The organism is Bacteroides ovatus (genome assembly GCF_001314995.1).
Lineage (GTDB): Bacteria > Bacteroidota > Bacteroidia > Bacteroidales > Bacteroidaceae > Bacteroides > Bacteroides ovatus.
This window is the reverse complement of the sequence record NZ_CP012938.1, coordinates 5,129,186-5,186,856: the sequence shown is the minus strand read 5'-3', so window position 1 is coordinate 5,186,856 and position 57,671 is coordinate 5,129,186. Positions and strand designations below refer to the sequence as shown.

Sequence of the window (57,671 nt, the reverse complement as noted above, 5' to 3'; positions counted from 1 at the left end):
TGATGATAATAACGTTATCACCGCAGTCTACGTGAGGAGTAAAGTTTGGTTTGTACTTTCCTCTCAGCAATTTTGCAACTTTTGCTCCCAGACGACCTAAAGTCTGGTCTGTAGCGTCAACGATAACCCATTCTTTGGTTACAGTCGCTTTGTTTGCAGAAATGGTCTTGTAACTTAAAGTATCCACTCTAATTTTGTTTTTTAAATGTTACTACTAAAAATTTTCTTCACCACTCATTAGTCTTCCCCGGACAAAGGAATACTAACTTGCTATGAATTAATCTCTTATCATTTTGTGATAATAATCGGCTTGCAAAAGTACGGCTTTTCTTTGAATTGGCAAACTATTTCTTCTTTTTTTTGGATTTATCCGGTTGAGAAACAAGAAAAAACAGGAAGCAAAGAATGTTATATAATCAAGGCGGCTATGCTAATTCAATTCATTTCAAAACTCACGGTTTTGAATTAAATACTACATAGTGAAAAAACATCTATCATAAGTATCATTCATTTTAATAAATTTCTCATTATCAGAAGAATAAGCATGATAGATAGCTTTTAAAAAAGGTATCTATCATACTTTTATTGCAAAAAACAGCTATCTATCATGCCTATACTTTGTCTATTTTAGTGTAGTATTAGGTGAGATTACCCATTTAAAGGCATAAGAATGCACGTTTTATAGGACGACAACCTGTATTTGACAGCTTAATAATCTATTGGGAGCGGTGATGTTTCTATAGCCCACGTATGCAGAGGTAAAATGGCATGATTTTCTCTCTACTATAAAGTTGAAAAAGCGTGTAAGTATCTGCAACTGCAACAAAATGGCTTTAACCTGTTAATAGATAGTCGGTTACAGCGTTGCAGATACCTGTGGCAGATGGTGGCAGATAAGAGGTATCTGCCACACATCCGGTTAGGGGTGTGAAAGCTATCCTTTTAGAGAAAGAAGCCACTGCGTGTTTGGCAATTTCCATACGTGGAAACTACAGTTTCCATACGCGGAAACTCTGGTTTCTACATGCGGAAACTACAGTTTCCTGCCTGGAAACCGGAGTCCTAACGTAAGGAACTGTACTGTACTGGATTTAGTTGACAACTTCGCTTGTTATACCTAAGTTAGTTTACTCAATATTTTTTAAAACCTAAATAAGTTTACTTGTCCCTTTGTAATTCCTGTATAAGTTGTCATTTTAGATATGTTGCAAAATTATGTATCTTCTCTTATAAGTGCAAGACTTCGGGCTGTAAACTTTCATTAAACAACAAAAACTCTTCGCTCGGGGATCGCCCTAGCGGCAACCTTAGATTTGCAGCATCAAAATATTTATCTTTGAATTGATATTGAAAGGAAAGCAAAAGGAAAACCATCAGCGGCAATAGAAGTCAAGTCTAAGTCCCTATTCGGTCCTTTTGCTCCTTCCTTGAACTCAAACCCATATAAGAATTTCAGTAAACCTGTTTAAGGTTATTAGGTCAAGTTCAGGTCCTTTCTTTTTTGTTTAATGTTCAAAAACAAAAGTATGAAAGTTTTTTATTTAGGAGTTGATGTGAGTAAGAAAAAATTGGATTTATGTTTAAGGAGTAACGGTAAGGACATCCTTTATGATGTTATTCCTAATGATCTATCCTCTATTAAATCTTGGTTAACAAGAACGTTTGAGAAATTTTTCCTCTCTGAGGACAGTTTGGTTGTCTGTGCGGAACATACAGGGCAATATACCTATCCTTTGGTCTGTGCAACAAAAAGTATAGGAGTCTACTTATGTTTGGAAGATGCAGCTAAAATAAAATATTGTCATGGAATACCTCGTGGCAAAAATGATAAAATAGATGCCTGCCGAATAGCAATGTATGCAGAAAGATATAATGATTGCCTACAACCGTATACCGCATCAGAGCTTATAATACAAAAACTCAAAAACTTATCAACAGAACGCAGTATGCTTGTTGCAGATAGGGCTAAATATCAATCCCAGCTAAAAGATCAGGTAGACTATATGGAACACTCAATATATATTGCTAAATGCAATAGAGTTGAAGGGATTATCAATACATTTACGGATTACATAGCACAAATAGACCTTGAAATAAAAGAACTTATAAATCAGGCACCTGTCATTGCTCATCAAATGGATTTACTCATGTCTGTGGATGGAGTTGGGGAACGTGTTGCACTGAAGATGATCATGGAAACAGATGCTTTCACTTCTTTTACTGATCCCAGGAAGTTTTGCTGTCATGCAGGAGTTGTTCCGTTCGTCTATGTGTCAGGAAGTAGCCAACGTTCTAAAAATAGAGTATCTAATAGGGCTGACAAGAGCATCAAGCATTTGCTACATATGGCGGCACTATCTGTTTCACAAGTGAAAAATAGTCCATTGAAGAAATATTATGACAGAAAGGTCGAAGAGGGAAAAAATAAGATGTCGGTTCTGAATGCAGTTAGAGCGAAATTAGTTACGATTATGTTCGCTGTAATTAGGACGGATGCTTTTTTTTCGAGAAATTATCAAAATTCGCTTGCGTAATCCATAAGAATAGGGGCGGGAGCACCCGTCCCGACGAGCGGGACTTCAGCTACCTTTCCACTGCATTTACGAATATATTCCATCGGAGTTCTCATTTGTATGCCTTGATGCGGTCTAACATAATTGTATGCATATATGGCATCGGCTATACGTTTATCCAATTGTTCAAAGCTGTCATCTGTACAGTCAAAAAGCCACCCATTCTTGATCGTGTTATTCATCCGTTCAGCCAGAGCATTATGTAGCGGATCCCCACACTGAGTCATACTGATATTAATATGATGTTTCTTGAGCATACCTACATACAGGTTTGAGCAGTATTGCACTCCCCGGTCAGAATGGTGTATCAGATTATTCAAATCAACATTGTATCTGTTATAAAAGTCCATAGCCATCCTAAGTGCCTTTAAAGGACCTTCCGCTTCGAGTGTTTTGCACAGGGCATATCCGACTATGGCCCGACTGCCCGCATCGGTAAGAAGGGACAGGTAAGCCCATCCCTGGCACGTGGCAACATAGGTTATATCCGCTACAACCATTGAACCGAATGTGTCAGTTACAAATTTAGGCGTGACATTCAGCAGGTCTGGATAAATGTAATAATTATGATTAGAATTTGTAGTCTTTGGCCTCACACGTCTGACACGTTGACAAAGGCCATTGGCACGAAAAATATTATAGCATTGATCACGTCCAATGACCATCCTGACACCAAACTTGCGAAGGCAGCATGCATAGAGTTCACGCATACCAGCCTTGGGCATAAGTTTACGTAACTCATTACAATACAACACAATGCTTGATGTGAGGATGTCTATTTCCATTTTTCTGTTGACATGCTTATAATAACCTTGTCTGGTTATGCCGAAGTAATCACAGAGGAACTGCAGACTGCCGCGCATATGACGGGCACAGTTCCCCTGTGACAAGGTGTACTGTACTGGATTTAGTTGACAACTTCGCTTGTTATACCTAAGTTAGTTTACTCAATATTTTTTAAAACCTAAATAAGTTTACTTGTCCCTTTGTAATTCCTGTATAAGTTGTCATTTTAGATATGTTGCAAAATTATGTATCTTCTCTTATAAGTGCAAGACTTCGGGCTGTAAACTTTCATTAAACAACAAAAACTCTTCGCTCGGGGATCGCCCTAGCGGCAACCTTAGATTTGCAGCATCAAAATATTTATCTTTGAATTGATATTGAAAGGAAAGCAAAAGGAAAACCATCAGCGGCAATAGAAGTCAAGTCTAAGTCCCTATTCGGTCCTTTTGCTCCTTCCTTGAACTCAAACCCATATAAGAATTTCAGTAAACCTGTTTAAGGTTATTAGGTCAAGTTCAGGTCCTTTCTTTTTTGTTTAATGTTCAAAAACAAAAGTATGAAAGTTTTTTATTTAGGAGTTGATGTGAGTAAGAAAAAATTGGATTTATGTTTAAGGAGTAACGGTAAGGACATCCTTTATGATGTTATTCCTAATGATCTATCCTCTATTAAATCTTGGTTAACAAGAACGTTTGAGAAATTTTTCCTCTCTGAGGACAGTTTGGTTGTCTGTGCGGAACATACAGGGCAATATACCTATCCTTTGGTCTGTGCAACAAAAAGTATAGGAGTCTACTTATGTTTGGAAGATGCAGCTAAAATAAAATATTGTCATGGAATACCTCGTGGCAAAAATGATAAAATAGATGCCTGCCGAATAGCAATGTATGCAGAAAGATATAATGATTGCCTACAACCGTATACCGCATCAGAGCTTATAATACAAAAACTCAAAAACTTATCAACAGAACGCAGTATGCTTGTTGCAGATAGGGCTAAATATCAATCCCAGCTAAAAGATCAGGTAGACTATATGGAACACTCAATATATATTGCTAAATGCAATAGAGTTGAAGGGATTATCAATACATTTACGGATTACATAGCACAAATAGACCTTGAAATAAAAGAACTTATAAATCAGGCACCTGTCATTGCTCATCAAATGGATTTACTCATGTCTGTGGATGGAGTTGGGGAACGTGTTGCACTGAAGATGATCATGGAAACAGATGCTTTCACTTCTTTTACTGATCCCAGGAAGTTTTGCTGTCATGCAGGAGTTGTTCCGTTCGTCTATGTGTCAGGAAGTAGCCAACGTTCTAAAAATAGAGTATCTAATAGGGCTGACAAGAGCATCAAGCATTTGCTACATATGGCGGCACTATCTGTTTCACAAGTGAAAAATAGTCCATTGAAGAAATATTATGACAGAAAGGTCGAAGAGGGAAAAAATAAGATGTCGGTTCTGAATGCAGTTAGAGCGAAATTAGTTACGATTATGTTCGCTGTAATTAGGACGGATGCTTTTTTTTCGAGAAATTATCAAAATTCGCTTGCGTAATCCATAAGAATAGGGGCGGGAGCACCCGTCCCGACGAGCGGGACTTCAGCTACCTTTCCACTGCATTTACGAATATATTCCATCGGAGTTCTCATTTGTATGCCTTGATGCGGTCTAACATAATTGTATGCATATATGGCATCGGCTATACGTTTATCCAATTGTTCAAAGCTGTCATCTGTACAGTCAAAAAGCCACCCATTCTTGATCGTGTTATTCATCCGTTCAGCCAGAGCATTATGTAGCGGATCCCCACACTGAGTCATACTGATATTAATATGATGTTTCTTGAGCATACCTACATACAGGTTTGAGCAGTATTGCACTCCCCGGTCAGAATGGTGTATCAGATTATTCAAATCAACATTGTATCTGTTATAAAAGTCCATAGCCATCCTAAGTGCCTTTAAAGGACCTTCCGCTTCGAGTGTTTTGCACAGGGCATATCCGACTATGGCCCGACTGCCCGCATCGGTAAGAAGGGACAGGTAAGCCCATCCCTGGCACGTGGCAACATAGGTTATATCCGCTACAACCATTGAACCGAATGTGTCAGTTACAAATTTAGGCGTGACATTCAGCAGGTCTGGATAAATGTAATAATTATGATTAGAATTTGTAGTCTTTGGCCTCACACGTCTGACACGTTGACAAAGGCCATTGGCACGAAAAATATTATAGCATTGATCACGTCCAATGACCATCCTGACACCAAACTTGCGAAGGCAGCATGCATAGAGTTCACGCATACCAGCCTTGGGCATAAGTTTACGTAACTCATTACAATACAACACAATGCTTGATGTGAGGATGTCTATTTCCATTTTTCTGTTGACATGCTTATAATAACCTTGTCTGGTTATGCCGAAGTAATCACAGAGGAACTGCAGACTGCCGCGCATATGACGGGCACAGTTCCCCTGTGACAAGGTGTCGATTACTTGGCATCGGAGTTTTTTCGAACCTTGATGTGATAGGTTGACTCCGCAAGATTAATCAATTCCTCACAAGCTTCATGACGAAGACTTTCCTCCTGAAGGGCACGCTGAAGTTTGCGGTTTTCGGCACGCAATGCAGCGAGTTCTTTCTCCAGTTCATTGAGAGACTCATCAGAGTCTTTTCTTAAAGAGGGTTGTTCTGTACTCATAACTTTATCATTTATATGATACTTATCAAGCCAAAGAATCAGCAAACGACGGCAAATACCCGTACGCTTGGCAAACTGAGACTTCGTTTCGGAAGTCGATAAATACTCACGAATATAAGACATTCGTTCAGATTCTGTGTAAGGAGTGTACTTCTTTTTTAATTCTTCCATGTGAATTTCGAATTTGAGAAGTGTCAACTTATTCAGTACACTACAAACTGCCCTTTCATATATCGGACTAAATTAAATGTCCTGCCCCCCAATATTTGTTGTTTACACAGTGTGGCAGATAAAGGGTATCTGCCACCATCTGCCACAGGATCTGCAACGATGTAACCGGCTATTTATTAACAGGTTAAAGCCATTTTGTTGCAGTTGCAGATACCGACACGCTTTTTCAACTTTATAGTAGAGAGAAAATCGCATTATTTTGCTCATTTCCGTACCGTTATGAACCAACTCCAGCTAATGATCTTATTAGCTACTTTTAAGTAATCACTTCCCTATTAATATGTATTTCATTACCTAATGAGTTTTCGTTTGACAACTGTCGAACGATAGTTTAACTATAGTCAAGCGTTCGTTTAACTTAAGTCAAACGAAAACTCGTTAGGCAATTGAAGAAATAATATAAGTAAGTGGAAGAAATAAAAACTGCATATTGACGGGTTATTGTTAGTGATAGCATCTTTGGCTTATTTCTGGTACGCAGTTGAGTAAGTAACTCTCCTAATCAGCTGTCAAGCCAATTAAATTACCCCATTAAAATACAGAGATGAATTTAGCTGACAAATTAAAGATATGAGAATATTTCAAAAAGAATATTCGGTCAATATAGATGTGCGTTAGTCTATGGATTATCAAGTAAAAATTTGCCAAAAAGCAGAAAAAACATACTACATGGAAGAAATTCCCCCCAAATACCCAAAGAAAGTATTATAATATAAAAAAATAAATTACCTTTGTATGGTAGCGGTTTATAATAAAAAAAATAAATCAAACTATTTACAACAAACAAACTATAAGCACATGAAAAATAGACTATTACATCTCCTTGGAAAAGTATTATTACTATCCCTGTTGACAACTGCTTGCCACAAAGAGACAGCCCAACCCGACCCAGCACCAGACAAACTAAATTATGAACTTTACGAGAATGTTTGTACTGATTTGAGTACCTATGTTAAGACCTACGAAGAGAAAGAGTATGATGCCCTGATCCGCTATGCAGAAGCGATTCCAGGCGTGGACTCGACACAAGTCATCGACAGCATCCTTTATGTCTACACTCAAGGCGGTTACGAGTGGTTCTATGACATGTATGGCTTGTCTGTAGCCGCACCAGCTGATTATTCTATTGACCCAGCGCAATTACAAGCCGAACTAGACTCTCTACGTATCGCCTGGGGGGATTCGATAGTTACAGAAGAAAACTCTTCCGCTCCTGTTTCACCCGATAAGGCTTCCGATAATCTCTCACGATCAATAACCAGCAATAGCGTCGGAAGTTCCGATGTAATCCTAAAACGCAAAAACATCCTCTATTGGGATCCTTGGCCAGATTACGATGGCAAAAAGATTCATCTTTTTTCTGAATTATTACACTCGTGTGAAAAGAAATTCGGAATAACATGTACTATAAAAACTGAAGCCACTCCAGAAGTTATTCGAAGTTTTGGTAATTACGATTTAGTGTTAATCCGGACTCATGGAACCAAGGCAACTAATGGCCCCAATGGCTTATCCGCAGAGAACGGCCTTTTATCAGTTCCTATTTCTAGTAATGCATTTCAGGATTTCCTATCGAAGAGACAAGCATCGTTTGGAGTGATACAGTATACATACGATGGGGAGTATATTGGTGCAAAAAAAGAAGGCATTGGTTTAAGCAAAGCGGTTTTTGACAATTTATTGCCTGATCTAGGTAACACCATTATTTGGACATGCATGTGCCACTCAACACACTCAGGTTTTTTCGAAGCAACTATGGATAAAAATGTACCGGTATTTTTTGGCGCAAATCAATTATGCGACATAACAGGTCCCTATGAGTGTCTGAAAAGGTTTCTACCCAAGTTTTATCTAGGAGCTAGTGCACGGGATGCGTTTAATGGAGAGGCAGATTACAGAGCATCAAGATACAAATCTTACGTATATGATTATCCGAAAGGCAGTCTACTAGGCTATAGTTTTTCGGGTTATGGAACTAGAAACGACCGCATTTATTGTTGGGGAGTAAAACCAAAATCATGGTCTGACCATTTGAATGATTTTATCGACTGTGTTAAAGCTTATTTCAGAGCACCTGTTGAAAAAATAACCAACAAGGATTACGAAACCGGAATCTATCTGATGAATACCGAAACAAATGAAGCCGATTACATCGCATTTACTGAAAACAACACAACAATATCTGATTATAAGGAATATGACAAGATGGTCGCTTCGGGGACACTGAACATAGCCGTACCGACATTAAAACCGAAGAGCAGTTATAAATATTGGACTTATCTCAAAGACGACGACGGAATTACTTTGTCGGACAACTTCTGCACGTTCACCACACCCAGCAACAATTTTATCCAAATGCAATACCAAGTTGTAGCTAAAGAATTAACAAGAATTTGCACATCAGCCGACGCATTTTTAGGCGATTCAAAATTCAAGATCATAGGTGTGGATTACGGAGAAGGAACAGGTCTGGAGAAATTCGAGATATCACACTGGTTCAAGACTAGCGGTTTGCATACAGTCAGAATCTATTATGATGGACAAATGACTGGTTTTAGAGATTTTGGGAGTGACGACTACCCGCTAAGCCCATTTTATGAGTGTTCAGCTTTGGCCTCCATCACAATTCCGAAAGGAGTGACAACGATAGGTGAAGGAGCTTTTTATTACTGTCATAACTTGAACTCTATCACGATTCCAAATAGTGTAACCCGGATCGGGAAACGCGCATTTCAGAAGTGCCATGCCTTGTCCTCTATTACTATTCCAGAAAATGTAACAAAGATAGAAGGACAGACATTCGAAAATTGTACTGCTTTGATTTCCATCACGATTCCGAGAAACGTAACAGAAATAGGGGGTTTTGCATTCTACAGTTGTAAAGCTTTGACTTCCGTTACCATACAGGAAGGAGTGACGCGAATAGGAGCAATGGCATTTGGTGATTGTCGTGCATTGACCTCCGTTACAATTCCCCAAAGCGTGATGGAAATTGGACAATGGGCATTCAGTAACGACCAACTGACTGTGAAATGTTTACCAACATCACCTCCTTCTCCTTCTTCACCAGCTCCATTCACACTAAAGAAACTCTATGTACCGGCCAGTTCCGTTGACTCATATAAAAAAGCTTGGGAAGGCGCTTATAAAGATATAATCTTCCCCTTATAACAAAACGATTAACCCAGTCCACTTTAAAAGGATTTCTAAACATCAGTGAAGCAGTGACTTAGACAAGGAAAGCATAAGATTAAAATAATTCCAATAATATTGGCACAGATTTTAATTGCTATGTCATACAAAGCAGACTATAAGTCTGTTTCTGCTACATCTTTAAATCATTTTGGTATATCCTCTTTAAGACTACCTATTTTTCTATCTATTTTCGTATAACGAGCCAAAAAAAGTTACGCACATCTTCTTTTTGAAGAAGATGTGCGTAACTTTAATACAATGGCAAATTCACTTATCTCACAATATCTTCCGGAAATTTAGCCGGCATCTCCACCCTCTTCCAGGTTTCATAATACCAGGTGTTCAACTCATTTCCATTCAAATCACTCTTGATAAAATATTTCAGATGGAGATAATCATTATCTTTAATCTCAAATTCCAAAATATTATCCTGATTATCCAGCATCGGGAGATGAATGTTCTTCTCGATACTTTCCTTATAAGAATCGTCCGTGAGTTGTTTGTACGTACCATACCCCGTAATAATCGCATCCGCACCAGGGATAATGGTAAAGTTCACAATCCGCCCGTCATCACTCAATACTTTAAATGTATTACTGGGTTTCAACGCTCCCGGAACATCGGGAGATTCCGACACATAATGGCAGAGCTGCCAAATACCTTTCAAATCGGCCGCTTTGAATTTGGTTTTCTTCTGGGCCATCGCACCTGTTACCGCTAACAACATTATTGAAAGCATGGTAAAGAAATAGAGCTTTTTCATTGTTGTATTATTTTAGTTAATACTCTCGAATGCGTATTTCCAAATATAAAGATTTATTTTGGAAATACAGCAATTCAGAGCATAAAAAAACTCGCATAACCTGAAGATCATGCGAGTTTTACATAAATATACCGAAATATTAGAAATCAGCATTTCTTGGTGTACGCGGGAACGGTATCACGTCACGGATATTCGCCATACCTGTTACAAACAATAACAGACGTTCGAATCCTAATCCGAAACCGGAGTGAGGACAAGTACCGAACTTACGGGTATCCAAATACCACCACATATCTTTCATCGGGATGTGCATTTCTTCAATACGGGTCATCAGCTTGTTATAGTCGGCTTCACGTTCGGAACCACCGATAATTTCACCGATTTTCGGGAAAAGAACGTCCATGGCACGCACTGTCTTACCGTCTTCGTTCTGCTTCATATAGAAGGCCTTGATTTCCTTCGGATAATCAGTCAGAATCACCGGACGTTTGAAGTGTTCTTCCACTAAGAAACGTTCGTGTTCGGAAGCCAGGTCCACGCCCCAGTAAACCGGGAATTCGAACTTATGTCCTTTCGCAACAGCTTCTTCAAGAATCTTGATACCGTCTGTATAAGGCAAACGTACGAAATCGTCTTTCAATACACCTTGCAGACGCTCAATCAAGCCTTTGTCGAACATATCGTTCAGGAACTTCACATCATCCGCACAGTTATCCAACGCCCATTTCACACAATATTTGATGAACTCTTCTGCCAAGTCCATGTTGTCTGTAATGTCGTTGAAAGCAACTTCCGGCTCAATCATCCAGAACTCTGCCAAGTGGCGGGGAGTGTTGGAGTTTTCGGCACGGAACGTAGGACCGAATGTGTAGATAGCTCCCAAAGCAGTAGCTGCCAGTTCACCTTCCAGCTGACCGGAAACAGTCAGACTTGCCTGCTTACCGAAGAAATCATCTTCATAAGAGATAGAACCTCTCTCGTCTTTCTTCAAGTCATACAGGTTCATGGTAGTCACCTGGAACATCTGTCCGGCACCTTCACAATCGGAAGCCGTAATGATCGGCGTATGGAAATAGAAGAAGCCTTTTTCATGGAAGAACTTGTGAATAGCAATCGCCATGTTGTGACGGATGCGGAACACTGCACCGAATGTATTGGTACGCGGACGCAAGTGAGCAATCTCGCGCAAGAATTCCATAGAATGGCCTTTCTTCTGTAATGGATATGTATTATCACAAGTACCCAGCACTTCGATTTCACGAGCCTGTACTTCCACTTTCTGTCCGGAACCCACTGATTCTACCATTTCTCCGTTCACGCTGATACAAGCGCCGGTAGTAATCAGTTTCAGCATCTCTTCATCGAAATTAGCCAAATCTACTACGATCTGCAAATTATTTATTGTAGAACCGTCATTCAGTGCGATAAAGTTTACTTGTTTGCTACCTCTACGGGTGCGAACCCATCCTTTCACATTGACCATAGCGCCAATATCCGTGCGCTTCAACAGATCAACAATTTTTGTTCTACCAATCTTTTCCATTTAACTTTTTCTTTTTAGATACAAGAAGACGAGGTTTCAAATGCAGGATGAATTCTTTCCTGCTTTCTTTCCCCGTCCTCTGTCAAGTTGTTATTTATTGACTTATTATTCAAACGAACCCATGCGGAGATAGTTTACTTCTGCTTCCGACAGGTAACGCCAGTCTCCGCGACGCAGACCTTTTTTGGTCAGTCCGGCGAAGAACACACGGTCGAGTTTTACTACTTTATAACCCAGTGATTCGAAAATACGGCGAACGATACGGTTCTTACCGGAGTGAATTTCGATACCTACCTGGTCTTTCTTGAAATCATCTGTATAGCTGATCGCATCTGCATGGATTTCGCCATCTTCCAACTGGATACCAGCTGCAATCTGCTCCATATCTGCTTTAGTCAGGTTCTTGTCCAGATGAACATGATAAATTTTCTTCTTCAGGAATTTCGGGTGTGTCAGCTTGGAAGCCAGATCACCGTCATTCGTCAGTAACAGTACACCAGTCGTGTTACGGTCCAGACGTCCTACCGGATAAATACGTTCGTTGCAAGCGCCTTTCACCAAATCCATTACTGTACGGCGTTCCTGCGGATCGTCCGATGTAGTAACGGTATCTTTCGGTTTATTCAGCAATACGTATACCTTGCGTTCGATGCTTACCGGTTCGTCGTGGAACTTAACCACATCCGAACGTTTGATCTTCGTACCCAATTCCGTTACCACTTCACCGTTTACAGAAACCACACCTGCTGTGATAAATTCATCAGCCTCACGACGGGAGCAAACACCTGCGTTAGCCAGGAACTTATTCAGACGAATCGGTTCATTCGGATCAACGAACTGTTCCTTGTACTCGATCTGTTTCTTTACGCTATACTTAGCGTTCGGATCATAATCGCCGGTACGCGGACGAGGACGATATCCTCCTTGACGATCGTTATTATATCTCGGACGATAACCTCCACCGCCGTTGTTGCTGCGATAGCCGCCACCTTCGCCGTTATTGAAACGGGGACGATACGGACGGTCACCACCTTCACGGTTGTAAGAAGGACGTTGAGGACGGTCGCCTCCTTCGCCGTTATTAAAGCGGGGACGGTAAGGACGGTCGCCACCTTCACGGTTGTAGGAAGGACGTTGAGGACGGTCGCCATAAGACGGACGCTCACCACCTTCGCCGCTATTGAAACGGGGACGTTGAGGACGGTCATAAGAACCACCTTCACGATTGTAAGAAGGACGTTGAGGACGATCATAAGAACCACCTTCGCGGTTGTAAGGACGTTGAGGACGTTCACCTCCTTCATTATTGTTATTGAAGCGAGGACGATACGGACGATCTCCACCTTCACGATTGTAAGAAGGACGTTGGGGACGGTCGCCATAAGAGCGGTCACCGTACGAACGCTGCGGGCGTTCGCCTCCTTCATTGTTGGCATTAAATCGCGGGCGATACGGACGATCCCCGCCTTCACGGTTGTAAGAAGGGCGATACGGACGTTCTCCACCTTCTCTGTTGTAAGACCTGTTACCATCACGGCCGGCACCTGTATTCTCTTCATTGAAAGAATTTTCGCGCCATTCTTCGTTTTCTGTGCTCATTTTTTTATTCGAATAAAATTAGACTTTGGCCTCACGGCCTATTTAAAAAACACGTTTATTATATAAGTAAACAATTAAAGCCCCGTATATGTATGGGGAGTGATTGCTCTTAACTCTTTTTTAATATCTTCGCTTACATTCAATTCTTCGATAAACTCTTTAATAGAACTTTCTGTAATAGCTTGGTTGGTGCGGGTTAACGCTTTCAAAGCTTCATACGGATGCGGATAAGCCTCACGGCGCAGGATGGTCTGAATAGCTTCTGCCACTACACTCCAACAATTATCCAAATCACGATAAATAGCCGGTTCGTTCAATAACAGTTTGCGCAATCCTTTCAAAGAACTCTGGATAGCAATCACGATATGACCGAAAGGCACACCTACATTACGCAGCACTGTCGAGTCTGTCAAGTCGCGCTGCAAACGGGAAACAGGAAGTTTCACAGCCAAATGTTCCAGGATAGACGTTGCTATACCCAGGTTACCTTCCGCATTTTCAAAGTCAATCGGATTCACTTTATGCGGCATGGCACTCGAACCCACTTCTCCGGCTTTGATCTTCTGCTTGAAGTACTCCATAGAGATGTACTGCCAGAAGTCACGATTCATATCGACCATAATCGTATTGATACGCTTCATACTATCAAAAACAGCAGAGAGGTTATCATAGTTCGAAATCTGCGTTGTATATTCTTCGCGTTCCAGTCCCAGTTTTTCTGCAACAAACCGATTGCCGAATTGTTTCCAGTCATATTGAGGATAAGCCACGTGATGCGCATTGTAGTTTCCGGTAGCACCGCCAAACTTAGCGGTAAGCGGGCATGCTTTCAACATAGCCAACTGACGTTCGAGACGGTAAACAAATACCATCACTTCTTTACCCAGACGGGTAGGAGAAGCCGGCTGACCGTGAGTTTTGGCAAGCATCGGAATGTTAGCCCATTCTGTCGCATAGGTTTTCAACTGTGCAATCAGCTCTTCAATCAACGGGTAATAAACCTGATCCAATGCTTCTTTGATAGAAAGAGGAACAGACGTATTGTTAATATCCTGAGAAGTCAATCCGAAGTGGATAAACTCTTTGTAGTCATCCATTCCGCCCATCTTGTCAAATTCTTCTTTCAGGAAGTATTCTACAGCTTTCACGTCGTGGTTAGTTACACTTTCGATATCTTTAATGCGCTGTGCGTCTGCTTCAGAGAAGTTACGGTAGATATTCCGTAAAGTTTCGTACACATTGCTATCGATTCCTTTTAATTGCGGCAAAGGGAGTTCGCACAAGGTGATAAAGTATTCCACCTCTACCTGTACACGGTATTTAATCAGTGCAAATTCAGAGAAATAAGCTGCCAAAGCTTTAGTTTTGCCTCTATATCGACCATCAATCGGAGATATGGCCGTTAATACATCAAGTTCCATACGTTTTCTTAGATAATTATCAGACTGCAAAATTAACTCTTTTTCCTGAGTTATAGAGCAAAAGGATAGAGAAAGTTTGTATAAAAGCGGTAAGAAATAAAAAAAGCCTCACGAATTTCTTCGTAAGACTCTGTTTTATAGTGGGCGTTGACGGATTCGAACCGCCGACCCTCTGCTTGTAAGGCAGATGCTCTGAACCAGCTGAGCTAAACGCCCTTGTTAATGAGCCGGAAGTGTTTCGTTTTTTTGTGTGGGCGTTGACGGATTCGAACCGCCGACCCTCTGCTTGTAAGGCAGATGCTCTGAACCAGCTGAGCTAAACGCCCGTACACTTCCGTTTCAAAAGCGATGCAAAGGTACGGCATTTTTTGAATTCTGCAAACATTTCATGTATTATTTTTCAAGAAAGTTTTTGCGCAATAAAGAAAAGCTCTGATTATCAACAAATAATACAAAAAAGTTTTTTTTCTCACAACTTTCACTTCGTCCAGTCTGTCTACCAGATAAAGCAACTTATTTACGAATCACCCGTGCCGGATTCCCGACTGCAACACTGTCGTCGGGAATATCTTTCGTCACAACACTCCCCGCTCCTATCACACAACGATTACCAATCGTCACACCGGGACAGATAATAGCGCCGCCACCAATCCAGCAGTCTTCGCCAATCGTCACCGGATAAGCATATTCCTTAGAGCCTCTTCTTTCCTGATAATCCATCGGATGATGAGGCGTATAAATCTGCACACAAGGACCGACCAGTGTATGAGTACCAATTGTGATATATCCTCCATCCAGGAAAGTGCAATTGGCATTAACAAACACATGTTCACCCAACTTGATTCCGTCTCCGTGATCGCAATGGAAAGGCGGGCATATAATGGAAGTTTCAGGAATCCCCGGTACCAACTTATCCAATAATTCTCTATAACCCTCATCGTACGTACTCATTCCCCGCATACGTGCCAATAGTTTTTTGGCATGTTCAAAACGTACCTGCAACTCCGGTGCAGACATATCAGCCAACTGGCTACTACGCATCTTCTCAACTTCCGTCATACCTTATATTTCTTTGCCGTTAGTAAATACAAACTTCTTTTCGTTCGAAAGAGATTCGTTAAATTCAAACCCTTCCCAAGAGAAGCTTTTCAGATCCTCCGGATTTTCAATTCGATTCTTCAGAATGAACCGTGTCATTTCACCACGGGACATTTTGATATATATCACTATCGAAGCCAATTTTCCATTCTTCCATACTTGAAATTCGGGAGTGATGACATGCACCTCTTTTTCCACCCGCTTCCAATCAAACAAGCTTTTCATCTCGTCACTGGCCAAATTGCAAAGTATGCCGCCGGCTTTCTTGATGTCTTCAATGAACACATCCGTCAAACGGGACTGCCAATAAGAAAACATCGTCTGATTACCCAGTTCAGGCAGCACTACATCTCCTTCCAACCGATAGGAACGAATAACGTCCAAAGGCCTCAACAGTCCATAACAAAAAGAAGTCAGCCGCAAGTGTTCCTGCGCATATTCAAATTCTACTTTCGAGAAATCTTTTGCATTCAACCGTTTGAACACAATTCCGGTATAAGCCAATAAAGCAGGCAGTTCCGGTGTACCCTCCGCATGAAAAGCCTGATAACGCTTGTAATTTTCCACAGCTATTTTAGCATTCACACGCAACAGGCGTTCCAGTTCGTCCACCGAAAACTGTGACATCTGCAAAGCAATCCCGGAAGCTTCTTTTTGAAATCGTGGAACCGTTTTCAAAGGAACTTTCACCTTTGAAGTTTCACTCATAGTCTTGGCACAAGATAGAAGTACTAACATTGTTAAATCTGATTTTATCTTTTCGAAAAACAAAAATAAAAAATAAATCGCTTCTCTTGCTGGCTAATAGACAGATTATCCCTAAATTCAGCCAATAATTAACTTTAATCATTTATTAATAACAAAAACACCCCCATTATGACATACACACTAATCCCCCTGAAAGTGTTATGCTTATTGACAATCTTCTGTTTGTATGGCAGTTTATCCTATGCCAGCGTAAACTCTAAACCTTTTGTTGTCCCCGAACTCAAACAATGGACAGGAAAAGATGGTAATTTCACTCCGGGAACAAATGCAAAGATAGTATGCACCTCTGCAAATCCAGAATTGCTGAGAATAGCCCAAATGTTTGCCGACGATTATCAGCAAATGTTCGGAAAAACATTAAGCGTAACTCAAGGCAAAGCCACACCCGGAGACTTCATCCTATCACTGTCAGCTGACAAAAAGCTGGGAGAAGAGGGTTATGAAATCAAGATTACCGATCGGATCACGACTTCTGCCCCCACCCTGACAGGGCTTTACTGGAGCACACGTACCCTCTTGCAAATAGCAGAACAAAGCCAGGAGCACTCATTTCCTAAAGGAATAATCCGCGACTATCCCGACTACTCCATCCGGGGATTCATGATAGACTGCGGTCGTAAATTCATTCCGATGAGCTATCTTCAGGATCTGGTAAAAATAATGGCTTATTACAAGATGAATACCCTGCAAGTCCATCTGAATGATAATGGATTCAAGCAATATTTTGATAACAACTGGGACAAGACTTATGCTGCTTTCCGTCTGGAGTCCGAAACTTATCCGGGACTCACAGCCCGCGACGGTTCTTATTCTAAAAAAGAATTTATTGATTTTCAGAAACAAGCTGCAACCAACTTTGTAGAGATTATACCGGAAATTGATATTCCGGCACATTCATTAGCATTCACTCATTACAAACCGGAAATTGGGAGCAAGGAGTACGGAATGGATCATCTTGACTTATTCAAACCGGAAACCTATCAATTTGCAGACAATCTGTTCAAAGAATACCTGAAAGGTGACGACCCTGTATTCGTGGGCAAGCGTGTGCATATCGGTACCGACGAATACTCGAATGCCAAGAAAGAGGTAGTAGAAAAATTCCGGGCTTTCACCGACCATTATATCCGGCTGGTAGAAGGCTTTGGCAAACAAGCCGTGATATGGGGCGCTCTCACTCATGCTAAAGGAGACACCCCTGTCAAATCAGAAAATATCATTATGAATGCCTGGTATAACGGATATGCCGACCCAGCAACCATGATAAAAGACGGCTACCAGCTAATCAGCATTCCGGATGCAATGGTTTACATTGTTCCATTAGCCGGTTACTATCAGGATTATCTTAACGAGGTATTTTTATATAAAGAATGGACACCGGCACATATCGGGAAAGCCGTATTCGAAGAAAAGCACCCTGCTATTCTCGGTGGCATGTTTGCCATCTGGAACGACCATGCAGGTAATGGAATTTCCGTGAAAGACATTCATCACCGTGTATTCCCTGCGTTACAAACTCTAGCAGTGAAGACATGGACAGGGAAAGAAACCAGTCTGCCATTCGAAGTGTATAATGAAAAGCGTAGTGCTATCAGTGAAGCCCCCGGAGTCAATCAATTGGGAAGAATCGGCAAGAGTCCGGCATTGGTATATGAGCGTTCTACCGTTGCTCCCGGCAGCACTTCCACTTACCCGGAAATCGGCTATAATTATACAGTCAGCTTCGACATTACCGGAGCACCAGAGAAAAGCGGAACAGAATTGTTCCGTTCACCCAATGCCGTATTCTATCTAGCAGATCCAATTCGAGGGATGATGGGTTTTGCACGCGATGGTTATTTGAATACGTTCCCATATAAAGTGAATCCGGGAGAGAAAGCGACCATTCAGATTGAAGGCGATCATCGTAGTACCACACTCAGAGTAAACGGAAAGGTTGTTGAAGAAATGAACATACAGAAATGTTATTTCAATGCAGGAAAAGATTCTATGAGTTATATACGCACATTGTTTTTCCCGCTCGAGAAAGCCGGAAACTTCAATAGCCGGATAGAGAATCTGAAAGTACACAATTATCGTGTAAGCAAATAACAGAAAACATCTATTCGCAACAAGACAACTTAAACAAAAAACTCCCCCTTTGGCATTCCAAAGAGGGAGTTCTTTTTATTTTGATAAACAGCTAAAGCAGTTTATTTATATTCCTGCCAGCTCTTGATCTGAATATCACCCAATTTCAATTCACAGAATGCTTCGATAAAGGCACTTGCCAGACGAGCATTTGTAATCAATGGAATGTTGTGATCGATTGCACCACGACGGATACGATAGCCATTCGTTAATTCACGTTTGCTATGATTCTTCGGAATGTTTACGATCAGGTCAAACTTATGGTCAGCGATCATCTTCATAACATTATTCTCTGCACCTGGTTTCTCATCCGGCCAGTAAACCGGAGTCGCGTCTACTCCATGAGCATTCAGGAATGCAGCAGTTCCGGCAGTAGCATAAATCTGATATCCCTTAGCAAACAGCATACGGCTGGCATCCAGCAAATCCACTTTCGACTTCATAGCACCGGAAGAGAACATTACTGCTCTTTCAGGAATCTTGAATCCGGTAGCGATCATTGCATTCAGCAATGCTTCAGAGAAATCATCACCGATACATCCAACTTCACCTGTAGAAGACATATCCACACCCAATACCGGGTCAGCCTTGTGCAGACGAGAGAAAGAGAACTGAGATGCTTTTACACCAATCCAGTCGATATCAAATGCAGATTTATCCGGACGTGAGTACGGAGCATCCAACATGATGCGGGTAGCTGTTTCGATGAAGTTACGTTTCAGTACTTTAGAAACAAACGGGAAACTACGAGAAGCACGCAAGTTACATTCGATTACTTTCACTTCGTTGTTACGAGCCAGGAACTGGATATTGAACGGACCGGAGATATTAAGTTCTTTAGCAATCTGACGGCTGATTTTCTTGATACGGCGTGCCGTTGCAAAGTAAATCTTCTGTGCCGGGAATACCAGTGTAGCGTCACCGGAGTGAACACCGGCAAATTCCACATGTTCAGAAATTGCGTATTCCACCACTTCACCATTCTGGGCAACAGCATCAAATTCAATTTCTTTTGTATTTTCAAGGAATTGAGAAACAACTACCGGGTATTCTTTAGAAACTTCGGCAGCCATCTTCAGGAAGTTTTCCAATTCTTCGTCATCGTAGCAAACATTCATAGCAGCTCCTGAAAGAACGTAAGAAGGACGAACCAATACCGGATAGCCTACTTTTTCTACGAATCCTTTCACCTCTTCGAGACTGGTAAGTTCCATCCATGCCGGCTGGTCGATACCCAGTTGGTCAAGCATAGCAGAGAACTTGTTACGGTTTTCAGCACGGTCGATAGAGATCGGAGAAGTACCCAATACAGGAACCGACTGGCGGTAAAGTTTCATAGCCAGGTTGTTCGGAATCTGTCCACCTACAGAGACAATCACACCGCGAGGTTGTTCCAGATCGATTACGTCGAGTACACGTTCGAACGAAAGCTCGTCGAAGTACAGACGGTCGCACATATCATAGTCAGTAGAAACCGTTTCAGGGTTGTAGTTAATCATGATAGATTTGTAACCCAATTTGCGGGCTGTCTGAACGGCATTTACCGAACACCAGTCAAATTCTACAGAGCTACCGATACGGTAAGCACCCGAACCCAGTACGACTACTGATTTTTCATTCTTATAATAGTTTACATCATAACCTTCCACTGCATAAGTCATATACAGATAGTTAGTCAGTTCCGGATGTTCGGAAGCAACTGTATTAATACGTTTTACAGCCGGGAGGATACCCATAGATTTACGATGAGCACGCACTGCCAGGTTTTCTTTCTCCATGTTTCCGGTTGGATTCAGTACGAAACGGGCGATCTGGAAGTCGGAGAAACCTAACACTTTAGCTTCACGCATTACATCGGCAGGTATATCTTCTACCTTATTATAGGTAGACAGTTTCGCTTTGTAGTCTACGATATTTTTCAGTTTGCCAAGGAACCATGGGTCAATCTTTGTCAGGTCATGAATACGTTCGATGGTATAACCTTCTTCCATTGCTTGTGCGATAGCGAAAACACGCAAGTCTGTCGGACGAGAAAGCTCTTTATCAAGATCATCAAAGTGCAGTTCGTCATTACCTACGAAACCATGCATACCCTGACCGATCATACGAAGACCTTTCTGGATGATTTCTTCAAAAGAGCGACCGATAGACATGATTTCACCTACCGATTTCATGCTTGAACCGATTTCACGGGATACACCGGCAAACTTCGTCAAGTCCCAACGAGGGATTTTACAGATATAGTAGTCAAGTTGCGGAGCTACGTATGCAGAATTCGGAGTCCCCATCTCACCAATCTGGTCGAGTGTATAGCCGAGTGCTACTTTAGCAGCAACGAATGCCAACGGATAACCGGTAGCTTTAGACGCCAATGCAGAAGAACGGCTCAAACGGGCATTTACTTCAATCACACGGTAGTCGTCCGTATCAGAGTTGAAAGCATACTGAATGTTACACTCACCCACGATACCGAGGTGACGGATACATTTAGTAGAAAGTTCCTTCAACAGAGTCAATTCTTTATCATCCAGTGAACAGGTAGGAGCCACTACGATGGATTCACCGGTATGGATACCCAGCGGGTCAAAGTTTTCCATGCTGGCTACTGTGAAGCAATGGTCGTTAGCGTCACGGATCACTTCAAATTCGATTTCTTTCCAGCCTTTCAACGATTCTTCTACCAGAATCTGTTTAGAGAAAGCAAAGGAGCTTTCAGCCAATTTCAGGAATTCTTCTTCGTCGGCACAGATACCGCTACCAAGACCACCCAATGCATAAGCAGAACGTACCATGACAGGATAACCGATTCTGCGTGCAGCAGCAATGGCATCTTCCATGTTTTCTACTGCCTGGCTAACCGGAGTCTTCATCTCGATTTCGTTCAGTTTCTTCACGAACAAATCACGGTCTTCTGTATACATGATAGCTTCTACCGATGTACCAAGCACCTTTACTCCGTATTTATCAAGAATACCCTGTGTGTAGAGTTCCGCACCGCAGTTCAACGCAGTCTGTCCGCCGAATGCCAGCAAGATACCATCAGGACGTTCTTTCTTGATAATTTCTTCTACAAAATAAGTATTTACGGGAAGGAAATACACTTTATCGGCAATACCTTCAGAAGTCTGAATGGTTGCGATGTTCGGGTTTACCAATACTGAGCTGATACCTTCTTCTTTCAAAGCTTTCAGTGCTTGTGAACCAGAGTAGTCGAACTCTCCGGCTTGTCCGATTTTGAGTGCTCCAGAACCCAAAACGAGAACTTTCTTGATTTCCTTTTCCATTTCTTTTGTTGTTATAATAAGTTGTTATTTCTAAGTTCGTCCATAAAAAAAATGCGTTACCCTCAAAAAAGGATTAACGCATTACCAAAGAACTAAAATATCGTTTTTGGAGAAAAGAGAAGAAGTCTGCCGTTTCCGGGTGCAAAACATCCGAATGTAGATAATACTTACTTCTGATTTCCTGTTGATTCATTGTTAATATCAAAATTTGTGCAAAGTAACGACATATTTTGCAAATGACAAAAAGAAACGTTCATTTTTTACTGAAATAGTTTACCGCGTCAATGAAACGGTTGTTTTTTCCGTTAGCTTTTTAATGAATACTTTTTTATCATAGTAAGCACAAATCATGAAGTAACTACATTTTGATGTATCTTTCAGTTTTTATCCTTATCTTTGTCGCCATTATATAATAAGGTAATAAAATATGGGAAAAGAAAAAATCATATTGACGGGCGACCGTCCTACCGGAAGACTTCATATCGGTCACTATGTAGGCTCGTTGAAACGCAGAGTTGACCTGCAAAATGCAGGTGATTATAGCAAGATGTTTATCTTCATTGCCGATTCGCAGGCATTGACAGACAATATAGACAATCCGGAGAAGGTGCGTCAGAATGTAATTGAAGTAGCCCTTGACTATCTGGCTTGTGGCATAGATCCGTCTAAAGCTACCATCTTCATACAGTCGCAAATTCCGGAATTATGCGAGCTTAGTTTCTATTATATGGACCTTGTAAGCGTATCTCGCCTGCAACGTAACCCGACTGTGAAATCGGAAATCCAGATGCGCAACTTTGAAGCAAGTATTCCTGTAGGTTTTTTCACTTATCCTATCAGCCAGGCAGCGGACATCACAGCATTCCGTGCAACAACTGTCCCTGTGGGTGAAGACCAGGAACCAATGCTTGAACAGGCTCGTGAAATCGTTCGCCGTTTCAACTATATATATGGTGAGACATTGGTAGAACCGGAAATCCTGTTGCCGGACAATGCAGCCTGCCTGCGTCTTCCGGGAACTGACGGTAAAGCTAAAATGAGTAAATCACTCGGAAACTGTATCTACCTTTCGGAAGAACCGGAAGAAATCCAGAAGAAGATCATGAGTATGTATACCGATCCGGGACATCTCCGTGTACAAGACCCGGGAAAGATTGAAGGTAACACCGTATTCACTTACCTTGACGCCTTCTGCCTCCCCGAACATTTCGAACGCTACTTACCGGATTATCCGAATCTGGCAGAATTGAAAGCACATTATCAACGCGGCGGACTGGGCGACGTAAAAGTGAAACGTTTCCTGAATTCTATTATGCAAGAAATACTCGAACCGATTCGTAATCGTCGTAAAGAGTTCAGCAAAGATATTCCAGCTATCTATGACATGCTTCAGCAAGGATGCGAAGTAGCCAGAGCTGCTGCTGCCGAGACTTTGGCAGATGTGAAAAAAGCAATGAAGATTAATTATTTCGATGACAAGGAGTTAATCGAGGAACAGGTAAAACGTTTCTCACAGGAATAAGGAAGTTTGCATAAAAACGTATCATATAAAGTAAAGGCTGCCTACTCTAAGAAAGAATGGCAGCCTTTATTATAATATATAATTTAAGATTTAGCTAACTTCATCTTCATCATTCTTGAATAATACATCCTTTAATTTCTGATAAAGGAATGAAAGTATCAGTAATATCAGTCCGAGAATGATGAATACAATGATCTTACCGATAGTAGGCATTGCCCACAAATCATCAAATACAAGTTTAAGCAGAACGATTCCAAAAGTCGAAAGGCTTATCATGCGCATGACTTTCTGATGCAAACGCATCCCTAGTCCCATCTGAACAAATCCGGCAATACTTAATGAAAGCGAAAGTCCGGCACTGAAATCATCCACTCCTACCTGCCAGAGGAAAGAGCGTACCATTGTCACCCAAAGAAGAGTGACCAGAATATTGAGATAAATAGTGAAACGACTCTTGATGCCGATTAATAGATAGTATTGGCGTGCCACATAGCATATATTCGCTATTACAAATGCTGCCGTGAACCATCGTAGTACAACAGGCACAAAAGCCATGTTCTCCCATTGATCCCCCCATATATTTATGATGTATACAAGCGTATTTATCCCAATAGCTAACATATAGAAAGTCAGATATTGGGTGATCGGGAATCGTTTTCTAAAAGCATAACAAACACTCGAAATGGCAATGGCAGTAAACAAGAACATTGCTCCGCTCCTCGTAGCTCCCTCAAAATGCAGGTGAAACTCCATCATAAATGTATAATAAAGTATGGCTACAGAGACAAAAAGCATGAAAGGATTCCAGAAACCATATTTCAGTTGACGGGCTGTAGAGAAGAATGGTCTATAATACCCCATCAACAGAGCAAATGCTCCCATAGCCAGCCCTACAAACAAAGAGGTGGCAAATGAACTGTTCAGGAAAATAGTGCTGACAGCATGATGCTCATGCATTACTACATTATATATATCCATCAGGTAAGAAATAAAGGTGAGTCCCACCAGTATCTTTGCCGCATATTCATATACCCGGATTCTCGACTTGATATAAAGCCATAATAATAACACCATTTCTGACGCCCAAACTAATGTTATATAGTTTCCATCCAACTGAATCGGAACGGTAATAGAGACAAATGTCAACACAAGCCCCAGAGTGGTATACACCAGGAATTTATAGTCTTTCCGGCTCTTCCATAACCAAAGCACCAGTCCTAAATTAACAAGAGCAATGAACAGGCTCAACAAACCGCTTGCTTTGAAAGACCATCCCATATTCCGCAAGAACAAAGCTCCCGAAAGCAGATAAATAAAGTTATTCGTTATAATGACGAATACCAGCCCCCGACTCATTGTTCGCATATCTTCCCCACGAAGAATAGAGAACACCGGAAGTAGAAAGATAAAATAAAACAGAGTGGTAAACAAAAACAAGTGCCCCGAAATAACTGTAGAACTGGAGGTATAGCTAAATAAAAGAAAGATTCCCATTATCAGCCAGGTAAAGACAAATGAGATCATCGGAAGCTCACCCCACTTCTTATAAATGGAAAGTCCGAACATACCGAGATTCAGGATACTTACATAAGTGAACAGTACCAGATAACTTCCCTCTCCACTGCTTACGATGAAAGGTGCAAGAAATCCTCCGACAAGTGAAATGATGGCCAGTTCACGCCGATTGTACACCACAGACAGAACAGACATAAATACAGTGACGCCTATCAGAATGATAAACGCCATAGTCTGCGAGAAGATATGATAATAATGGAATGCAATGGCAACCGTAAGATAGAATACAGCAAAAGCGCCACCCGCAAGTAACGAGCTAAATGTACGATATTTCTTTTGCAACCGTTCGGCAACGGCCAGCAATACAGCTCCCGTCAGGAAACCAAGTACGGTACGGAAAGTCTCATTGATCCAATTCTTATCAATAGCATACTTCACAAAGAAACCTACACCGATGACGAATATAAGGATACCGATCTTTCCGAAGAGATTCTCACCGATGAACTTCTCATAGTTCACTTGTTTCTTTTGTCTTGGAACAGCCTCAACACAAACATCTTCCAATTCTGTTTCAACCGTCTTTTCACGTGTTCCTTCCAGTGCCTCACGGATAACTGTTTCAACAACCGGCTTCTGTTTTTCCGGTACAGTTTCTTTTTGCTGTTTAGTCTCTAGTGTCGAAGTTTTTTCTATTATTTGAGGTGATGCAGAGATATCTTCGTTTTCCTTTTTCAATGCTTCTCCTTCAGGCTTTACCTTTTCAGTAACCCCTCTTTGCTGAACTTTGAGATAATCATCCATCCGTTTTTTTATCTCGTTCAGTTCTCTTTCTATCTTCCCAAAACGATTATCCAGCCTACTCAATAAAACAAAAAACATAATTAAAACGAGTAGTGCGTATACGGTATTTATATCGTCCATAATATTTTAGATTTGAGTTCCATATCACAAATATATAAAATATTGCTACACAGAGCGATTATTCCAGTAAGAATGATTCAAATCAAGAGTGAATTAACAGAGATTCAAGCCCTTTCACTTTGCTTTGTATGTAATTTCATTATAGCTAATCAGAATATCATTATAGCTAAAAGGAAGATGCTAATAGCAAAAACAAATATGCTAATAGATTATTTTTTTCATTGGGATGATTAAAAAAAACATTGCAGTGTTTGCCACAATTAATGCAATGATTTTAGAAAGCACTGTAATGACATTTTTCGATATGTAATGTGATGAATACGGTAATGAAAAGTCCTCCCTTCACCCGCAAACAGTTTATTCATCGAGAGTTCAGAAGAAAGGTGAAGAGGATTGAAAAAATAGCTATTTGCAGAGGAAGTGTGGAGTACCTCTTATTCCCCCTCTAAAGCGTAGCTTTAGGTAGGCAAAAGCTATGCTTTACGTTCCCTAAAGCTATGCTTCTTCAAGGTAAAACAACCTACATTTATAATCAGTGTAAGCGCTTCCATATACCTCAAACTCATAATCAAAAGCCCAGGCAAGTATTAATGGTCCTAAAATAAGAAAAGAAAAGGCAGCTGAAAGCGAAAATACCTTATTTCAGGATTCGCTTTCAGCCGCCTTCTCTCTTTCAGCAGGCGATCACAAAGAATCGCCGAATACTGAAATTATATGATTACTGTGCTGATTCGACCAATACTACACGGTTCAGAATCGGCTGACCGAATTTGTCAACACCACCACCGGCTGCAACTTTCAATCTATCGGCAGAGATGCCATACTTCTTAACGAGCAGGTCTTTAACAACTTGTGCACGTTCCAAACTCAACTTCTGGTTGAAAGCCGGAGTACCTGTTGCAGAGTCTGCATATCCGTTGATTGTGTATGTAGTGTTCGGAGATTCTTTTATCTTGCTGGCAAGATATGACAAGTTCATTTCTTCCTGCGGAGACAATTTATCAGAACCGATCTTGAAGAATACAGTACGTGGAGCAATATTAGTATCTGTTATAACAACTTCTTCAGTATCTTCTACTTCAACCGGTTGTTGTGCATTTGCCAACTGCTGTTGTAATTGCATATTAGCTGCTGCCATTGCATTCATCTGGTTACGCATCTGGTTCAATTCAAGTTCAGAGATAATCTGTGGAACCGGACGTTGGAATCCGCGAGTCGGGAAATAATAAGTCACCCCGATGGTAGCACCTAAAATACCATCATAATCGGGTTTACCTCCATGTTCTCCGTCAAACTTGCCTTCCAGACCTGTTGCACTCAACTCCAGATTTAAGTCAACAGCATTCGACAAACGGAAACGGTTGATAATACCTGCATTGAAAGTAGCGGAGTTAGTGTGAGGACGAGAATAAGCATGAGCCCAACCGGCACCAATATAAGGGATAATTTCATATACACGGTTCGGATTGTATCCACCGAAAAGTGCATTCAGGTTAATCATCAAATCACCATGCAAGTTCATGTAGTCCCATCTTTGTTTGTAAGAACCATCTTCTCTCGGACCGCCAACCACATAATTAGCATTTTCGCTGGTGGTAAATCCTTTGGCTTGTAATCCGCTGTACTGCAAACGCAATCCGAATCCCGGAGTTACCCATTTACCAACAGACACGTTAAATGTGGGAGCAACACGATCTCTGAACTTACCGATATGGTCATTGTTTCCATACAATACCTGGGCACCTCCTCCTACAGAGAAGAACCAGTTACTCCAGAAAGGATTAGTTATTACTTGATATTTATCTTGCACCTGAATCACTTCGTATTCAGTTACAGTCATTGTCTGCTGCGCAGAAGCGACAGACGCAACGCCGGCAAATGCCAGCAACATCAGAATCTTTTTCATATACCTAATAGTTAAGTGGTTATTTAAATCTTTTTCTTTGTTGAACTATTTAAATAACACGAACTGAACTAAAAGGTTTTAGGAAAAGATGAATTTATTTGTTTTATTTGAATAATCTTTCGATGTCCTCCTCCTTAATGGTTGTCAAAACGGTTTTCCCATCGGGTGTGTAATTCGGTGAGGGACAGGCAAAAAGGTTGTCTACAAGGCTTACCATTTCTTCATTACTCAACACCTGTCCGTAGACAATAGCCGCTGCCCGCGCCAATGTTAATGCCAGAATATTTTGGATTTCTTCCTTAACGTCATTCCCTTTTTCCATCGCTGTATGTAGCATATTACGCACCAGTTCGACCGGATTCAGTCCTTCAATACCCGAAGGGATGCCATTGATGGCATAGCTACCGCCTCCCAGATTGCTCAAATCGAAGCCGACTGCCGACAAATCATCCATAATGCTTTGAAGAACAGCAGCTTCTGAAGCCGGTAATTGTAATATTTCCGGGAAGAGAACGCCCTGAGATACTCCCTGTTTCTGTTGAATCTGTACCATATAGCGATCAAAAAGCACCCGTATGTGTGCCCGGTGTTGATCGATTAGCATCAGACCCGATTTAACTGAAGTCAAAATAAACCGCCCTTTAAACTGCAAATGCTGATTTCCTTTTTCCATCACCGGTTCGTTGGCATACAAAGTAGAAGAAGCGGCGGATGTCACCGTCTCTATCTTTTCTTCCACGAAGGCCGGTTCGCCTCCAATAGAAGAATCCTCCCAATCCATTTCGGGTTCCGGCTGCGGATTATTCATCTTACTGGCTTTTGTCAGCCCTCCGTACAAATCCTCCCATTCTACTTTCGAACGACTATACGATCCGCCACCACCGCCACCGGCAGAGACTTTAAACGGATTATAATCTGTATTATAATGTACCTTCGGAGGTTCGGAAGATATCTTTTCCTCAAATGCCGGAATATCAGGCATATCCTCCGTATCAAAATCAATGGAAGGGATAGCACTGAACTTACCCAACGATTCCTTAACGGATGCTGAAAGTATCTGCCAGATGGCCTGCTCATTCTCAAACTTGATCTCGGTCTTTGTCGGGTGAATATTCACATCAATATTAGCCGGATCTACATCAAAATAGATAAAATAGGAAATCTGTTCACCGGCGGGAATCAACTGCTCATAAGCCTCCATGACTGCCTTATGAAAATAAGGATGGCGCATATAACGTCCGTTGACAAAGAAATACTGATGGGCTCCTTTCTTACGGGCAGTCTCCGGTTTGGCTACGTATCCGGAGATTTTCACCATGGTAGTGTTCACGTCTATATTCAGTAATTGCTGGTTGAGCTTCTTACCGAAAATAGCAAGAATACGCTGGCGTAACTGTGATACCGGAAGATTGAACAGTTCCGAATCATTACTATAAAGCGAAAAGGCAACTTCCGGATGCACCAAAGCGATACGCTCAAATTCGGCAAGGATGTTGCTCAATTCAGTGGAATTAGCCTTTAAAAATTTACGACGGGCAGGCACATTAAAGAACAGGTTCTTTACAGAGAAGTTACTTCCTTTAGAACAGGATATAGCCTCCTGGCTCTCCACTTGAGAACCCGCAATCACCAGTTTCGTTCCCAGTTCTTCCGATTCCGGACGCGTCTTCAGTTCTACCTGCGCCACTGCTGCGATGGATGCCAATGCTTCCCCACGAAATCCCATGGTACGCAAAGCAAACAAGTCCGCAGCTTCCCGTATCTTGGAAGTAGCATGCCGCTCAAAAGAGAGACGGGCATCCGTTTCGGACATTCCTTTTCCATCATCAATCACCTGAATACAGGTTTTACCCGCATCAGTCACTAACACATGTATATTTTGCGCATCTGCATCAATCGCATTCTCCACTAGCTCCTTGATAACAGATGCCGGACGTTGTATCACTTCACCGGCAGCAATCTGGTTAGCTACCGAATCAGGTAACAAATGAATGATATCGCTCATACTTCGTAAATTAACAATTAAAAACTCCAGCTTCCTGTTGCTAAATAATGCCACAGATAGAGAAGGAAGGCAATGATTATCAGTATGATTCCGAAAGAAACCGGTTTGCGGCCACTTGCTTTTCTTCTTTTCAAATGTGTAGTACCTTCGACGAATTTACCGCGAATATCTTCCGGATTAAATTCTTTCTCCGGCAGCATCCCCAAGTCACGTTTGGCGTTCTCCTCCATCTTAGCGAGCTTTTCTTTCCGCTCGTCTACATAAATGTATTGATGATTAAAGCCCCGGGGCTTTCTCATTGAGTTAAACATTCCCATACTACTTCATATTTATTAAGTTTCGCTTTTCTGTCTTTGGTCGCCGGTCGGTAGTCGGCTTCAATGTTTCTCCCGCACGCTTGCTGCGCCAGTTGAAAATATCGTCCTTATTTAGCGGACGGACATAATCGAACCAGGCAAAAGTAGGAAGACGCAGTTTATCAGGCGGTATCTGGTCCATCGGATACATCGTTCCGTTGGATTTACCGATAAAAAGTCCTTTTTCCATTCTCTTATCCTTCATATAAAGATGCAGCATACTACCTTCCAGACAATTAAATCCGGTCATCGTACTGTCTTTCTCTTCAGGATAAAAAGCTGTCAGCACATTACCGATCACTTCAATATGGCGCATATCTCCATTAACGAAATAGGCTTTCATCTCCTTGCCGGACACTTGATTATAGTGAATAGAGTCTTTCATCTCCACTGTCAACGCCTGGTTGATAATGTGCGCCCAGTCAATCGTGCTGTCATTCATATAAATCTTGATCTGCTCACCAAGCAGTTGCTGTCCGTCATTCCAAAGAATAGGGTCAGTATACATGGTCATACAAGAATCTTTCGAATTATAGACCAGTGAGTCACATACTCCCTGAACATCTGTACGATACATACGTACTTTATGGTAAGCCTTCATCAACCGGTACAAAGAATCGGTATTCAGATTATAGGACACCATCTGCAAAGTATCCCCATGCATATAAAGACTGTCTCCCTGTGAATAATCGATAGCAACAGCACGTTTTGTTGCAAACGCGGAGTCCGTCAATTCATTATAGAAACAATAATCGCCCGTCAGCATATTCTTATTGATGGAGTCTGTCATCTTCACATTATCGAATGCTTCTCCGTAACCGATTATCCGGTCATAGAACAGACTGTCGCCTACAAGTTTCTTCCCCTGATTGGTCAGGACCGAACGGTCCAACAATTCCGCTTGTTCGGTCAATGTGTTATAGAATCCCCGTTCCGAATAGATATGATTATTATCACTGACAATATTGGAAGGTCCGAGAATTACTGCTATTTTGTTTTCGGTATTATACCTCAATGTATCGGAGGTCAACACAAACTTAGGGTTCACCAACTTCACATCATGGTTGAATACCGACTGTTTTGTTGCAGGGCTATATTCGCCCCAATCGGAGGTCAGTACATTCTCTTCATCCATCAAAGTTCCCCCTTCGAAATAATATCCGAGATCGTAGAGACGGTCGTAGTTCAAGCTGTCCGTCAGCAGGGTCGTGTTCCGGTTAATCATCTTCACATTTTCACGAAGTTGCGCAATTTGCGTCATTCCGTCATAATAAAGATAATCACCATAAATGAACAAGGTGTCTCCCTGTTCCATACGCACATTGCTGAAGGCTTCTACGGAGTTGGTTTTCTCAAAAATCAGTGCACTGTCACAGTACATATACATACTGTCATGGCGCAACTTCACGTTACCAATCAACACCTGCACATCCGGACGTGCCAGCTTATCCGCCTGTCCTTCGTCAGCATGGAGCAAGTAAACTTTGGTCTTTTTATTCTCCGGTTGCTTCTTGTTGTCCGATTGTTTCTTATTACCCGCCGGCGTTTTGGTTTTGGGAGCCGTCTTAGACGTATCCGCAGTCGATTTTGTCGAAGCCCCTGCCGTGGGTTTCTGTCCCGTCGGCCTCACTTGTGCCACAAGACATACACCAAACAGGCATAGAAAGCCTATAAGGAGCCATCTATGCCTGTCTTGTTGTTTATTTTTCTTATTCTTTTTCAGCATATAAAGTCAAAGCAAGGTTATATCAGTCATTCTTGACCCAACCCGGATACTTGAAGTCACACTTCTGCCAGTTTTCGTTGATGCGTACATAAGTGTGTTTTTGCTTGTTCAGAATCCATTTCTGCAACACCTCTTCGCGACGCTTATCCATTACGATTTCTTTCAGATCCTGATAGTCTTCCGCGATGGTTGCTTTATGACCATTGATTTTAGTTTTCAATTTCACGATAGCGCATACTTCTTTTCCATCTTTCTCATTAATCATTGTAAAAGCTTTGGAAATCTCGCCAACATTCATCTTATCCACTACCTTAGCAACGTCTTGAGGAAGATCCTGCATCTGGAACTTAGAAGTAGTGATACCTGAATGTTCATTGATGTTCACCATGATACCGTGATTGTTGCGGGTATCCTTATCTTGTGAGATAACGGCAGCGGCATCATCAAATGTGAATTTGTTAGCACGAATATCATCTGCAATAGAATCCAGACGGGCACAAGCCTCGGTCAGTTCTTTTTCCGAGACTTTCGGACGCAACAGGATATGGCGGGTATTAACACGGTCACCACGCTTCTCAATCAACTGGATAATATGGAAACCAAATTCCGATTCTACAATTTTGGAAACTTTCTTCGGGTCCTGCAAGCTGAATGCCACATTCGCATAAGCGGGGTCCATCATACCACGTCCCATAAATCCACATTCACCACCTTTAATGGCAGAAGCCTTATCTTCAGAATACAAACGGGCCAATGTAGAGAAGTCGATTTCTCCTTTTGTCACACGATCCGTATAATCACGCAGTGTCCTCTTTACATCCTCGATTTCCGAAACGGGTATTTTGGGTTGCAAAGTAATAATCTGCACTTCCACCTGTGTAGGAATGTAAGGGATACTATCCTGTGGAAGATCTTTGAAGTAACGGCGTACTTCTGCCGGAGTCACTTTGATATCTCCTGCCAGTTTCTGCTGCATCTTCTGAACCGTCAATCCGTCACGTGCATTATCACGCAAAGTTTCACGAATCTGGGTGGATGTTTTATTGAAATACTCCTCCATTTTCTCTCTGGAACCGATCTGCTGGATGTACATATTGGTCATCATATCCACACGCTGGATGATTTCCGCTTCGGAAACCTCGATACTGTCCAACTTTGCCTGATGCAGGAATAACTTCTGCACAGCAATCTCTTCAGGAATTACACAATAAGGATCGCCTTCGAATCTGCGTCCATTATACAAGGCATCCATACGGGCCTCTTCTACATCTGATTTTAAAATAGCTTCGTCACCTACTACCCAAACTACTTCATCAACCACATTATCTTGTGCATAGGTTGCCACATTAGCAAATATTGCCAGGACAAGGGTAACAACAAATCTAAAGTTCACAAACTTCTTCATTCTTTGTATTTAATAATTATATATAATCTTCTTCTTACTTACCGCCTGCTGATACAAGTCGTTCTTTACCTGTTCCATAAAGCTCACCCGTTTCTGATTTACCAGTAAGTCTTTCACTTCCGAGCGGGCAAATTCATACGGTTTCTCCTCACCAACTCCGCGATAATCGCTCACATTCAGGAAATAATAATAAGCCGTATCTTTCAATTCTACCTGACGGTGTTTGTTTACGTACTCTTCCGGTGCCTCTACTTTCAACGGAATCATGTCCAGGACATCGGTCACGGACACCCATTTATCATAGAAATATTCATATTTCACCGCATTCTGCAAACTATATTTTTCCAGGCTCTCGATAGCATCCTGTTTTTCCGACTTATACCATCTGCGCACATTGTTCAACTGGGGAGCTGTCAACGGCACTTTAATAAACAATCCCTTAATCAACGGACTTTCCAGTTTAAACAATTCCTTGTTTTTGCCGTAATACTCTGCTATCTCGTGTTCGGAAATATCATTCGTCAACTTCTGGCTAATCAACTCCTGCTGATAAGTATGCATTATCAACGCTTTTCGATAATTCTCCACCAGCTTGTCTACATCCACATTATCGGGGATATTGTTCGCAGCTTTCTCATACAATAAAATCTCTTCCGCCCAACTACGAATATAGTGCTCGGTGAAGAGAATGCTATCATCTTTTGACAATCCGACCGGAAGCACGGACATCAAATCTTCTTTATATAAAAAATTACCGTCCACCTCTACCAAAGGAGTCTTTCCTTTGTGGTCGTGCTGTTCCTTGCACGCTCCACAACCAAGAAGGGTAATCAGTAAGAGGACTAATATTCGCATCGGCAACTAAAATCTACTTATTTAAGGTACGAAGATAGTGAATAATCGGTTACATCAGTTATTATTAACTGTTTTTAAAACCTCTTGGTTTATTTCAACCTTACCGGACTCACTCAATTCCCGCATCCAGCACGTGTCAAGATAGCTTCGATAATCCTTTCGAACCCGATCAATTACTTCCCGATAATCATCTGGACCTTTCATTTTTTCGCCTACTACAATAGTAAAAGGATAAGACATCAAAGGATCAAAATCACCCTTCTTAAAAACCAGTTTATCTATATATTTATTGTCTCCGTCGGCAAAAATTCCTTGTTCAACTTGTATCTTTTCCTCCCCGGATGTATTAAAAGTTTGCCGAAGCTTGTCCGCCCACTCTTTTTCCGGCACTTTCTTCAGCATTTTTTTGGCTTGCTTTGCCATCTTTTTATCAACGCAATGAAGCACGACTCCTCTATACCGGGGGCTCTCCCACCGATAATCCGACGAATGAAATTTAAAATAAGTAGCCAATCCCGCCCGGTCATTAGCTGCGGGCAAATCTATTTTCTGACGTGTTATCTCTTCCACCAAATAGTTTTCATCAGATTCCCGCAAGGCATAAGGAATTTCCGGATGCTTTTTATCGATATTCCGGCTTTCATAATCCAGCAATGACTTAGCTATAAATCCTTCCAACTGCCGTTTGACAGCTTGAGGATGAGAAGAGGCAAAATGCGTGAACATAGTTCCGGTGTATGCTTGTCCGTCAATCGTAAACAGGGTTTGTTCTGTACGGCCTTTCGCCAGCAGTTCTTCCATTGCCGCCTGATTGGGAGCATACTGCCATGCTTTTTTCAAGCGTTCGAGCACCGCGCCTGTACCTTTGTCCAAAATCTCCTTGCGCCGTAACCGTTCCATTAACCTGGCACTGACATTTTCGTAAGCAGCTGTTTCCTCCCGATCCATCACTTTCAAGATATGAATCCCTTCAGGAGTGAAAAAGGGCTGCGATGCCATACCTTTTGCCAGAGAGAAAGCAACATTCTCAAACTCGCTCGTTGTTTCCAGACATTCGATCCATCTACTTTGCTTATCATCCGAATATATTTCGACCAAACGGTTAAAGTTCAAATCCGGCTGATTCTGTATCATCCGGTATATAGAATCCATCCGCGTTTTTTCTTCTTCTAAATGCCGGGAAGTGATTGTCTGTGGCAAACGTTTGAAAATCTGCATCACCTGTACCCTGCCGCTACGTGCTTTCAATCCCATCTTCTGATAGATAGCACGGGCACAACTATCCATCACTTGCCTGTCTATCAGATAAGATTCCACCAACTCGGTCCGGCATTTCTCCTGTTGTTTACGAAAAACAGAGGTCGTATCAAGTCCGGCAGCCCTGGCTGCTTCCACTTTCAACTTCGATTGAGCGAAAAGTGCCGCATACTCTTTGGACGAAAGTCTGGCATTTGAACGTTCCGCATAACGGCGGTATGCATATTCAAATTCCGAACGGAGTATCTCTCTTCCGTTAACACGCATCAATACCGGATCTTCCTGTGCAAAGACCGCGACTACAAAGAGAGAAATACATCCCAACAACAGGCTTCTTTTCATCATCATTTTTTATTTTTCAAACAACAAACGGTGAGCAGTGAACACCCTGCTGATTATACAGCCTGTTCACCGTTCACCGTTAATAGTTCACCGTATCTATCTATTATTCCGGACGGCTATAGTTAGGCGATTCACTGGTAATCGTCACGTCGTGCGGATGACTTTCCATTACACCTGCATTGGTAATGCGGGTAAACTTAGCGTCATGAAGTTTCTCAATGTTAGCAGCGCCACAGTATCCCATACCTGCACGCAAACCACCAGTCAGCTGATACACAACTTCGAAAAGCGTACCTTTATAAGGAACACGGGCAGCGATTCCTTCGGGAACAAGCTTCTTCACATCAGCCGTTCCACTCTGGAAGTAGCGGTCTTTCGAACCGTTCTCCATTGCTTCCAATGAACCCATACCACGATAGGATTTGAATTTACGACCATTGAAGATAATAGTGTCACCCGGAGATTCTTCTGTTCCGGCAACCAATGATCCGATCATTACGCAATATCCTCCGGCAGCCAATGCTTTCACCACGTCGCCCGAATAACGCAAACCACCATCGGCAATCAAAGGAATACCTGTACCCTTCAACGCTTTTGCTACATCATAGACAGCCGATAACTGTGGAACACCTACACCGGCAACCACCCGAGTGGTACAGATAGAACCCGGGCCGATACCTACTTTCACAGCATCTGCACCAGCTTCCACCAAAGCTTTGGCAGCTTCTCCGGTAGCAATGTTACCTACCACAATATCAATATTCGGGAAGCGTTTCTTTGCTTCTTTCAGTTTTTCAATCACAAACTTAGAGTGTCCGTGAGCTGTATCAATCACGATTGCATCTGCACCGGCATCCACCAATGCCTGCATACGTTCCAGCGTATCGGCAGTAACACCTACACCGGCAGCTACACGCAGACGCCCTTTGGCGTCTTTGCAAGCCATCGGTTTATCTTTTGCTTTTGTAATATCTTTATAAGTGACAAGACCGATCAACTTTCCGTCCATTCCGACAATCGGAAGTTTCTCAATCTTATGTTTCTGAAGAATCTGTGCAGCAGATTCCAAGTCAGTAGACTGGTTAGTAGTCACCAATCTTTCTTTCGGAGTCATGACAAGATCAATATGTTTTGCCATGTCTCTTTCGAAACGCAAATCTCTGTTGGTTACAATACCCACCAAATAACCTTCATCATCTACCACAGGGATACCACCGATTTTATATTCCGCCATGATGTCCAGTGCATCCTGAACAGTAGAACCTCTTTTAATCGTTACAGGGTCATAAATCATACCATTTTCGGCACGCTTTACGATAGCAACTTGTCTTGCCTGTTCTTCGATAGACATATTTTTGTGAATCACACCGATACCACCTTCACGAGCAATGGCAATCGCCATTTTCGCTTCGGTAACCGTATCCATGGCAGCCGTCACAAAAGGTATTTTTAACTCAATGTTTTTTGAAAACTTAGTCGAGAGATCGACAGTGCGCGGTAAAACTTCAGAATAAGCGGGGATCAACAATACGTCGTCGTAAGTCAACCCATCCATTACAATCTTATCAGCAATAAATGACATAGGGCTATGCGTTTAAAAATTATTGCGTGCAAATATACGGTTTTTATTCAAAACCGCATACCTGCACGCCTATTTTTTTCGCTTTTTTAATTAGCCATTTCAGAGATGAACTTAATACGTACCAAACGAACTTCCTCTTCCGTGAAGTCATCGCCTAATTCGTCAAGCGCATCATCAATCTTATCAGTGGTAGATTCCTTGAAATAATCGTAGATATCAAGCAAATGATCTTCATCCATGATTTCTTCCAGGAAGTAATCTATATTCAGTTTGGTTCCTGAATAAACGATCGCTTCTACCTCGTCCAGCAGTTCACCAAATTCAATCCCTTTGGAAAGAGCGATATCATCTAACGCCACTTTACGGTCAATTGCCTGAATGATAGCTACCTTCATCTTTGATTTATTGGCAACCGTACGTACCCGCAAGTCTTCAGGACGTTCTATTTCATTCTCTTCACAGTGGCGTTTGATTAATTTACAGAACTCTTCACCGTAACGTTTTGCTTTTCCAGCTCCTACGCCCGGTATATTCTGCAACTCGTCCAATGTCACCGGATAAATGGTAGCCATTGCTTCCAAAGACGGGTCCTGGAAGATCACATAAGGCGGTACTTCCAGTTTCTTCGAGAGTTTCTTCCGCAAGTCCTTCAACATGGAATAAAGAGCCGGGTCTACTGCACAGGAGCCACCGCCGCGTGCCGGAACTTCTTCTTCCGTCTCTTCGAAATCGTTGTCCTCGGTAATCTTGAATGACTTCGGTCTCTTCAGGAACTTGTGTCCTTCCTCCGTCACTTTCAGGAGTCCGTAATGCTCCACATCTTTGCTCAAGTAACCTGCAATCAGCGCCTGACGAATCACTGCATTCCATGTCTTATCCTCTTCACCCATACCGGAGCCGAAGACTTCGAGGTCTTCATGCAAATGCGCCTGTACTTCGGAAGTTTCTTTACCTTGTAGTATGTCTATAATATAATCTGCCTTAAAATTTTCTTTCACCGCGATAATCGCTTCAATCACGGCACACAATAACTCTTGAGCCTCCACTTGTTTTTTAGGGTTTAAACAGTTGTCACAATTTCCACAATTTTCTTCCGTATATTCTTCACCGAAATAATGCAGCAACGTCTTGCGTCGGCATACGGAAGATTCGGCATAAGCAGCGGTTTCCAACAGAAGCTGCTTGCCAATTTCCTGCTCTGCCACAGGTTTTCCTTGCATGAACTTTTCCAGTTTCTGCAAGTCTTTGTTTGTATAAAAGGTTATGCACTGACCTTCACCGCCATCTCTACCGGCGCGCCCGGTCTCCTGGTAATACCCTTCCAGACTCTTTGGAATATCGTAGTGAATCACGAACCTCACATCCGGTTTGTCAATTCCCATACCAAAAGCGATAGTCGCTACAATAACGTCCACTTTTTCCATCAGGAAATCATCCTGATTCTTGGTCCTGGTCAACGAATCCATTCCAGCATGATAAGGACGCGCATTGATACCGTTTGCCTGCAGGATTTCAGCAAGTTCCTCCACTTTTTTCCGGCTAAGGCAATAGATAATGCCCGATTTCTCCGGATTGTTTTTGATAAACTTGATAATATCCCTGTCAATATTAGCGGTCTTCGCACGTACCTCATAATAAAGGTTCGGACGGTTGAACGAAGATTTGAAGACTTGGGCATCTACCATTCCCAGATTTTTCTGGATATCATGCTGCACCTTCGGTGTCGCCGTTGCGGTAAGCGCAATCAACGGAGCTTTACCTATTTCATTGATAATAGGACGAATCCGACGGTATTCCGGTCGAAAGTCATGGCCCCATTCAGAAATACAGTGAGCTTCATCCACTGCATAGAACGAAATCTTTACCGAACGCAAAAACTCTACGTTTTCTTCTTTCGTCAGCGACTCCGGCGCTACATATAGCAATTTTGTCTTTCCGGCAAGGATGTCCGACCTCACTTGGTCTATCGCGCCTTTATTTAATGAAGAATTGATAAAATGGGCGACGCCATCTTCTTCACTGAAATTGCGCATTGCATCCACTTGATTCTTCATCAACGCAATGAGCGGAGAAATTACGATTGCCGTACCTTCCATCAAGACCGAAGGTAGCTGATAGCATAAAGATTTCCCGCCACCGGTAGGCATCAGTACAAAGGTATCTTTACCATCGAGCAAGTTATTAATGATCGCTTCCTGGTTTCCCTTGAACTTATTAAATCCGAAATACTTTTTCAGTTCATCTGTTAAATTAATCTTCCCTGCCATCTTAACTAAGGTTGTTTTATTCAGTTCATGGTTTAACTTTAAGTATGTTCTCTTCTTCAAGAGAGCCAAACAAAGTTATAAACAACTTCGTAATTACCAAGCAAAATGCGACTAATATTTTCAAGAAAATACAGTTACGATCATTTTCTGTAGCCTTACTCTTTGATTTTAAGCGGTTTGTAGTCGTGCCATATTCGCTTTTTCCAGTTGCATCTTTGCATAATCCAGCGTCACCTTATACTCTTTTTTGTTCTCTGAAGGGATTTCAAACATGACATCCATCATAATTGTTTCCACAATAGAGCGCAATCCGCGGGCACCTAGCTTATATTCTACCGCCTTGTCGACGATATATTCGAAGACATCATCTTCAAATGTCAGCTTGATACCATCCATTTCAAACAGTTTGATGTACTGTTTGATGATTGAGTTTTTCGGTTCGGTAAGGATCGCACGAAGCGCATCCCGGTCCAGCGGATTCAAATAAGTCAATACCGGAAGACGTCCGATAATTTCTGGAATCAGTCCGAATGACTTCAAATCCTGTGGAGCGATGTACTGCATCATGTTATTCTTGTCTACCGTCGCTGTTTTCTGCGATGCCGTATAACCTACGACATGGGTGTTCAACCGTTGGGCGATCTTCTTCTCGATACCGTCGAACGCACCGCCGCAGATAAAGAGAATATTCTTGGTATTTACCGGAATCATCTTCTGGTCCGGATGCTTACGGCCTCCCTGGGGAGGTACGTTCACCACAGAGCCTTCGAGCAATTTCAGTAATCCCTGCTGTACGCCTTCACCGCTCACGTCGCGAGTGATGGAAGGATTATCTCCTTTACGGGCAATTTTATCGATCTCGTCGATAAACACGATACCCTGTTCAGCTTCAGGTACATTATAATCTGCCACCTGAAGCAAACGGGTTAAAATACTTTCGATATCTTCGCCCACATAACCGGCCTCCGTCAGCACTGTAGCATCTACAATAGTAAACGGCACGTGCAGTAACTTAGCAATCGTGCGTGCAAGCAACGTTTTCCCGGTTCCGGTACTACCCACCATAATAATGTTCGACTTTTCAATCTCCACATCATCACCGCTGTCTTTTTGCAACAAACGTTTATAATGGTTATAGACCGATACGGAAAGGAAGCGTTTCGCATCATCCTGCCCGATCACATACTGGTCGAGGAATTTCTTGATTTCTACCGGTTTGGGCAGTTCTTTTAAGTTGAGCTTGGTAGCTCCTGCACTTTTCTTGCCTTCTCCCAATGCTTCCTGAGTGATCTCATAAGCCTGGGTAGCACAGCTGTCGCAGATGTAACCGTTCATTCCCGTAATCAGGAATCCGACTTCATTCTCCGACCGTCCACAGAAGCTACACCTTTTCTTTGTTTTTGAATCAGCCATTTTTATTTCTTAATCAATACCTCATCAATCATACCGTACTCTTTCGCTTCCTGAGCTGTCATCCAGTAGTCACGGTCAGAGTCCGCCCATACTTTATCGAAATCAGTATGCGAATGATCGGCGATAATCGTATAAAGTTCTTTCTTCAATTTCTGAATCTCACGAGCTGTGATTTCAATGTCCGATGCTTGTCCCTGCGCACCACCCATCGGCTGATGAATCATCACACGTGAGTGAGGCAATGCAGAACGTTTGCCTTCAGCACCGGCAACCAGCAATACGGCTGCCATTGAAGCTGCCATACCTGTACAGATGGTAGCAACATCGCTTGAAATAAACTGCATCGTATCATAAATGCCCAGTCCGGCATATACACTTCCGCCCGGAGAGTTGATATAGATAGAGATATCCTTACCCGGATCCACAGAATCCAGATACAACAACTGTGCCTGGAGCGTATTAGCTGTATAGTCATCAACTTGTGTACCAAGGAAAATGATGCGGTCCATCATCAAACGGGAGAAAACGTCGAGTTGAGTTACGTTCAACTGTCTTTCTTCCAGAATATAGGGATTCAAATACCCGGCCTGCGACTTAATCACATCATCCAATACCATGCCATTCATTCCTAAATGCTTGGTTGCGTATTTTCTAAAATCATCCATGTTAATTGTTCCTTTCTTATAAATTAAAAATAAACGTAAGTACAAAGAAACGAAAAAGAATACAGAGACACAAAAAAACACAGAGTTATAATTTTATAAAAACTCTGTGTTTCTGTGACTTTATATTTTATTCAACCGAATGATTACTCAAACATTTTATTGAATTCTTCGATCGAAACGTTCTTGTTCTCCAAAGTAACCTGTGCTTTCAGAGCAGCAGCAAGCTTCACTTCTACCACACGACTTACCAAATTATTGATAGTTTCTTTCTTCTTCAACATTTCCTGTGCATAGTTGTCAAGCACATCGTCAGGAATAGACAACATACCGTATTGAGCAAACTGTGCCTTTGTTGTTTCTCTAGCCATCTTCAGAACATCTTCCTGTTCTACTTTGATATCGTTTGCTTCAACCAACTGTTCCTTAATCAGGTGCCAAGTCAGTTCTTCAATGCTCTTATCATAGTTTTCAGCAACATATTCTTCTCCCTTTTCTTCGTTGTTCAGCAACATGATACGTTTCAGCAGGGCATCAGAGAATTCCAGTTTACCTACTTTTTCCATCATCACCTTGCGAATGTCGATCAGGAATTTATAATCGCTGTCAGCCACAAATCTAGCTGCGATTTCTTCTTTAATCTTAGCGCGGAATTCTTCTTCAGTCTTCACAACACCTTCGCCGAATGCCTGGTCGAATACTTCCTGAGTCAATTCACCCGGAACAAAACGAGTGATTTCTTCTACCTGGAAGCTGAAATCAGACTTCACGTCTTTTGCAATTTCCTTGTCAATCTTCAACAAAGAACCCAGTTCGGCAGCATGTCCGTCATAAGCCACATTCGGATTGAACACCAATACATCATTTACTTTTGCATTAGCAAAAATAGCTTTCTGATCGTCGTTCTTCATGTAAGCAGGCATCAATACTGCAGCTTCTACCTGGATACCACCTTCTTTTGTGTTGCCTTCTTCGTCCAACTGTGCCAGCAGACCTTTCAGCATATCATTATCTTCGTAAGCGTCTACCTTATCATACTTGCCAGTGCGTTGAGTATACATCTTCACCTGGTTGTCGATCATTTCGTCAGAAACTTCGATAGTATAATAATCTACTTTATCTTTAGCACTTACTTCTGCTTTAAATTCAGGTGCCAAAGCGATGTCGAATACGAAATCGAATTCTTCCATTGTATCGAAATCAATATTCTGTTGCTTTTCTTCGTTAGGCAACGGCTCGCCCAACATATTCACCTTATTTTCTTTAATATAATTGTAAACAGCTTCTTGCAGTGCTTTATTCACAACCTCTGCAATTACCGACTTACCATACATCTTTTTAATAAGACTTGTCGGAACCATACCTTTACGGAATCCCGGAATCTGTGCCTTCTGACGGAGTGATTTCAACTCTTTGTCTACTTTCTCCTGATAATCGGCTTTCTCAAGCTTTACAGTAAGCTCTGCGCTTACTTTGTCAATGTTTTGTAATGAAACGTTCATTCTGACAATTATTTATTTGATTTATACTTTGTTCTATACTCAAAGAGGGTGCAAAATTAGTGCTAATCTTTCAAATTTCAAAAGACATTGCAGATTTATTTCAGCAACGCCACCCATCTTTCACACATCTTTTATCGATATTTCACTGATATTCCATCTATAAACAAGATAAAATCACCATCAACACCCACCCCGCCAGGTTCCCCCGGCCTACTTTTTTTCTGATAATCCGCAAATTAACTTTCCAAAAAGATGGTTAATCCAAAAATTATTCTTTTCTTTGTTGCGGATTGATGGACCATTAGTTTCTCGATTTGATTACAAGGTTTTTACTTCCGTTACCAAAACGCATTTGTAAACTCTCTGTCGTTTTAATCTTTTTATTAGTAACCATCTATCCAGAGAGTTTTATTCATTTATTTATTTTTTATCATTTTCATTATGAACATTTATGTTGGAAACCTTAACTACCGTGTTAAGGAAGGAGATCTGCAACAAGTGATGGAAGATTACGGAGCAGTATCATCAGTTAAAGTTGTTATGGACCGTGAAACCGGTAAATCCAAAGGATTCGCTTTCATCGAAATGGAAGACGACGCTGCAGCTGCAAAAGCTATTGCTGAATTGAACGGAGCTGAATACATGGGCCGTACAATGGTAGTTAAAGAAGCTAGACCTAGAGCTTAATTGCCGACGCTAACATAGCTAAGAAAAAAAAGAAACTTCTGTCACCCGATGACAGAAGTTTTTTTATTACCCTTCCATTCCTTGCATTTCGACGTCCTTCACCTTACGGAGCAAGTCTGAAGCAAAGATAAAGTTATTCAGTCGCTCATTGGTAGAAGTAAAGATATCATCTTTCGTACCTTCCCACTCTTTATGTCCCTCATAAATATAAATCACCTTCTCACCAATTCCCAATACAGAGTTCATATCATGCGTATTGATAATGGTCGTCATGTTATATTCCTGCGTAATATCGTGGATCAGATCATCAATCACCAATGACGTTTTCGGGTCCAGCCCCGAGTTCGGCTCATCGCAAAACAGATATTGCGGATTCAAGGCAATCGCACGCGCAATAGCCACACGCTTCTGCATACCACCACTGATTTCTCCCGGAAACTTATCTTTCGCTTCCCCCAGATTCACACGATCCAGACAGAACATCGCCCGTTTGATCCGGTCACGCAAGATATCGTTGCTAAACATATTCAGTGGAAACATCACATTATCAAATACGGTCATAGAGTCAAAAAGAGCCGCACTCTGGAAAATCATTCCCATTTCCTTGCGAAGCATCTTCTTCTCCTTTTTCCCCATCAGGACAAGGTTACGTCCGTCATACAAGACTTCCCCTTTCTCCGGAGTTAGCAATCCTACAATACATTTCATCAACACCGTCTTACCGGAACCACTCTGACCGATAATCAAGTTTGTCTTTCCATTTGCAAAGTCAGCATTGATATCACTCAATACTGTCTTGTCATCAAATGATTTATAAAGTCCTTTAATCTCAATCATCCCATCAAAAGTTTAGTTAATATCAAGTCTGAAAACAGAATTAATACACTGCTGGATACTACGGCATCCGTAGAAGCCTTTCCTACAGCAATCGAACCTCCCTCTACCGTGTATCCGAAGAAAGCGGACACACTTGCAATTATAAACGCAAAAAAGAGGGATTTGATGATACCCGCCCAGATAAACCATTCGTTAAACATATACTGCAAACCATATTCGAGATCGACAGCATTCATAACCCCGGCAAACCAACACGTGCAAAAGGCACCGATGATTCCGGCAAAGATACTAAACGTCACTAGAATAGGAATAACAGTCACCATCGCCGTAATCTTAGGCAAAATCAGGTAGTTCGCCGAATTGATACCCATAATTTCGAGCGCATCAATCTGTTGCGTCACCCGCATCGTTCCTAATTCCGAAGCGATATTCGACCCGACTTTTCCGGCAAGAATCAAACACATGATGGAAGAAGAAAATTCCAGCAACATAATTTCACGTGTCACATATCCCACTGTCCAGCGGGGCATCCATGGACTTTCGATATTCAACTTAATCTGGATGGTAATCACTGCGCCGATGAAAAACGAAATCAACAGCACAATACCGATGGAGTTCACACCTAGCTGCTCCAACTCGTTAAGGTATTGCCGGAAGAACATACGCATACGTTCGGGGCGGGAAAAAGTCCGACCCATCAGCATGAAATATCTCCCGACGGTTCTCAATGCTTTTATCATAACTCACACTATTTGTCTGCAAATGTACATTATTTCAGCTTATTTTTACTACATTTGCCGCAAAATAACTAGAATATGGAAGAAAGCAAGATGGTGCTCCGCACGGAAGACCTGGTTAAGAAGTACGGTAAACGAACCGTTGTAAGCCACGTTTCCATCAATGTGAAGCAAGGTGAGATTGTAGGTTTGCTGGGACCGAACGGTGCCGGTAAGACGACTTCATTCTATATGACTGTAGGGCTGATTACTCCTAATGAAGGACGTATTTTCCTCGATGACCTGGAGATTACCAAATATCCGGTTTACAAACGCGCACAAACGGGAATCGGCTACCTTGCACAGGAAGCTTCCGTTTTCCGCCAGATGAGCGTGGAAGATAATATCGCCTCTGTACTGGAAATGACCAACAAGCCCAAAGAATATCAAAAAGAGAAACTCGAAAGCCTGATTGCAGAGTTCCGTCTGCAAAAGGTACGCAAAAATAAAGGTAACCAGTTGTCGGGAGGTGAGCGCCGCCGTACAGAGATTGCCCGTTGTCTTGCCATCGACCCCAAATTCATCATGCTTGACGAACCTTTTGCCGGTGTCGACCCGATTGCCGTAGAAGATATCCAGCAAATTGTATGGAAACTGAAAGACAAGAATATCGGAATCCTGATTACCGACCACAACGTACAAGAAACGCTTAGTATCACAGACCGCGCCTATCTGCTGTTCGAAGGAAAGATCCTTTTCCAGGGAACACCGGAAGAATTATCGGAAAATCAGATTGTACGTGAAAAATACTTGAGTAACAGCTTCGTGTTACGCCGAAAAGATTTCCAGTTGGAAAAATAAGTCTACTACAAAGTAATACAAGATCTCACAGAGATATATTTAGGGATATTCAGTAAATGTTCCTCTTTCTAAAAAATCAAGAGAAAAGCTTTGCTTTACGTGAGCTTTTCTCTTGATTTTTTCGTTCAACTCTCCCAATCTTCTATCTTTTTTGTATAATATTGTTTACATATTCTTGTTTTTCCTTCCCCCCCTTGCATTATGTACATGTCTTTTTTAGGGGAAGTTAAAACCTCTCCTGTTTTTCCTGTTATTTTAGTCAGATTATGCTGCCTTTCTTTTTTTCTTTTCGACCTTTTCTATCATACATACCGCATTGGCTGTATGTATCCCAAAGAAAATCCAAAGTACTTCCGTTTTCCTGTTTCTAGCTTTTATCCTGGCCAATGAGTAATGTTGTTTCTGCGTTCCAAAATTTCCTTCCAGGCGGGTAGCTCTTTCACGGCTGAGTTCCGACCGTAAGATCTTACGAAGCGGCTCATCTTTGGCAGCTCTGCCCTTACGCTTAAAGGAAGTACTTATATGATATTTTGTACAAAATTTCCGGTTGGCATTATTGGCATAGATTGAATCCGCCGCAAGCGCCTTAACCCTAACCCCGGTCAGTTGTTGTTGCAGATGAATACAGTCTTTCAAACGTACTCCTTCGTTAAAAGCCTTAAAGGAGATATGTTCTATAAAGGAGATTCCGTCTATCTGTATATTGTTGACTTTGGCTCCGAATTCAACGGATTTGGTTTCCTTGCCTCTGATAATGGGGCGAAGGTAATGCCGGTCGATACTCACGATACGGTTGGACACTTTTTTGCCTGCAAATAAATTTTTCCCTTGCTCAAGGACTGTCTGTATGACCGAGAAACGTCTTTGGTAATCAGAGGATAGTGTAAGCCTGTTCCTGTAGGATGAATGAAGCTGCTCCAGCTGGTCAAGTAACTTTTCCAATAACTGAAGTAACCTTCGTGTAATCATACGAGTCTGTGATTTCTTGCGTTTACGCAGTTTGCTATAAGCAAGATAGGCACGGCGTACATCAAGATACTTGTTACGGGGACGTTGTATGTGCAAGGTCTGGCAATGTTTGCACAGATGACGATGAAGCCATACAATACCTTCCCATAAGAGTTTGGTATCAGTAGGAAAACGCAGATGACTTTCATAACAGGTGGCATCGGTCATACAGACATGAAGGTTCTCAAGATAAGGTTTCCAATGATCGGCAAGAATGAGCTGGAGGGACTCAATATCAAGGCGATCCGCTAGTTCCTGACGAATTGCACTGACGATTTTAGGATTGGTCAGTGGATGAAGCGGATCAATCTGAACACCACAAAATAACTGGTAATGAATATTACCGTTTAAATGCTCAATCAGTTGTGCATCGGAAAAGTTGGTATAGGACTTCAAGACCATCAAGGCTATTTTACCTTCGGGAGAAAAATAACTTTTACGACCCAAAGGAGAGGACTTCAAATGCATTTGTCGGGCCAGTTCCGAGAAAGGGAACAGAGAATGGAGTCGACCTAATTCACTCGTTGCAAAACTTTGACGATATTTTTTTAGCATATCGAACTCAGTAAAACCTAAACGAGGTTCGATTTCTGAGATTTTTTGTATCTTTACCATGTGTTTTTATTTTTAATTCCCCCCGTTTTGGCCGTCAAACCGTTTTTGGGGGGGAATGCTTAAAGATACAAAAAGAGGTTGTGTCAAAACGCTGACACAGCCTTTTTTTATGCGCAAAGCCCAGACTTTCTCAAGCCCGGGCTTTGTTATTACCCAAAGTTTTCGTATCTTTAGGTATAAAGTTTTTCGTTATGGCAAAGTTACATTTTCGTCCTTACATTCCCAACCAAACCGTTCTTTTTCCACAAAGAATTGATGAAAACATAGCTGCGACCGACCCGGTCCGCATCGTGAATGCTGTTATTGACAATCTCAATCTTGAGAGTTTCAAGAAGCTTTATAAGGAAACGGGCCGTTGTCCTTATCATCCTAAAATGATGCTTAAGGTGATAATCTACGCCTACATGAATAATATCTATTCTTGCCGTAAAATAGAGAAGCACCTCCTTCGTGACATTCATTATATTTGGCTTGCCGGTAATGAGCATCCGGATTTTATCACGATCAACCGTTTTCGTAACCGTGTAAAGGAGGAAATAAATAATGTATTTACCCAGTTGGTTCTTGTCCTTGCCGATAAAGGTTTCATCAGCCTTGATGTGGAGTATATCGACGGCACCAAGATTGAATCCAAAGCCAACAAATATACTTTTGTCTGGCGCAAGACAGTCGAACGGAACCGTACGAGACTAATGGATAAAATCCGTATTCTCTTGGAACAGGTGGATGAAGCCATTGCACAGGAGAACTCTATAAAAGACACATCCGTGGAGTTTACTCCCTGCAGGCTCTCTGACATAGTGGATGAACTTAAAGAAGCCCTGGAACGCCAGCCTGCAACAAAGGATAAGGAAGAAAAGAAAGCCCTGCGCAAAAAGAAGAAGCAGGTCATGGAACTTGAAGGGTATCGTGACAAGCTGATAGAATACGACAATCACCTTGATACCCTTGGAGAACGTAACTCCTATTCCAAGACCGATCCTGGTGCCACATTCATGCGCATGAAAGAAGATGCCATGAAGAACGGGCAGACCAAACCCGGATATAATCTGCAAATAGGTACTGAAAACCAATTCATCACAGACTTCCGTCTGTTTCCCAACCCTACCGATACACTGACCCTCATACCTTTTTTCCACTCTTTCCAGTACCGCTATAACCGTTTACCGAATATCTGTGTGGCAGACTCCGGTTACGGTTCGGAAGAAAATTACCGGTTCATGCAGGAGAATGGGATAGAAGCCTTCATCAAGTATAATTACTTCCATAAAGAACAGCGTCCTCGTTATACTCCCAACCCATTCCATGCCGAAAGTCTCCATTACAATGCCCAAGAGGATTATTACGTTTGTCCTATGGGACAGCACATGAACCGTATAGGAACCAAACGTGACAAGACAGCGAGCGGATACATCATCGAAAGTGCCCGGTATAAAGCAAAAAGATGCGAAGGTTGCCCTTTGCGTGGCAGTTGTTTTAAAGCTCGGGGGAACCGTATTATAGAAGTCAACCACCGATTAAATCAATACAAACGGCAGGCACGGGAAAGGTTGCTCTCAGAAGAAGGTATCAAGCATAGAGGCAGGAGGTGTATAGAACCAGAGGCTGTGTTTGGACAAATGAAATACAACATGGCATACAGAAGATTCCGGCATGTGGGAGAAGACAAGGTTACAATGGACTTTGCTTTCTTTGCTATAGCCTTTAATATCAAAAAAATGTGTGCTAAACTGATAAAAGAAGGAAAGGGGCTCATTACAGTTGCCAAATATATGTTTATGGGACTATTTATAACCCGATATAATTGGAATATAGCAACTTGTTGCCAAATGCATGAGGAAAAAGCAGCATAGCCAAAAGAAAATATAGCAGAACTGTAAAATATAAAAGAGGTTGTGCCAACGTTTTGACACAACCTCTAAATTTTATTATTTTAGGAATATCCCTATTTATAAAAAGACACGGATTGTCTCTATATATATTCTATATAATTGAGACAATCCGTGTCTTTTTTATTTATTTCTGTCGAATATAAATATTAACCGGAGTACCTGTCAGATTCCATTTCTCACGCATCTTATTTTCGAGGAAACGTTTGTATGGCTCTTTCACATACTGCGGTAAGTTGGCGAAATATACAAATGAAGGCACCTGTGTATTCGGCAACTGTGTGATATATTTAATTTTGATATACTTACCTTTATTTGAAGGAGGCGGATAAGCCTCGATCAACGGAAGCATTTCTTCATTCAAACGTGCGGTCGGGATTTTTGTCGTCCGGTTCTCATACACACTACGTGCTTCTTCAAGCACTTTCAGAATACGTTGCTTAGTCAGTGCAGAAGCAAAGATGATCGGGAAATCGACAAACGGAGCAAAACGCGAGCGAACAGCTTCCTCAAACGCTTTCTGTACTTTCACAGATTTATCTTCCACCAAATCCCACTTATTTATAACAACTACCAGACCTTTCTGATTCTTCTGAATCAGAGAGAAGATATTCAAGTCCTGCCCCTCAACACCTCTTGTAGCATCCAACATCAGAATACAAACATCCGAACCTTCGATAGAACGAATCGAACGAACGACTGAATAATATTCCAAGTCTTCATTTACCTTGTTTTTCTTACGGATACCCGCTGTATCCACCAGGTAAAAATCAAATCCGAATTTATTGTAACGAGTATAGATAGAGTCGCGGGTAGTTCCGGCAATCTCTGTTACGATATTACGTTCTTCCCCAATAAATGCATTTACAATGGAAGACTTTCCGGCGTTCGGACGTCCTACCACAGCAAAACGGGGAATATCATCATCCAGGATTTCTGATGATTCTTTCTTGAAATTGCTGACAATCAAGTCCATCAAATCACCCGTACCACTTCCTGTCATGGCAGAAACGCAATACGGATCGCCCAATCCCAGTTTATAGAATTCGGGAGCGTTATATTGCAAATCGTGATTATCTGTTTTATTGGCAACCATAATCACCGGACTATTAGCACGACGCAGAATAGCAGCTACCTGCATATCCAAGTCAGTCACTCCATTCATCACATCCACTACAAACAGAATGACATCCGCTTCTTCCACAGCCAATAATACCTGCTTACGGATTTCCTCTTCAAAGACATCATCCGAGTTGACCACCCATCCACCGGTGTCAACCACAGAGAATTCACGGCCCAGCCACTCAGACTTGCCATATTGTCTGTCGCGGGTTGTACCCGCTTCTTCATTCACAATAGCCTGACGAGTCTTCGTCAGACGGTTAAATAAGGTAGACTTGCCCACATTCGGGCGTCCTACAATTGCAACTAAATTACCCATAGTTCAATACCTTGTTTTTTCACGACTATCACAGTCGCATGAATACTCTTAATCTAACTGATAACCAAAATTGCGGAGTTCCTTATCCGAACTACGCCAATCCTTATCCACTTTCACATACGTTTCGAGGAAAATAGTCTTTCCAAAGAAACGTTCCAGTTCACGGCGAGCCTCGGTAGCCACCTTCTTCAACGCCTTTCCCTGTTTACCGATAATGATTCCTTTCTGCGAATCACGTTCCACGTTAATCACCGCCCGAATATGAATCTTCTTCGGTTCTTCCTTAAACTCTTCCACGACAACCTCCACCGAATAGGGAATCTCTTTATCGTAGTAGAGCAGAATCTTTTCCCGGATAATCTCATTCACGAAGAAACGGGCAGGCTTATCCGTCCACTGATCCTTTCCAAAATAAGGAGGAGAATCGGGCAGCAGTTCTTTGATCCGCTTCATCACATAGTCTACATTGAACTTTGATGTAGCAGAAATCGGAATAATTTCGGCTTGGGGAAGCAACTCTTTCCATTCTTCCACCAGCTTTACCAGTTTTTCCTGATCTGTAAGATCTATCTTATTGATGAGCAAGAGAACAGGCACCGTCATCTGACGCACCTTTTCCATAAACTCATTATTCTTATCCGGCGTCTCCACCACGTCCGTTACATAAAGCAAGATATCCGCATCCGTCAATGCCGAAGTAGAAAAATTCAGCATAGACTCCTGTAGCTTATAATTGGGCTTCAACACACCCGGAGTATCAGAAAAAACAATCTGCATCTCATCCGTATTATAGATTCCCATAATCCGGTGACGAGTAGTCTGCGCTTTGAAGGTAGCGATCGAAATACGTTCGCCCACCAAGACATTCATCAATGTCGACTTTCCGACATTCGGATTTCCTACGATGTTTACAAAACCTGCTTTATGCATTTCTCTTTATTTTATTGGTTGAGACAAAAAAACGCATCGAATCGAAATAGGATGCGTTTTTGAGTGTTATAATTCAGTAACTTACGTTACGATTCCTTCTTTCCATCATAACCCCATTTCACGTACACTGCGCCCCAAGTAAATCCGGCACCGAATGCAGTGAAAATGATGTTATCGCCTTTCTTGAGTTTATCTTCATAATCCCAGATACACAGAGGAAGTGTAGCGGCACTCGTGTTACCGTAATGCTCAATATTTACCAACACTTTATCCATTGGCACATCCATACGGTGAGCCACAGCCTCGATAATACGGACATTCGCCTGATGCGGAACAATCCAGTTGATACTATCTTTCGTCAGACCATTCTTTTCTGCGATTGCAGCAGAGACATCCGACATGTTGGATACAGCATATTTAAATACTGTTCTTCCTTCCTGAAACAGATAGTGCATTTTATTGTCTACTGTGAAATAAGACGGAGGACAAACCGAACCACCAGCTTTCATGTGGAGGAAAGGCAAACCTTTGCCATCTGTTCTCAGTATCGAATCCATGATTCCGTAATCTTCCGTAGTGGGCTCCACCATAAAGGCAGCAGCACCGTCACCGAAAATAGGGCATGTAGCACGATCTGTATAGTTAACCATTGACGACATCTTATCGGCACCGACAATGATAATTTTCTTATATCTTCCCGAACGGATGAAATTAGCAGCTGTCTCCATCAAATACAGGAATCCGCTACAAGCAGCCTGCAAGTCGAAGGCAAAAGCATTCTTTAGTCCGAGTTTATCACAAAGAATAGAAGCTGTAGAAGGGAAGTGATAGTCAGGAGTAGTGGTAGCAACAACAACCAAATCGATATCATCAGGATTAGCACCAGTCTTCTTCATCAACTGTTTGGCAGCTTTGCGTGCCATGTATGAACTACCTAATCCTTCCTCATTCAGAATATGTCTTTCCTTTACTCCGATACGAGTCATAATCCATTCGTCGTTGGTATCCACCATTTTTGATATCTCGTCGTTAGTCAAGATATAATCGGGTACGTACCCGCCGACTCCTGTGATTACTGCATTTATTTTTTCCATCAAACCTATTTTAAATTAGCAATACTATAATACTTAAAGCAGCCGGAGAGTTTCACCCCCAGGCTGTTTTCAGTATAACTGTACTAATTATACAGCTGCTTCTTTCTCAATAGCGAGCTTGCCTCTGTAATAGCCACAAGCACCACATACAGTGTGGTAAACGTGCCATTCACCGCAATTCGGACAAATAGCCAATGTAGGAGCTACTGCCTTATCATGAGTTCTTCTCTTCGCTTGTCTCGTACTTGATTGTCTTCTCTTAGGATGTGCCATTTTCTTAAAACTTTAATTATTATCTAATATTTTTTTTAATTCATTCCAGCGGGGATCAATTTGTTCCTCCACTTCTTCCTCAATTACGATGTCATCTCCACCTGTGTCGAAAGTATCATCGCTATCCTCATTCGCATTTGTTTTCAAATGCTTGTTCAATTTACCAGTCATCGCTTTATTGCACTTACCGGGAGCATGTACATGCTTCATGGGTACAGAGAGCGCAACAAACTCATACATGAACCATGCAACGTTGATTTCCCCTTCTTCCTCGGGAATCACAATCAGGTTGTCACCTTCTTCTGCATATTCATGTCCAAACTTTACCATCAGTTTATCAGAAGAACTGATAGGTAGCTCCATATCATCCAGACAACGGTCACATGGTACTGATACCATTCCCTCAGTCTGAAAACTCAGCTCGAAAGCACGAGAGGTTCTTTTCACGGTCAATGTAACATTCACCTTTCCTTTCTGAACTTCAGGACCATCAATGTGAGCGAAGTAAAGGTTATCCAATACAAACTCATACTTAGCAGAGTCTGTTTGCATTCCTTTCAAGTCAATTTTGTATTTATCAAACTTTCCCAAAGCTTCTCTCTTTTTTAAATCGTTAGCTTACAATTCGGGCGACAAAGATACAAATAAATATCCTCATAACATACAAATTATCAGTAAATATTCACTTTTTTAATAGGTATTATGAGGTTTGTATCTGTTAAAAACGGCGATATAAATACCAAAGTAATAAAAAAACAGAAAGCCTCGCCCGTCCAATAGACAAGCGAGGCTTCTTAAAAACGGCGGCTACCTACTCTCCCACTGTTACGCAGTACCATCGGCGTGACGAGGCTTAACTTCTCTGTTCGGAATGGGAAGAGGTGGAACCCTCGTGCTATAACCACCTGAATAAGGTTATGACATGATGAAAAGTAAAATCCTAGTGTCTAGCAAGCTAAACGTATATACCCAACCGGTACATGTCCGAAAGAAAGTGAACGGGCAATTAGTAATGCTCGGCTTTGATGTTACCACCTTTACACCTGCATCCTATCAACGTCATCGTCTTTGACGACCCTAAGAAATCTAATCTTGTGGCTGGCTTCGTACTTAGATGCTTTCAGCACTTATCCAATCCCGACTTAGATACCCAGCAATGCACCTGGCGGCACAACTGGTAAACCAGCGGTCAGTCCAACACGGTCCTCTCGTACTAGTGTCAGAGCCACGCAAATTTCATACGCCCACGATAGATAGAGACCGAACTGTCTCACGACGTTCTGAACCCAGCTCGCGTGCCACTTTAATGGGCGAACAGCCCAACCCTTGGGACCTTCTCCAGCCCCAGGATGTGACGAGCCGACATCGAGGTGCCAAACCCCTCCGTCGATATGAGCTCTTGGGAGGGATCAGCCTGTTATCCCCGGAGTACCTTTTATCCTTTGAGCGATGTCCCTTCCATACGGAAACACCGGATCACTATGCTCTAGTTTCCTACCTGATCGACTTGTCTGTCTCCCAGTCAAGCGCCCTTATGCCATTACACTCTACGGACGGTTACCAATCGTCCTGAGGGCACCTTTAGAAGCCTCCGTTACACTTTTGGAGGCGACCACCCCAGTCAAACTACCCACCAAACAGTGTCCTCGTAACAACGAGTTAGAACTCAAATAATCAAAGGGCCGTATTTCAACAGCGACTCCACAAATACTGGCGTACCTGCTTCAAAGTCTCCGGCCTATCCTACACATCAATTACCCAAATTCAATGTTAAGCTATAGTAAAGGTTCACGGGGTCTTTTCGTCCCATCGCGGGTAATCGGCATCTTCACCGATACTACAATTTCACTGAGCTCACGGTTGAGACAGTGTCCAGATCATTACACCATTCGTGCAGGTCGGAACTTACCCGACAAGGAATTTCGCTACCTTAGGACCGTTATAGTTACGGCCGCCGTTTACTGGGGCTTCAATTCAATGCTTCTCTTGCGATGACATCTCCTCTTAACCTTCCAGCACCGGGCAGGTGTCAGGCTGTATACGTAATCTTTCAATTTGGCACAGCCCTGTGTTTTTGTTAAACAGTTGCCTGGACCTATTCTCTGCGCCCAACTCTCGTTGGGACCCTTTATCCCGAAGTTACAGGGTCAATTTGCCTAGTTCCTTAACCGTGAATCACTCAAGCGCCTTAGTATATTCAACCCGACTACGTGTGTCCGTTTGCGGTACGGGTACCTTAAAGATTAAGTTTAGCGGATTTTCTTGGGAGTATGCTTACACGCACTATTACCTTATTCCGAAGAATTTGGTATACTATCAGGTTCGACTCTTATCCCGGATTTGCCTGGGATAATCAACATCTACACCCTTCAACGGACTATTCCGTCAGTCCGCGGCGCTGTCACTCCTCCGTCTCCACGTCACTCCTTAAGGTAGTACAGGAATATTAACCTGTTCTGCCATCGGCCTCACCGTTCGGCTGAGCCTTAGGACCCGACTAACCCTGATCCGATTAGCGTTGATCAGGAAACCTTAGTCTTTCGGCGAGGGGGTTTCTCACCCCCTTTATCGTTACTTATACCTACATTTGCTTTTCCACACGCTCCAGCAAAGCTCACGCTTCACCTTCGACGCAGAGTGGAATGCTCCCCTACCGATGTTAGTGTTTAGTTAACATCCCATAGCTTCGGTAAATTGCTTGATGCCCGATTATTATCCACGCCAAACTCCTCGACTAGTGAGCTGTTACGCACTCTTTAAATGAATGGCTGCTTCCAAGCCAACATCCTAGCTGTCTTAGCAATCTGACTTCGTTAGTTCAACTTAGCAATTATTTCGGGACCTTAGCTGATGGTCCGGATTCTTCTCCTTTAGGACATGGACCTTAGCACCCATGCCCTCACTCCTGGGATCGAACTACTGCGCATTCGGAGTTTATCAAGACTTGATAGGCGGTGAAGCCCTCGCATCTTATCAGTCGCTCTACCTCACAGTAGTAATTCCCAAGGCTGCACCTAAATGCATTTCGGGGAGTACGAGCTATCTCCAAGTTTGATTAGCCTTTCACCCCCACCCTCAGTTCATCCGGAAGCTTTTCAACGCTTATCGGTTCGGTCCTCCAGTTAGTGTTACCTAACCTTCAACCTGACCAAGGGTAGATCACTTGGTTTCGCGTCTACTCCTTCCGACTAATCGCCCTGTTAAGACTCGCTTTCGCTTCGGCTGCGGATCTCAAGATCCTTAACCTTGCCGGAAAAAGTAACTCGTAGGTTCATTATGCAAAAGGCACGCCGTCACTGCTGAAGCAGCTCCGACCGCTTGTAGGCGCACGGTTTCAGGGACTATTTCACTCTTCTATTCGAAGTGCTTTTCACCTTTCCTTCACAGTACTGGTTCGCTATCGGTCTCTCGGGAGTATTTAGCCTTACCGGATGGTCCCGGCAGATTCACGCAAGATTCCTCGTGTCCCGCGCTACTCAGGATACCACTACGCTTCATTTAGCTTCGAATACCGGACTATCACCGTCTATGGTTTCATTTTCCAAAGAATTCTTCTCACTAAATTTCTTGCGACATCGTGGTCCTACAACCCCAATATTGCCGTAACAACATTGGTTTGGGCTAATCCCCGTTCGCTCGCCACTACTAGGGGAATCATTATTATTTTCTTTTCCTACAGGTACTAAGATGTTTCAGTTCCCTGCGTTAGCCTCTTGCTATGCAAGATGTCATTCCTTCAGAATGACGGGTTGTCCCATTCGGAAATCTTCGGATCAAAGGTTATTTGCACCTGCCCGAAGCTTATCGCAGCTTATCACGTCCTTCATCGCCTCCGAGAGCCAAGGCATCCGCCATGCGCCCTTGCTTACTTTCTTTCAAACGTTTTATTCTCGTACTGGTATTGGTAGTGGAATTGCTTCCTTCTATCAATATTGCGTACTCGAACACGTACGGTTTGATATATACTTTTAGCTCTTACTAA

General features: G+C 42.1%; 41 protein-coding genes, 2 tRNA genes and 2 rRNA genes (1 of these 45 cut by a window edge). 8 read left to right on the top strand and 37 right to left on the bottom strand.

Annotated features, from left to right (window positions below):
- Both rplM and Bovatus_RS25545 read right to left on the bottom strand, forming a co-directional pair.
- Positions 1–187, bottom strand: partial view of a 50S ribosomal protein L13 gene (rplM, locus tag Bovatus_RS19520; protein WP_004297202.1) — the start only. Its footprint begins 275 nt before the window's first position; the window shows 187 of its 462 coding nt (coding positions 1–187); it begins with the start codon at positions 185–187; the stop codon falls past the left edge of the window.
- A gap of 646 nt (positions 188–833) precedes the next feature.
- On the bottom strand, positions 834–980 hold the full coding sequence (locus Bovatus_RS25545; protein ID WP_004297200.1) for a hypothetical protein: 147 nt from the start codon (positions 978–980) through the stop codon (positions 834–836).
- Positions 981–1,526: 546 nt separating this feature from the next.
- Between Bovatus_RS25545 and Bovatus_RS19515 the strand changes: the two genes are divergently transcribed.
- On the top strand, positions 1,527–2,534 hold the full coding sequence (locus Bovatus_RS19515) for an IS110 family RNA-guided transposase (protein ID WP_004307071.1): 1,008 nt from the start codon (positions 1,527–1,529) through the stop codon (positions 2,532–2,534).
- On the opposite strand, the gene Bovatus_RS19510 is transcribed toward Bovatus_RS19515, so the two are convergent.
- Positions 2,516–3,436: an IS3 family transposase gene (locus Bovatus_RS19510; RefSeq protein WP_004297198.1), complete on the bottom strand. Its 921-nt coding sequence runs from the start codon at positions 3,434–3,436 to the stop codon at positions 2,516–2,518. The genes Bovatus_RS19515 and Bovatus_RS19510 overlap by 19 nt on opposite strands.
- A gap of 479 nt (positions 3,437–3,915) precedes the next feature.
- Between Bovatus_RS19510 and Bovatus_RS19505 the strand changes: the two genes are divergently transcribed.
- Positions 3,916–4,923 carry an IS110 family RNA-guided transposase gene (locus Bovatus_RS19505; protein WP_004307071.1) on the top strand — a complete coding sequence of 336 codons (1,008 nt, stop codon included), beginning with the start codon at positions 3,916–3,918 and terminating at the stop codon, positions 4,921–4,923.
- On the opposite strand, the gene Bovatus_RS19500 is transcribed toward Bovatus_RS19505, so the two are convergent.
- Both Bovatus_RS19500 and Bovatus_RS19495 read right to left on the bottom strand, forming a co-directional pair.
- The gene (locus Bovatus_RS19500; RefSeq protein WP_004297198.1) at positions 4,905–5,825 is read right to left on the bottom strand and encodes an IS3 family transposase; all 921 of its coding nucleotides are present in this window, start codon (positions 5,823–5,825) and stop codon (positions 4,905–4,907) included. The genes Bovatus_RS19505 and Bovatus_RS19500 overlap by 19 nt on opposite strands.
- 35 nt (positions 5,826–5,860) lie before the next feature.
- Positions 5,861–6,241 carry a transposase gene (locus Bovatus_RS19495; protein WP_004323573.1) on the bottom strand — a complete coding sequence of 127 codons (381 nt, stop codon included), beginning with the start codon at positions 6,239–6,241 and terminating at the stop codon, positions 5,861–5,863.
- 795 nt (positions 6,242–7,036) lie between these two features.
- Here Bovatus_RS19495 and Bovatus_RS19490 point away from each other — a divergent pair.
- Entirely contained in the window at positions 7,037–9,472 is a 2,436-nt protein-coding gene (locus tag Bovatus_RS19490) for a leucine-rich repeat domain-containing protein (RefSeq protein ID WP_004297194.1), read from the top strand.
- Positions 9,473–9,767: 295 nt separating this feature from the next.
- Here the strand turns inward: Bovatus_RS19490 and Bovatus_RS19485 are convergent, their stop codons facing one another.
- The 8 genes from Bovatus_RS19485 to yaaA all read right to left on the bottom strand — a co-directional run bounded on the left by Bovatus_RS19485 (position 9,768) and on the right by yaaA (position 16,658).
- Positions 9,768–10,259, bottom strand: a complete 492-nt coding sequence (locus tag Bovatus_RS19485) for a DUF4488 domain-containing protein (protein ID WP_004297193.1) — start codon at positions 10,257–10,259, stop codon at positions 9,768–9,770.
- A gap of 139 nt (positions 10,260–10,398) precedes the next feature.
- On the bottom strand, positions 10,399–11,802 hold the full coding sequence (asnS, locus tag Bovatus_RS19480; protein ID WP_004297192.1) for an asparagine--tRNA ligase: 1,404 nt from the start codon (positions 11,800–11,802) through the stop codon (positions 10,399–10,401).
- Positions 11,803–11,907: 105 nt separating this feature from the next.
- Positions 11,908–13,401, bottom strand: a complete 1,494-nt coding sequence (locus tag Bovatus_RS19475; protein ID WP_004323572.1) for a pseudouridine synthase — start codon at positions 13,399–13,401, stop codon at positions 11,908–11,910.
- A 74-nt stretch (positions 13,402–13,475) separates the two neighbouring features.
- Positions 13,476–14,822 carry an adenylosuccinate lyase gene (purB, locus tag Bovatus_RS19470; RefSeq protein ID WP_004297189.1) on the bottom strand — a complete coding sequence of 449 codons (1,347 nt, stop codon included), beginning with the start codon at positions 14,820–14,822 and terminating at the stop codon, positions 13,476–13,478.
- A gap of 141 nt (positions 14,823–14,963) precedes the next feature.
- Positions 14,964–15,038, bottom strand: a tRNA-Val gene (locus Bovatus_RS19465).
- A gap of 35 nt (positions 15,039–15,073) precedes the next feature.
- Positions 15,074–15,148 (bottom strand) — tRNA-Val (locus tag Bovatus_RS19460).
- A gap of 187 nt (positions 15,149–15,335) precedes the next feature.
- Positions 15,336–15,881: a sugar O-acetyltransferase gene (locus tag Bovatus_RS19455; RefSeq protein ID WP_004297187.1), complete on the bottom strand. Its 546-nt coding sequence runs from the start codon at positions 15,879–15,881 to the stop codon at positions 15,336–15,338.
- Between the two features lie 3 nt (positions 15,882–15,884).
- Entirely contained in the window at positions 15,885–16,658 is a 774-nt protein-coding gene (yaaA, locus tag Bovatus_RS19450; RefSeq protein WP_004297186.1) for a peroxide stress protein YaaA, read from the bottom strand.
- 138 nt (positions 16,659–16,796) lie between these two features.
- On the opposite strand from yaaA, the gene Bovatus_RS19445 reads away from it, so the two are divergent.
- Positions 16,797–18,779 (top strand): family 20 glycosylhydrolase, encoded by a 1,983-nt coding sequence (locus Bovatus_RS19445; protein ID WP_004297185.1) that lies wholly within the window; start codon positions 16,797–16,799, stop codon positions 18,777–18,779.
- Positions 18,780–18,880: 101 nt separating this feature from the next.
- On the opposite strand, the gene carB is transcribed toward Bovatus_RS19445, so the two are convergent.
- The gene (carB, locus tag Bovatus_RS19440; protein ID WP_004297184.1) at positions 18,881–22,102 is read right to left on the bottom strand and encodes a carbamoyl-phosphate synthase (glutamine-hydrolyzing) large subunit; all 3,222 of its coding nucleotides are present in this window, start codon (positions 22,100–22,102) and stop codon (positions 18,881–18,883) included.
- 427 nt (positions 22,103–22,529) lie between these two features.
- Between carB and trpS the strand changes: the two genes are divergently transcribed.
- A complete protein-coding gene (gene trpS, locus Bovatus_RS19435) occupies positions 22,530–23,624 on the top strand; it encodes a tryptophan--tRNA ligase (protein ID WP_004297181.1) in 1,095 nt (364 codons plus the stop codon).
- 90 nt (positions 23,625–23,714) lie between these two features.
- Here the strand turns inward: trpS and Bovatus_RS19430 are convergent, their stop codons facing one another.
- The 13 genes from Bovatus_RS19430 to tig form a co-directional block, all read right to left on the bottom strand.
- The gene (locus Bovatus_RS19430) at positions 23,715–26,060 is read right to left on the bottom strand and encodes a DUF2339 domain-containing protein (protein ID WP_004297180.1); all 2,346 of its coding nucleotides are present in this window, start codon (positions 26,058–26,060) and stop codon (positions 23,715–23,717) included.
- A 718-nt stretch (positions 26,061–26,778) separates the two neighbouring features.
- On the bottom strand, positions 26,779–27,966 hold the full coding sequence (locus tag Bovatus_RS19425) for an OmpA family protein (RefSeq protein WP_004297176.1): 1,188 nt from the start codon (positions 27,964–27,966) through the stop codon (positions 26,779–26,781).
- A 103-nt stretch (positions 27,967–28,069) separates the two neighbouring features.
- Entirely contained in the window at positions 28,070–29,971 is a 1,902-nt protein-coding gene (gene mutL / locus Bovatus_RS19420; protein ID WP_004297175.1) for a DNA mismatch repair endonuclease MutL, read from the bottom strand.
- 17 nt (positions 29,972–29,988) lie between these two features.
- Entirely contained in the window at positions 29,989–30,288 is a 300-nt protein-coding gene (locus tag Bovatus_RS19415) for a hypothetical protein (protein WP_004297174.1), read from the bottom strand.
- Between the two features lies 1 nt (position 30,289).
- Positions 30,290–32,053 (bottom strand): OstA-like protein, encoded by a 1,764-nt coding sequence (locus Bovatus_RS19410; protein WP_004297173.1) that lies wholly within the window; start codon positions 32,051–32,053, stop codon positions 30,290–30,292.
- A gap of 22 nt (positions 32,054–32,075) precedes the next feature.
- Positions 32,076–33,458 (bottom strand): peptidylprolyl isomerase, encoded by a 1,383-nt coding sequence (locus Bovatus_RS19405; protein WP_004297172.1) that lies wholly within the window; start codon positions 33,456–33,458, stop codon positions 32,076–32,078.
- 9 nt (positions 33,459–33,467) lie between these two features.
- Entirely contained in the window at positions 33,468–34,313 is an 846-nt protein-coding gene (locus tag Bovatus_RS19400) for a hypothetical protein (protein WP_004297171.1), read from the bottom strand.
- A 54-nt stretch (positions 34,314–34,367) separates the two neighbouring features.
- Complete coding sequence (locus Bovatus_RS19395) at positions 34,368–35,912, bottom strand: peptidylprolyl isomerase (RefSeq protein WP_004323569.1); 1,545 nt, start codon at positions 35,910–35,912, stop codon at positions 34,368–34,370.
- Between the two features lie 103 nt (positions 35,913–36,015).
- Positions 36,016–37,494 carry an IMP dehydrogenase gene (guaB, locus tag Bovatus_RS19390; RefSeq protein WP_004297169.1) on the bottom strand — a complete coding sequence of 493 codons (1,479 nt, stop codon included), beginning with the start codon at positions 37,492–37,494 and terminating at the stop codon, positions 36,016–36,018.
- Positions 37,495–37,580: 86 nt separating this feature from the next.
- Entirely contained in the window at positions 37,581–39,761 is a 2,181-nt protein-coding gene (gene recQ, locus Bovatus_RS19385; protein WP_004305598.1) for a DNA helicase RecQ, read from the bottom strand.
- Positions 39,762–39,929: 168 nt separating this feature from the next.
- Positions 39,930–41,174: an ATP-dependent Clp protease ATP-binding subunit ClpX gene (clpX, locus tag Bovatus_RS19380; protein ID WP_004297166.1), complete on the bottom strand. Its 1,245-nt coding sequence runs from the start codon at positions 41,172–41,174 to the stop codon at positions 39,930–39,932.
- 2 nt (positions 41,175–41,176) lie between these two features.
- A complete protein-coding gene (clpP, locus tag Bovatus_RS19375; protein WP_004297164.1) occupies positions 41,177–41,839 on the bottom strand; it encodes an ATP-dependent Clp endopeptidase proteolytic subunit ClpP in 663 nt (220 codons plus the stop codon).
- A gap of 143 nt (positions 41,840–41,982) precedes the next feature.
- On the bottom strand, positions 41,983–43,338 hold the full coding sequence (tig, locus tag Bovatus_RS19370; protein ID WP_004297162.1) for a trigger factor: 1,356 nt from the start codon (positions 43,336–43,338) through the stop codon (positions 41,983–41,985).
- A gap of 441 nt (positions 43,339–43,779) precedes the next feature.
- Between tig and Bovatus_RS19365 the strand changes: the two genes are divergently transcribed.
- Positions 43,780–44,025 carry an RNA recognition motif domain-containing protein gene (locus Bovatus_RS19365; protein ID WP_004297160.1) on the top strand — a complete coding sequence of 82 codons (246 nt, stop codon included), beginning with the start codon at positions 43,780–43,782 and terminating at the stop codon, positions 44,023–44,025.
- A 66-nt stretch (positions 44,026–44,091) separates the two neighbouring features.
- On the opposite strand, the gene Bovatus_RS19360 is transcribed toward Bovatus_RS19365, so the two are convergent.
- Positions 44,092–44,862, bottom strand: coding sequence for an ABC transporter ATP-binding protein (locus Bovatus_RS19360; RefSeq protein WP_004297155.1), 771 nt, complete (start codon positions 44,860–44,862; stop codon positions 44,092–44,094).
- Entirely contained in the window at positions 44,859–45,602 is a 744-nt protein-coding gene (locus Bovatus_RS19355) for an MlaE family ABC transporter permease (protein WP_004297154.1), read from the bottom strand. The genes Bovatus_RS19360 and Bovatus_RS19355 overlap by 4 nt, the downstream gene beginning before the upstream one ends.
- Positions 45,603–45,677: 75 nt before the next feature.
- Here Bovatus_RS19355 and lptB point away from each other — a divergent pair, with 75 nt between their 5' ends.
- Entirely contained in the window at positions 45,678–46,439 is a 762-nt protein-coding gene (gene lptB / locus Bovatus_RS19350) for an LPS export ABC transporter ATP-binding protein (RefSeq protein ID WP_004297152.1), read from the top strand.
- 264 nt (positions 46,440–46,703) lie between these two features.
- Here lptB and Bovatus_RS19345 read toward each other — a convergent pair whose 3' ends face one another.
- Complete coding sequence (locus tag Bovatus_RS19345) at positions 46,704–48,062, bottom strand: transposase (RefSeq protein WP_004297151.1); 1,359 nt, start codon at positions 48,060–48,062, stop codon at positions 46,704–46,706.
- A gap of 191 nt (positions 48,063–48,253) precedes the next feature.
- Here Bovatus_RS19345 and Bovatus_RS19340 point away from each other — a divergent pair, with 191 nt between their 5' ends.
- Positions 48,254–49,915: an IS1182-like element ISBf3 family transposase gene (locus Bovatus_RS19340; protein ID WP_004296258.1), complete on the top strand. Its 1,662-nt coding sequence runs from the start codon at positions 48,254–48,256 to the stop codon at positions 49,913–49,915.
- Between the two features lie 163 nt (positions 49,916–50,078).
- On the opposite strand, the gene der is transcribed toward Bovatus_RS19340, so the two are convergent.
- The 7 genes from der to Bovatus_RS19305 form a co-directional block, all read right to left on the bottom strand.
- Entirely contained in the window at positions 50,079–51,392 is a 1,314-nt protein-coding gene (gene der / locus Bovatus_RS19335; RefSeq protein ID WP_004297149.1) for a ribosome biogenesis GTPase Der, read from the bottom strand.
- A gap of 48 nt (positions 51,393–51,440) precedes the next feature.
- Positions 51,441–52,322, bottom strand: coding sequence for a GTPase Era (gene era / locus Bovatus_RS19330; RefSeq protein ID WP_004297147.1), 882 nt, complete (start codon positions 52,320–52,322; stop codon positions 51,441–51,443).
- A gap of 86 nt (positions 52,323–52,408) precedes the next feature.
- Positions 52,409–53,416, bottom strand: a complete 1,008-nt coding sequence (locus Bovatus_RS19325; protein ID WP_004297146.1) for a beta-ketoacyl-ACP synthase III — start codon at positions 53,414–53,416, stop codon at positions 52,409–52,411.
- Positions 53,417–53,503: 87 nt separating this feature from the next.
- Positions 53,504–53,689 carry a 50S ribosomal protein L32 gene (gene rpmF / locus Bovatus_RS19320; RefSeq protein WP_004296852.1) on the bottom strand — a complete coding sequence of 62 codons (186 nt, stop codon included), beginning with the start codon at positions 53,687–53,689 and terminating at the stop codon, positions 53,504–53,506.
- A 12-nt stretch (positions 53,690–53,701) separates the two neighbouring features.
- Positions 53,702–54,280 (bottom strand): YceD family protein, encoded by a 579-nt coding sequence (locus Bovatus_RS19315; protein ID WP_004297143.1) that lies wholly within the window; start codon positions 54,278–54,280, stop codon positions 53,702–53,704.
- A gap of 207 nt (positions 54,281–54,487) precedes the next feature.
- A 5S ribosomal RNA gene (rrf, locus tag Bovatus_RS19310) occupies positions 54,488–54,598 on the bottom strand.
- Between the two features lie 77 nt (positions 54,599–54,675).
- Positions 54,676–57,564 (bottom strand): 23S ribosomal RNA (locus Bovatus_RS19305).
- Between the last annotated feature and the right edge of the window lie 107 nt (positions 57,565–57,671).

Coding starts and splice junctions, on each gene's coding strand:
- Bovatus_RS19340 (WP_004296258.1), top strand. CDS start 48,254: ATGGCAAAGTTACATTTTCGTCCTTACATTCCCAACCAAACCGTTCTT.
- tig (WP_004297162.1), bottom strand. CDS start 43,338: ATGAACGTTTCATTACAAAACATTGACAAAGTAAGCGCAGAGCTTACT.
- rpmF (WP_004296852.1), bottom strand. CDS start 53,689: ATGGCACATCCTAAGAGAAGACAATCAAGTACGAGACAAGCGAAGAGA.
- Bovatus_RS19500 (WP_004297198.1), bottom strand. CDS start 5,825: ATGCGCGGCAGTCTGCAGTTCCTCTGTGATTACTTCGGCATAACCAGA.
- Bovatus_RS19405 (WP_004297172.1), bottom strand. CDS start 33,458: ATGAAGAAGTTTGTGAACTTTAGATTTGTTGTTACCCTTGTCCTGGCA.
- Bovatus_RS19400 (WP_004297171.1), bottom strand. CDS start 34,313: ATGCGAATATTAGTCCTCTTACTGATTACCCTTCTTGGTTGTGGAGCG.
- der (WP_004297149.1), bottom strand. CDS start 51,392: ATGGGTAATTTAGTTGCAATTGTAGGACGCCCGAATGTGGGCAAGTCT.
- clpX (WP_004297166.1), bottom strand. CDS start 41,174: ATGGCTGATTCAAAAACAAAGAAAAGGTGTAGCTTCTGTGGACGGTCG.
- Bovatus_RS19495 (WP_004323573.1), bottom strand. CDS start 6,241: ATGGAAGAATTAAAAAAGAAGTACACTCCTTACACAGAATCTGAACGA.
- Bovatus_RS19490 (WP_004297194.1), top strand. CDS start 7,037: ATGGTAGCGGTTTATAATAAAAAAAATAAATCAAACTATTTACAACAA.
- Bovatus_RS19475 (WP_004323572.1), bottom strand. CDS start 13,401: ATGAGCACAGAAAACGAAGAATGGCGCGAAAATTCTTTCAATGAAGAG.
- clpP (WP_004297164.1), bottom strand. CDS start 41,839: ATGGATGATTTTAGAAAATACGCAACCAAGCATTTAGGAATGAATGGC.
- asnS (WP_004297192.1), bottom strand. CDS start 11,802: ATGGAAAAGATTGGTAGAACAAAAATTGTTGATCTGTTGAAGCGCACG.
- trpS (WP_004297181.1), top strand. CDS start 22,530: ATGGGAAAAGAAAAAATCATATTGACGGGCGACCGTCCTACCGGAAGA.
- Bovatus_RS19425 (WP_004297176.1), bottom strand. CDS start 27,966: ATGAAAAAGATTCTGATGTTGCTGGCATTTGCCGGCGTTGCGTCTGTC.
- Bovatus_RS19485 (WP_004297193.1), bottom strand. CDS start 10,259: ATGAAAAAGCTCTATTTCTTTACCATGCTTTCAATAATGTTGTTAGCG.
- purB (WP_004297189.1), bottom strand. CDS start 14,822: ATGGAACTTGATGTATTAACGGCCATATCTCCGATTGATGGTCGATAT.
- Bovatus_RS19395 (WP_004323569.1), bottom strand. CDS start 35,912: ATGAAAAGAAGCCTGTTGTTGGGATGTATTTCTCTCTTTGTAGTCGCG.
- carB (WP_004297184.1), bottom strand. CDS start 22,102: ATGGAAAAGGAAATCAAGAAAGTTCTCGTTTTGGGTTCTGGAGCACTC.
- Bovatus_RS19510 (WP_004297198.1), bottom strand. CDS start 3,436: ATGCGCGGCAGTCTGCAGTTCCTCTGTGATTACTTCGGCATAACCAGA.
- Bovatus_RS19455 (WP_004297187.1), bottom strand. CDS start 15,881: ATGACGGAAGTTGAGAAGATGCGTAGTAGCCAGTTGGCTGATATGTCT.
- Bovatus_RS19415 (WP_004297174.1), bottom strand. CDS start 30,288: ATGGGAATGTTTAACTCAATGAGAAAGCCCCGGGGCTTTAATCATCAA.
- era (WP_004297147.1), bottom strand. CDS start 52,322: ATGCATAAAGCAGGTTTTGTAAACATCGTAGGAAATCCGAATGTCGGA.
- Bovatus_RS19345 (WP_004297151.1), bottom strand. CDS start 48,062: ATGGTAAAGATACAAAAAATCTCAGAAATCGAACCTCGTTTAGGTTTT.
- Bovatus_RS19365 (WP_004297160.1), top strand. CDS start 43,780: ATGAACATTTATGTTGGAAACCTTAACTACCGTGTTAAGGAAGGAGAT.
- Bovatus_RS25545 (WP_004297200.1), bottom strand. CDS start 980: ATGGAAATTGCCAAACACGCAGTGGCTTCTTTCTCTAAAAGGATAGCT.
- Bovatus_RS19355 (WP_004297154.1), bottom strand. CDS start 45,602: ATGATAAAAGCATTGAGAACCGTCGGGAGATATTTCATGCTGATGGGT.
- Bovatus_RS19430 (WP_004297180.1), bottom strand. CDS start 26,060: ATGGACGATATAAATACCGTATACGCACTACTCGTTTTAATTATGTTT.
- Bovatus_RS19505 (WP_004307071.1), top strand. CDS start 3,916: ATGAAAGTTTTTTATTTAGGAGTTGATGTGAGTAAGAAAAAATTGGAT.
- Bovatus_RS19410 (WP_004297173.1), bottom strand. CDS start 32,053: ATGCTGAAAAAGAATAAGAAAAATAAACAACAAGACAGGCATAGATGG.
- guaB (WP_004297169.1), bottom strand. CDS start 37,494: ATGTCATTTATTGCTGATAAGATTGTAATGGATGGGTTGACTTACGAC.
- Bovatus_RS19515 (WP_004307071.1), top strand. CDS start 1,527: ATGAAAGTTTTTTATTTAGGAGTTGATGTGAGTAAGAAAAAATTGGAT.
- mutL (WP_004297175.1), bottom strand. CDS start 29,971: ATGAGCGATATCATTCATTTGTTACCTGATTCGGTAGCTAACCAGATT.
- yaaA (WP_004297186.1), bottom strand. CDS start 16,658: ATGTTAGTACTTCTATCTTGTGCCAAGACTATGAGTGAAACTTCAAAG.
- Bovatus_RS19325 (WP_004297146.1), bottom strand. CDS start 53,416: ATGGAAAAAATAAATGCAGTAATCACAGGAGTCGGCGGGTACGTACCC.
- recQ (WP_004305598.1), bottom strand. CDS start 39,761: ATGGCAGGGAAGATTAATTTAACAGATGAACTGAAAAAGTATTTCGGA.
- Bovatus_RS19360 (WP_004297155.1), bottom strand. CDS start 44,862: ATGATTGAGATTAAAGGACTTTATAAATCATTTGATGACAAGACAGTA.
- Bovatus_RS19445 (WP_004297185.1), top strand. CDS start 16,797: ATGACATACACACTAATCCCCCTGAAAGTGTTATGCTTATTGACAATC.
- lptB (WP_004297152.1), top strand. CDS start 45,678: ATGGAAGAAAGCAAGATGGTGCTCCGCACGGAAGACCTGGTTAAGAAG.